Raw genomic sequence first — 54,057 nt, 5'->3', positions numbered from 1 at the left:
GTTGTAGTCGTCGCCGCCGGTGCCGCAGGTGTCGACGAGCGGGCCGCGGTCGGGCTCGATGGTCAGGGCCGCGTCGCGCATCCCCTGCGCGAAGCCCGCGATTTCGGCCTCGGTCTCGCCTTTCGCCCGGAGCGCGGCGAGGAGCGCGCCGATTTGCGCCTCGGTCGCGTCCTCGAAGACCGCCCGCGCGGCGTCGCGCGCCTCCTCGACAGTCAGGTCCGCACCGCCGGTCACACGTTCGATATAATCCTGCATTGGTAATCACCGATGTACTTCTTCGGGTTATGATGTACAAATTCGTACATCGGCTTAAGCGTGTCGGGCTGGCGAAAATCGCCGGCTCCGACGGTCGATGCTCGGAGCGAATCGCCCGCCTCGAACCGTGGGAGCGCGCTGTGACCCGAATCGCCGCACGTAGTCCGATTCGAAAGCTTAAATTGTAACCCCGGACAACGGAGAGATACGTCCGAACGGGCGCGGGAAGCACCGTAACCGGGTTGGTGGTCTAGTCTGGTTATGACACCTCCTTGACATGGAGGAGGCCGGCAGTTCAAATCTGCCCCAACCCACTCCTCTTCCCGCGTTTCGGCGTTCGGCGATGTTCGCAACACACCGGGTTGGTGGTCTAGTCTGGTTATGACACCTCCTTGACATGGAGGGGGCCGGCAGTTCAAATCTGCCCCAACCCATTTCACTTCTTCGAGAACTCAACGAACACCGAGGCGGAGCCTCGTGTGTGAGTGTCCGTTCGAGACGAGCGAACTTCTTGGGGCAGATTTGAACCAGCGAGCGAACGTAGTGAGCGAGTGAGGTTCACGCGAGCGAAGCGAGCGTGTCTCCTGATACAGTCTCTCGTACCACCCAACCGAACAGACAGTCTCCCGCCCCACCCAATCACTATGCCCTCCGCCCGCGAACTCCGCCCATGACCCTCCTGCAAATCCCCGGCGGTCCGGAACTCGTCATCCTCGCGCTGTTGCTCCTCGTCCCGCTCGCGCTCGTCTATCTGGGTTACAAGCTCATCCAGTCGCTCCGGGCGTTCGAAGAAGGCAGAGAAGAGCAGTCACAGCGGTAGCGTCACGACGACACGTCGGACCGGGCGTCGTCGCTCCGGGCGTCCGCGCCGCGAGCGGGTGCCGCCGACCGCTGTCGTCGGTGGTGCAGACGCGCCAGTTGGAGCGTCACCGCGTAGCCGACGACGGCGAGGCCGACGGCGAGAATCGTGTTGCCGAGAAGCTGTCGGAGGAGGATGTCGAGACCGGCGCTGAGCGACACGTCGGCGACCGACGCGCCCGGAACCGGGCCGAGCAGGTGCGACCCGAGCCAGAAGCTCGCGCCGTAGACCGCCCACTTGACGGGCGGGTTGAAGACGACGAGCGTGGCGACGAGCGCGAGTCGGCTCGCCCGCTCGACGAAGTAGGCGATGAGGGCGAACAGCGCGAGGGCGGTCCCTGCGGTCGGCATGGCCACGAAGAAGACGCCGAACGCGAAACTGGCGGCGACCTCGTGAGGGCTGTGGTCCGCCGCGAACGCTCGTTCGAGGCCGGACCGGACGCGGGGACGAATCGACGCGAGACGGTCGTACACTCGTCGAGACTAGAAGCGAGACGTCGTTATCAACGCTTCGCCGGAGTTGGTCGACGGTAGCAGTCGGCGTGTCGAGGCGTCGAGGCGACGCTCAGCGGAACCGGCGGTCCGACTCCCACTTGTCCTTGAGTTCTATCATCTGGCCGACGCCGCGGGCCACGTCCGAGAGGTGGAAAGCGATGTCCGTCGCGGTCACGATGCCGACCATCTCCGCGCCGTCGACGACGACGAGCTTTTTCACCCGCTGCTCGCGCATCTTCTCCGCGGCCACGCGCGTGGTGGAGTCCGGTCGGACCCACTTGATTGGGCTCGACATGACCGCGCGGGCCGGGACCGCGGCGAGGGGCTTCCCGCTCGCCACGCCGGCGCGGAGCGCGTCCGACTCGGTGACGATGCCCGCGGGACCGCCGTCGGCCATCACGACGACGCTTCCCGCACCCTCGCGGAGCATGGTTCGCGCGCAGTCGGCGACGCTCGACCCCAGTCCGACGGTCGCCACCTCCTCGGTCATGATTTCGTCGACGCGCATGTTAGTCGTCCGCGGGCGAGGATTCTCGCTCGTGGTGGGAGTCCGATGCAGCGCGCGACTGGGTCGGGTCGGTGCTCGCACCGGAGCCGGCGGCCGCGTCGCCGAGCACGTCGTCGACGGTCGCCGAGACCTCCCCTCCGTCGTCGACCTCGAAGGCGTCGAGGAGGTCGTCGAGGTGGCTCACGTGCGACGAGAGTTCGCGCACGTCTCCGTTGACGTCGACGAGTGCGGCGCTCTGTTCTTGTGCGGTCGCGGAGACGTTCTCGGCCTCGGCAGCGGTCTCCTCCGAGATGCCCGCGATTTCGTCGGTCATCGAGAGCACCTCCTGGGAGGAGTCGGCCTGACTGCCCGTGGCGTCCGAAATCTCGTGGACGCTCGCGGTCGTCTCCTCGACGCGCTCGACGATGCCGTCGAAGGAGGAAAGCGCCTCGTCGACCGACGTGGCGCTCTCTTCGACCTGCGCTCGCATGCGCTCGATGCGGGAGACGACGGCGTCGCGCTGGGTCTCGATTTCGGCGACGAGCGACTCGATGTCGCCCGCCGAGGACTTCGTCTCCTGTGCGAGCTGTTTGACCTCGTTGGAGACGACGGCGAACCCCTCGCCGGCCTCGCCCGCGCGGGCGGCCTCGATGTTCGCGTTGAGCGCGAGGATGTCGGTCTGCTCCGCGATGTCGGTGATGACCTCGACGATGTCCTCGATTTGAGCGAGGCGGTCGTCGAGTTCGTGGACCTCGTTGACGGTCGCCTCTGTCTCGGCGCGCACGGCGTCGATGTCGTCGAGAGCGTCGGTAGCGGCGGTCTGCCCGTCGAGCGAGCGGGCCTCGGCCTCCTCCGTGAGCCGGACGAGTTCGTCGGCCGACGAGGCAATCTGCTGGATGGACGCCGAGAGGTCGTTTATCTCGTCGGCGGCGGCGACGAGGCTGTCCGTCTGCTCGCTCGCGCCCTCGGAAATCTGCTGGACCGACGCGGACACCTCCTCGCTCGCGGCGGACACGTCGTCGGCGCGGTCGGCCACGCGGTCGGCGAGCGTCGCCACGTCCTCGCCGAAGGTCTTGACCGTGCCGACGGTCCGTTCGATGTCGTCCATCATCTCGTTGTACGCGGCGGCGACCGTCGCCATGTCGCGGCTCTCGGAGTCGGTCGGGAGGCGCACGCGGAGGTCGCCGTCGGCCGCGCGGGTCATCGCCTCGCTGTAGTCGCGGGCGTCGGCGCGCTGGTCGCGGAGGTCGTCGCGGAGGTTGTCGACGCCGCGGACGACCTGCCCGAACTCGTCTCGCCGGTCGGTTTCGAGTTCCACGTCGAGGTCGCCGTCGCGGAGCGCGGAGACGGTCGACGCGAGGTCGACGAGCGGGAGCGCGGTGTTCCCGCGGACGATGAGCGCGAAGGCGACGAAACCGAGCATGGAAAGCGCGAGTAGCGTCGCAATCTGGAGACCGACGCTCCGAGAGAGCGCGAAGACGCTGCTCGCGGGGGCGTGCAGGAGGAGCACGCCGCCGGAGACGGGGACGTGCGCGACGACGTGCGGCGAGGAGACGAAGCCCTCGACGGGAGCGAGGCGGCTGACGCCCGTCTCGCCGGCGAAGGCGGCGTCGAGTTCGGACGCCTCGGCGGCGGGATAGGCGACGTTGGACTGGCCGCCACCGCCGTCGTAGAGGACGCGGCCGTCGGTCGTGACGAGTTGGGTGAACCCGCCGTCGATGTGGTTCCCGTCGAGCGCGGCCCCGAGCGAGGACGCCTCGGCGACGAGGACGATTGCGCGGGGCTCGATAGACGGGAGCGGCGCGACGAAGCCCATGTAGGCGACGCCGTCTTCGACGTAGACGGTGGTTCGCTCGACGCTGTCGTCCGAGAGGTCGGCGCTCGCGGGGAGCGGAAGCGACCCGTCTTCGAACAGCGTCGTCCCGACCGCGCCCTCCTCGGACGACCCGATGACGGTCGTCGTCTCGGTGTCGACGAAGTGGAGCGCGGCCACGTCGGCGGGCATGTCCTCTTTGGCGGCCGTCAGGGTCGCCGAGGACCGCCCGTCGAGGGTGCTCCCGGCGGAGGGGTCGTCGGCGACGATGCTCACGAGACGTTCGCGCTCGTCGAACCACGTGTTCACCTGCAGGGCCTCGCGCTCGGCCTCGGTGAGCAGGTCGGCGCGGGCGTCCTCGTCTATCGTGGATGCCGTCTGTTGATACTGGACGACTCCGACGCCGGCGACGACGACTGAAACGAGCAGCATCGCGGCGACGAGCCGCCGCGTGTAGCTCTCCGTAATCGCATCAGGAAGCCGTGATTCGGCCTCCAAAACGAGATTCTCGGCCATTACCGTACCGACCGGAATGCGGTGCATAAATCCGTGCACTTGAGTATCAAACAAGATAATTGGGTTGGGGGCGACGGCGTGCAGGCCGTCGACGTGCGCGAGTGCCTGCGGGCAACGCGAGCGTCAACGATACAGCTGTTGAACGCTAGCAAATCACATGGAAACCGAGTTCCGCCTGCTCGTGGCGGGCTTCTGTATCGTCGCGCCGTCGCTCCTGTTCGTCGGATTCGTCAGGCTGCTCGACGCCATGCGCGAGGACGACCTCGTCGAGCGCGTCCTCGACAGGGTCGACGAGGGCAGCGGGCCGACCGGGACGGCGCTCGACCCGACGATGTTCCTGCGGTCCGCACAGGAGAAGTCGCGCCGGCGGACGGCGGTCTGCCGAGAGTGCGGCGCGCCGAACGCGGCCGACGGCGGGCGCTGTGGGCTGTGCGGCGCGACGTTGCGATAGGGTGCAAAAAGAGCCGAACCGAGTTGAAAACCGCGTTCGAGCGGGCTTAGAGGAAGTCTTCGATGTGGTCGGCGACCTCGTTGGGGGTGTCGCCGACAGGGACGCCCGCGTCGTTGAGGGCCGAAATCTTAGACTCCGCGGTGCCCGTGCCCGAACCGGAGACGATAGCGCCGGCGTGACCCATGCGCTTGCCCGGCGGTGCCGTGCGGCCGGCGATGAAGCCGGCGACGGGCGTGTCCATGTTCTCCGCGATGAACTTCGCGGCCTGCTCTTCGTCCTCGCCGCCGATTTCGCCGCACATGACGACGGCGTGCGTGTCGGGGTCGTTCTCGAACGCTTCGAGAGCGTCGACGAACGACGTGCCGATGATGGGGTCGCCGCCGATGCCGATGGCGGTGGTCTGGCCGATACCGCGCTCGGTCAGGTTCGAGACGACCTGGTACGTGAGCGTGCCGGAACGGGAGACGAGGCCGACGTTACCCTCCTCGAAGATGTTGCCGGGGAGGATGCCGAGCTTGGACTCGCCGGGCGTGATGATGCCCGGGCAGTTGGGGCCGATGAGGCGCGTGTCGGTCTCAGACAGGCGCTTGTTGACCTTGGCCATGTCCTGCGTCGGGACGCCCTCGGTGATGGCGACAACGAGGTCGAGGTCCGTGTCGAGCGCCTCGAAGATGGCGTCGCCGGCGAACGCCGGCGGGACGAACACGACGGAGGCGTTGGCGTCTTCCTCGTCGACGGCCTCTTCGACGGTGTCGTAGACGGGGATGCCGTCCACGTCCTGGCCGCCCTTCCCGGGAGAGGTCCCGGCGACGACGTTCGTGCCGTACTCAACCATCTGGCGGGTGTGGAACTTGCCTTCGCCACCCGTGATACCCTGTACAACTACTCGCGTGTCGTCGTCGACGAAAATGCTCATTGGGACACCTCCTGTGCGTTCTTGACGGCACGCTGGACGGCGTCCTCCAGCGTCCCCTCGACCTGTACGAGGTCCGTGTTCAGAATCTCCATGCCCTCCTCGGCGTTCGTGCCCGCGAGGCGGACGACGACCGGCTTGGGAATCTCGTCGAAGCTCTCCAGCGCCTCGTTGATACCCTTGGCGACCTCGTCGCCGCGGGTGATGCCGCCGAAGATGTTGAACACGACGGAGTCGACGTTCTCGTCGGAGAAGACCATGTCCAGCGCGTTCGCCACGCGCTCGGCCTTCGCACCGCCGCCGATGTCGAGGAAGTTGGCGGGTTCGCCGCCGAAGTAGTCCACGAGGTCGAGCGTCGTCATGACGAGCCCGGCACCGTTGCCGATGATGCCGACGTTACCCGACAGGCGGACGTAGTCGAAGCCGTACTCGCCGGCCTTGGCTTCGAGGTCGTTCTCGTAGGCGTCCTCTTCCATCGCCGCGAGGTCGTCGTGGCGGAACAGGGCGTCGTCGTCGATGTTCATGACGGCGTCCGCGGCGACGATGTCGCGGTCGGACGTAATCATGACGGGGTTGATTTCGATGTCCGACGCGTCGTTCGACTCGTAGAGGTCGTACAGCGTCGTGAGGAACGAGGCGACGTCGAATGCGACGTCACGGGGGATGCCCGCCTCGAAGACGACCTTACGGGCCTGATACGGGTGCAGGCCGAACGCGGGGTCGATGTGCTCGCGGGCGATTGCGTCCGGGTTCTCTTCTGCGACTTCCTCGATGTTGACGCCACCCTCCGTCGAGACCATCGCGACGGGCTTGCCCTCGCTGCGGTCCATCGTGATGCCGACGTACAGCTCGTTTTCGAAGTCGACGCCGGCCTCGACGAGCACTCGGTCGACCGTGTAGCCCTTGAGGTCCATCCCGAGGATGTCCTCTGCGGCCTGTCGAGCCTCGTCCTCGTCCATGGCGATTTTGATGCCACCGGCCTTGCCACGCCCACCGACGTGTACCTGCGCCTTGATGGCGGCGGGGTATCCGATCTCCTCGACCGCCTCCATGACCTCCTCTACCGACGACGCGAGACGGGACTCTGGCACCGGAATCCCAGCCTCTGCGAAGATGTCCTTCGCCTGGTATTCGTGAAGCTTCATTACCATGCGTGGGAGGGAAAGGCACGCGCTTAAATCCCATTCATCTCCGTTCAGGTACGACCGAGAAAATTGCCGCAGGGCGTTTACTCGCCGCCGAGATAACGGTTCGACGCGACCGCTCACTCGGCGTAGAATCGGACGAGTCCGCAGGACTCGCAGACGTACGCCTGCACGTACGACCCCCGGAGGTCGAGCGCGCCGAGCAGGCCGCCATCGGTGTCGACGCGGAGGCCGTCGCCGTTGTACGTCGTCTTGTGGCCGACCGACACCATCGACACGTCGCAGTCGGGGCACGTTCTTGGAGGCACGAACCGACGTTGTCCCGGGCGGAGAATGTGTGTTTCGGCACCCGCGAGGGTCGACTGACTCGACCGCCGCGTCGAAACACCGCGATTCGCTCCGAGTCGTCCGAATTTATCACCCGCCCGAACCCATCGTTCGCCATGCGCGCTGTCAGATTCCACGACCACGGCGGACGCGACGTGCTCCAAGTAGACGACATCGACACGCCCGACCCGGCGGCGGGCGAGGTCCTCGTCGAAGTCGCGGCCGCGGGCGTCAACCCCGTGGACACGTACTTCCGCGAGGGGTCGTACCAACCCTTCGCGATGCCGATGATTCCCGGCGTCGACGTGGCCGGAACGGTCGCGGCGGTCGGGTCCGACGTCACCGGCTTCGCCGAGGGCGACCACGTCGTCGGCACCGGCATCGGCAAGGACCACTACGGCGGCTACGCCGAGTTCGCGGCCGTCCCGACCGACCGGCTCGCGGTCCTCTCGGACGACGTGGACCTCGTCGCGGCCGGCGGCGCGGGCGTCGCCGGCGTCACCGCGTGGCGCGCCCTCGTCGACCACGGCGGGATGCAACTCGGCGACACGGTCCTGATTCACGGCGGGTCCGGCGGCGTCGGTCACGCCGCGGTCCAACTCGCCGCCGCGTCCGGCGCTCGCGTCATCGCCACCGCCGCGCCCGAATACCACGACCGGGTGGCCGAACTCGGCGCGAACGTCGTCCTCGACTACGACCGCGACGACCTCGCCGACGCCGTCGTGGACACGGCGACGGGCGACGGCGTTGACCTGACGCTCGACCACCGGCTGGACGACTACCTCCAGTTCGACGCCGACGTGGCCGCCCACGGCGGTCGCGTCGTCGGCATCGGCGAGAACGACCCGGAAGTCGGCTTCGACCTGTCGTCGTCGGCCCGGGGCAAGGACCTCTCGCTGACGATGATGAGCATGTTCAACACGCCCGACCTGTCGGCTCCCCTGCGCGAACTCGCCGGACAGATGGGCGCGGGCGAGTTCGAAATCGACGTGGCGCGGACCTACGACCTCGACGAGGCCGCCGAGGCCCACCGCGCCGTCATGGAAGACAGTTTCCTCGGCAAACTGGTCATCACGCCCTGACCGGACCGCCTCGTCGTGCCCGGGGCAATCCGGGCAGGCGGTCACCGACGCGGAAGGGTGACGACGCGGCCGGTCGCCGACGGGCGCACAGCCGCGACCGAATTATGTCCCGTGCGCACGTACCGCACGGTCATGGACGTGACATTCGACTTCGACGGAACAGTCGCTCTCGTGACCGGCGCGAGCGGCGCGCTCGGCGGCGCAATCGCCCGCGCGTTTCACGATGCTGGCGCGTCGGTCGCGGCCGCGGACGTGGTCGAACCCGACGACGAGGACGGCTTTTTCGAGGCCGAAGGAGTCCGGTTCTACGAGGGCGACTTCACCGACGAGGCCGACGTGGCGCGCGTCGTCGATGCAGTCGTCTCCGACTTCGGCCGTCTCGACCACCTCGCCAACATCGCCGGGACGTGGCGCGGCGGAACGCCCATCGACGAGACGGAGGCGGACACCTTCGACTTCCTGTTCGACGTGAACCTCAAGACGATGTTCCTCGCGTCGAAACACGCGATTCCGCACCTCCGGGAGACCGAGGGCTCCGTCGTGAGCGTCTCGGCCCGCTCGTCGCTTGAGGGCGGCGAAGGCGACGGAATCTATCGGGCCTCGAAAGCGGGCGTCCGCCTGCTCACCGAAACCATCGCCGAGGAGAACCGCGGCGTCCTGCGCGCGAACGCGGTGATGCCGAGCGTCATCGACACGCCGATGAATCGCGAGATGATGGCCGACGCCGACTTCGAGAAGTGGGTAAAACCCGAGGAAATCGCCCGGACCGTCCTCGCGCTCTGTTCGGACGCGACTCCCGTGACGAGCGGCGCGGCCGTCCCGGTCTACGGCGAGGCCTGACTCGCCTGGCTCGTGGCAACATTCGCCACGAGAGGGCATGACATTCGTTGTGGTGCGCACGAATTTTTACGCGGTGCGCAAGGGATTCACGAACACGACACTCGTTAGAAAAATGAGGCTAATCGAGGTCTGAATTCGGACGAACGTGCCACATCCTATAGTTGGTTGGAGAATTATGTCGATTTTCACTCCGATATGCGACGGCATACCGCGTCATTTATCACACCCACATCGGCAACAGGGTGATAGACATGACCGAACGTGAAACGTGGGCAACCAGGGCAGGGTTCATCCTCGCGGCCGTCGGCAGCGCGGTCGGCCTCGGGAACATCTGGCAGTTCCCGTTCAAGACCGCTCAGTTCGGCGGTGCCTCTTTCCTGATCGTCTACATCATCGCGGCGCTCGGCATCGGCCTCCCGGCCATCCTCGCCGAGTTCGTCATCGGACGCAAGACCAACCTGAACACCATCAACGCCTTCGAGAAGCTCGGCTACAAGGAGTGGCGCGTCGTGGGCGCTATCGGCCTGTTCACCGGCTTCTGGATTCTGTCGTACTACAGCGTCGTCGGGGGCTGGGTCCTCCGGTACATCGGCGGCAGCCTGACCGGCGCGTACTTCGCCGCCCCGGCCGAGTACTTCGGCCAGGTGTCCGCCGGGATGGACGCGCTCGCGCTCCACGCCGTGTTCATGGCGCTCGTCGTCGGCATCGTCGCCGCCGGCATCGAAGACGGCATCGAGAAGGCGACGAAACTGATGGTTCCGAGCATCGTCGTCATCCTCGGCGTGCTCGCGGCCTTCGCCTTCACGCTCCCCGGCGCGTCGGAGGGTTACGCGTACTTTCTCTCGCCCGACTTCAACGCGCTCACGGAGAACTTCGCCGACATCGTCCCCTTCGCGGTCGGACAGGCGTTCTTCTCGCTGTCGCTCGGCATGGGCGCGATGATAACCTACGCCTCCTACATCGACGGCGACCAGAGCCTGTTCGGCGACGGTATCACCATCGTCTTCCTGAACAGTTTCGTCGGCATCCTCGCCGGTCTCGTCGTCCTCCCGCTCCTGTTCGCCCAGGGAATCGACCCCAACACGAGCGGCGCGGGCGCGGTGTTCATCAGCGTCGCCGGCGCGTTCGCCGACATCCCCGGCGGCCAGATAATCGGCCTCGTCTTCTTCGTGGTCGTGCTCATCGCGGCGCTCTCGTCTGCGATTAGCCTCCTCGAAGTCGTCGTCTCGTGGTCCATCGACAACTACGACGTCTCCCGCCCGCAGATGGCCGTCGGTCTCGGCGGCGTCATCTTCCTGCTCGGCGTCCCGTCGGCAATCGACACCGCGTGGCTCGGCTGGTTCGACACGCTCGCCTACAAACTGCTCCTTCCGCTTTCGGTCCTCGGCATCCTCGTCTTCGCGGCGTGGGTCTACGGCGCGCCCGCCATCGACGAACTGATGAAGGGCAGCGGACTCGGCGACGGCGTCGGCCTGACGTGGCTCTGGCTGGTTCGCACGCTCGTCATCGTCGCCGTCGTGGCGACGCTCGCTCTCGGGCTCCAGACGCTGTTCCTCGGCGAGAGCCCGGCCATCATCCCGCCCCTCTGAGGCGGCGAACGGTCCCGCTTTTCGAGCGGTTAGGAATCATCGGTAGCGATGCGTTTTCTCCGACTATTCGACGACGATTTTCACGCGTAGACCACTCAAAACCGTTAAATTTCTCCGATGACGTATCGTCGGTCCGAAAGCCCTTTTACTGGTGGACTGGCAATGGGTGTCAATGACACGAGAAACATGGGCAACACGGCTCGGGTTCATCCTCGCGGCCGTCGGCAGCGCGGTCGGTCTCGGGAACATCTGGCGGTTCCCGTGGCAGACCGCCGAAAACGGCGGCAGCGCGTTCCTCGTCGTGTATCTCGGCATCGTTCTCCTCGTCGGCGTTCCCGGACTCCTCGGCGAGTTCGTCATCGGCCGCCGCGCGAAGAAGTCGCCGGTCGGCGCGCTCCGGGACCTCTCGGGGTCGAAAACGTGGGGGGTCGTCGGCGCGTTCTCGGTCGTCACCGGCATCTCGCTGCTCTCGTTCTACAGCGTCGTCGGCGGGTGGATTATCCGCTATCTCCTCGAAAGCGGGGCCGCGGTCGTCGGCGGAAATCCCGCGTACTTCACCAATCCAGGCCAGTACTTCGGCGGCGTCTCCGCCGGCGTCGACGCCGCGCTCTACCATCTGCTGTTTCTCGGCCTGACCGCGCTCATCGTCTTCGCGGGCGTCCGCAAGGGCATCGAACTCGGCACGAAGGTCATGATGCCCGCCGTGCTCGTCCTGCTCGCCGGTCTCGCCGCCTGGGCCGCGACCCAGCCGAACGCGGCCGCCGGCTACACCTTCTTCCTCCGGTTCGACCCCTCGGTCATCACCGAGAACTTCTTTGCCATCCTCGGCCCCGCCGCCGGACAGGCGCTGTTTACCCTCTCGCTCGGCGCGGGCACGATGATAACCTACTCCTCGTACCTCGACGAGGACCGCTCGCTTCCCTTCGACGGGAGCGCCATCGCCATCCTCAACACGAGCGTCGGCGTCATCACCGGTCTCGTCGTCTTCCCGCTCCTGTTCTCGCAGGGAATCAATCCGACCGAGACCGGCACCGGGCCGGGCGCGCTGTTCGTCGGCCTCGCCGGGGCGTTCTCGCAACTCCCCGCGGGGACGCTCATCGCCACCGCGTTCTTCGCCGTCGTGACGCTCGCGGCGCTGTCGAGTTCCATCAGCATGCTCGAAATCCCCGTCGCGTTCCTCGTCGACGAGTACGGCGTCTCACGCAGGCGCGCCGTCGTCGGGATGACCGCGCTCGTCGCCGTCACCGGCACCGTCTGCGCGTTCAACCCGGGCATCTTCGGCTTCGTCGCCGGCCCACTCGTGAACGTCCTCCTGACCGCCGGTCTCGCCGCGTTCCTCCTGTTCGTCGGCTGGGTCATGGGCCGCGAGGCGCTCGAGGAGTTCGCCGCCGGCGCGGGCGAGTTCTCGAAGTCTTTCGCCACGCCGTGGCTCTTCGCCGTCGGGGTCGTCCTCCCGCTGTTCCTCGTCTTCACGCTCCTCACGCACTTCGGCGTGGACACGACCATCGGCTTCTGGCCGACCGTCGGCGTCGCTGTCGTCGCGTCCGCCGCTGCCTTCTTCGGCCTCCGACAGCCCGACTCGGTCGTCTGAGTAGGGTCTCCCCGCCGCGTTCGGCGCACTGATTCGACTCCGACTGCTCCATTTTCGGCCGACTCGACCGCGAGAAGCGGCCCGCCCGCCGACAACTATGATGATTGTTCCATCTATTCTTCGACAACTGTCGAAGTAAGGGTTGCCGGATTGCGGAACTCCTTTGACCGAGGACTGCGGACCGTTGCTCCAATGAGCGAAGGTGGTCTGGCATGACGATGGAAGACCGGATCGACGAACTCCGCGAGAAGCGCGAGGAAGCCCTGAAGGGCGGCGGTGAGGACCGAATCGCCTCCCAGCACGACAAGGGCAAGATGACCGCCCGCGAGCGCATCGACTACTTCCTCGACGACGGCACCTTCCGCGAGTTCGACCAGTTCCGGACCCACCGCAACCACAAGTTCGGGATGGAGGAGACGAAGCTCCCCGGCGACGGCGTCATCACCGGCTACGGCGAGGTCGACGGCCGAACCGTCTTCGTCTTCGCCCACGACTTCACCGTCTTCGGCGGCTCGCTCGGCGAGGTGTTCGCCGAGAAGGTCTGTAAGGTGATGGACAAGGCGATGGAGGTCGGCGCACCCGTCGTCGGCCTCAACGACTCCGCCGGCGCGCGGATTCAGGAGGGCGTCCAGTCGCTCGGCGGCTTCGGCGAAATCTTCCGCCGCAACACCGAGGCGTCGGGCGTCATCCCGCAGATTTCGGCCATCATGGGCCCCTGTGCGGGCGGCGCGGTGTACTCCCCCGCGCTGACGGACTTCACGTTCATGGTCCGCGACACGAGCCACATGTTCATCACCGGCCCGGACGTCATCAAGACGGTCACGGGCGAGGAGGTCACCTTCGACGAACTCGGCGGCGCGACGACCCACACCTCGACGAGCGGGGTTGCCCACTTCGCCACCGACACCGAAGAGCAGGCACTCGACGACATCCGCCACCTGCTTTCGTACCTCCCGCAGAACAACGTCGAGGACCCCCCGCGCGTCGAACCGTGGGACGACCCCGAACGCGTCGACGACGACCTCGCCGAGGTCGTCCCCGACCAGCCGCGCAAGCCCTACGACATCCACGACGTGCTCGACGGCGTCCTCGACGAGGGCTCCTTCTTCGGCGTGCAGGAGGACTTCGCCAAGAACATCGTCGTCGGCTTCGGCCGCCTCGACGGCCGCTCGGTCGGCATCGTCGCCAACCAGCCCCGCGTGAACGCCGGCACCCTCAACATCGAGGCCTCCGAGAAGGGCGCGCGCTTCATTCGCTTTTGCGACTCGTTCAACATCCCTATCCTCTCGTTCGTGGACGTGCCCGGCTTCCTGCCCGGTACCGACCAGGAACACAACGGTATCATCCGCCACGGCGCGAAGCTCCTGTACGCCTACTCCGAGGCGACGGTGCCCCTCATGACCGTCATCACGCGCAAGGCCTACGGCGGCGCGTACGACGTGATGGCCTCGAAGCACCTCGGCGCGGACGTGAACTACGCGTGGCCGACCGCCGAAATCGCCGTGATGGGGCCGCAGGGCGCGGTCAACATCCTCTACCGCGACGAACTCGAAGCCGCGGACGACCCCGACGCCCGCCGCGACGAACTCATCGAGGAGTACCGCGAGGAGTTCGCCAACCCCTACACCGCCGCGGACCGCGGCTTCATCGACGACGTCATCGAACCCGGCGAGACCCGCGAGCGCCTCATCTCCGACCTCCGGATGCTGAACTCCAAGCGCAAGTCCCAACCCGACAAGAAACACGGCAACATCCCGCTATGAGCGGGGACCTGCTGTCTGGATTGTCGATTCCGGACGACGCCGACGCCGAGGAGGCCGCGGCTATCGCCGCCGCCGTCGGCGCGCATCTCCACGACCAGTCGGTCGCCGCGGCCGCCGCGGCCGCCGACGACGGCGAGGAGACGTGGAACGAGGAGCGCTGGCGGTACGCCGGCCGCCTCGAATCGGTCACGGGCTGTAGCCGTCGCGTCCCCTCCGGCGCGCCGACCGACGCGTGGGCCGCCTCGGGCCGCGTCGACCGGTTCTGAGTCGGGTCGACCGCGAGTTCACGACAGAACAGCTACATTTTCTCCCGACGTCAGTCCGTCCGACATGGTCCAATCCGCGCTCGTCTGGCTGTTTCTCAACGCCGTTTTCGCCGGCTTCGCCGCCGTCGCTGTCGCGGCATACTACGCCGACGAGGGAGAACCCGACTTCATCTCCGCGGCGCTGGCCGCCGTCTTCGCCGGGACCTGCGTCGAACTCGGGATGGCGAACGGCTACCTCCCTGACGGGGTTCTTCCGACCGCCGTTGTCGGGGGCTGCATTGTCGTCGCGCTCGTCTCGCTCGCGGTCGGCGTACAACGGAACCAGACGGCGTTTCAGGCGTTCCGCGGCGACGCCCGGACTCGGTAGTTCACTCGGCGAGTGCCGGGTCGTCGACGATGACGCCATCGACACCGTACTCTCGGAGTCGCCGCGCGACCTCGCGGTCGGGGACCGTCCACGCGTTGACCTCGAAGCCGCGGTCGTGCGCCTCCTCGACCCGCGCCGACGAGAGCAGGTCGTAGTGCGGGTGGACGGCCGTGCAGTTCAGCGCGGTGGCGACCGAGAGCGCGCTCCCCCAGTCGGCCGCGAAGAGAAAGGCGAGCGGGAGCACGCTCGCCTCGCGCACCTCGCGGAGCGCGTCGGCGTCGAACGACGAGACGAGCACCTCGTGTTCCGCGTCACCCACGACGGCCGCGAGGTCGTCGGCGAGACCGATCTCTTTCAGTTCGACGTTGACCGCGACGCGGTCCGGTAGGGCGTCGAACACCGCGGCGAGCGTCGGAATCGACTCGTCGGAGTCGCCGATTGTGAGTTTCCGCAGGTCCGCGAGGCTCGTGTCGGCGACGCGGCCGGTCGCGCCGGTCACGCGGTCGAGCGTCTCGTCGTGGAAGACGACGAGTTCGCCGGAGCCGCACCGTCGGACGTCGAGTTCGACCCAGTCGAGTCGCTTCGCGGCCGCATCGAAGGCGGCGAGCGTGTTCTCGGGGGCGAGGGCGGGACAGCCGCGGTGACCGATGGCGCGCATGTCGGAGCATCGCGGGAGGGCGGACTAAACGCTTCCTCCGGACCGGTCGAAGGTGGTGCGGAGCGGTGGGGAGCGGAGGGGAGCGATTTGTACGGGTATCATTTACTGAGTACCGGCGCGCGCGAGGACCGGCGCGGCCGCTCCGCGTGGGCTGGAGAAGATGTGTTCGCAGAGAGAATCGACTGACTCGAACTTACGCGCCCTGGCCGCCCTTCTTGCGCGTGATGTAGCCGGCGATGCGGTTACGGACGCCCTTCGACTCGACCGTGGTCAGTTCTTCCACGCTGTCCTTGTTCGTCTCGAAGTCCGTGTTGAACGCCTGCGGGTATCGCTCCAGCAGGATGTTACCAAGCTGCTTGACGTACTTGGGCTTGATTGCCATGTCGGAAGATTCCCCGGACGAACACTAAAACGATTCGTTCCGTCTCGCGGCCGCCCGCTCGCGCCAGCCCGTCAACTCGTCGATTCTCGCGAACGCCTCGCGCTCTCTGTTTCCGCCGCATTTCTCGACCGTCTCGGCGAAGTAGTCGAGTCGGTCCAGCAGGTCGCCGGTGTCGAAAGCGGGCACGTCGAGGCGCGAGGCCGCCACCGTCGCGTCGATGACCGCGCCGAAGCCGCGGTTGATAGTGAACGGCCGGGTCCGCTCGACCGCGGCATCGACAGGCCGGAGGTCCCACTTTTCCCACTCGGTCCCGCCGTCCTCGCCGGAATCGACCGGTGTCGCCTCGACTTCGGCCCACGCGTCGGCCGAGTCGAGGACCGGCGAGTCACGCTCGTAGATCGTCATCGCGGCCTCGACGAACGTCCGCGGGTCGGAGACGAACTGAACGACGCCGCCGCCCTGCCGGTGGAAGTTCCGACGGGTTCGGGTGTTTCCCCACGTCGTCGCGGTTGCGGGTGGGAGCGACCCGGGAGAGACATCGTCGCCAACGTCGCCGGACTCCGGTGCGTGGACGCCGAGCGCCGCGAAGTTCCACCGGTCGTTCGGCCCGAGCGTGGCGACGACCGCCTCGGTGACGCCGCGGAGCTCGACGGGCCAGCCGTCGCGGTCGCCGGCGCGACGCCCCGCGTCCGTCCTCTCGTCGTCGCTCATAGCGGCACCCCCCGCTCCAGCGCGACGAACGTCGCCGCGCAGACGATGTCGGCGGTCGTGCCGGGGTTGATTCCCTCGGCGACGAACTCGTCGGCCAGTTCCTCGGCCTCGTCGAGGTCGGAGACGTCGGCCGCGCGGTCCATCACGTCGCGAGCGACGGCCTCGCCGTGGTTCGTCGCCACTAGGGTGTCCGGTTCCTCCGCGAGCAGGTCGAGAAACGCGCGAGCGACGCGGTCGGTGACGGGCCCGTCATCGGCGAGGATGGCCTCAGCCGCGCGGAACGTCCGGGCGAAGCCGCCGGTCCACTCGCGGGCGTTGGCGTCGCGCTCGGCGCTCAGGTCCATCACGTCGTACAGCGTGAATCCGCGGTCTCGGAGCGCGTCGGCCGCGTCGCCGCCGTGCCGAACGTCGAGGTCGGGAGCGTCCTCGGGTACGTCGCCGACGGCCACGTCGACGTGTTCGAACGCGCGGTAGAACCCGACCGCGTCGGCGACGGTGGTCGATTCGACCACGGCGGTCGCGCCGGCGGACGAGAGGTCGCGGTCGTCCGCGGCGGCCGCCCGGACGAGCGGGACGAGAAGCAGGAGACAGCCGAACTGGGTGTTGCCGCCGCCCTGCCGACTCATGCCGGCGACCGCCTCTTCGAACGCTTCGCCGACCGGCGCGCCCGACGCCGCCAGTTCGAGGCCGGCCGCGGAGCCGACCGCGCCCGTCAGGAACTGTTCGAAGTGCAGGTCCGAGAGGTCGCGGCGGCGGTCGACGTTCCCCGGCTTGGGCGTGCCGGCGACCTCGAGCAGGAGCGCGAGTTCGGCGTGCCGCGCGGGGCCGAATCCGCGGTCCGTAACGGGCGCGACCATCAGGCGGACACCCCGCTCTCGTCGCCCGACTCGGCGTCGCTCTCGCGCCCGGCGAACCAGTCGTCCACGGCGGTTCTGACCCGGCGGAGGACCGCCGGATTGTCGCTCGGCCGCCCGACGCTCACCGCGTCGGCCCCGTAGTCGAGGTACTCGGTCGCCGTCTCGCGGTCGCGGACGCCGTTGTTGGCGACGACGAAAAGGTCGGGTGCGGCGGCGGCCACGTCGGCAATCACGGCCTCGGAGTCCATCGCGTCGACGTGGAGCCAGTCGGCCCCCGCGTCGGCAAGGGTGACTGCGAGGCTCGGGAGGTCAACGCCGTCGATTTCGGCGCGGACTTTCGCGCCGACCGGCGCGCCGGATTCGGCGGCCGCGGTGACGTACGCGGCCAGTCGGTCGGTGTCCCGCAGGAGCGTCTCGCCGCAACCGACGGCGCAGAGTTCGTCCTGTCGGCAGTGGGCGTTTATCTCCACACCCGCACCGCGGTCGGCGCAGACGGCCGCGACCTCCCGAATCGGGTCGGGCGAGGTCGCTCTGACGTTGACGGCGACGAAGCGGTCCGCGCCGTCGAATCCGGCGATAGCGTCGAGTTGGTCTGAGACGAAGGCGACCGGGTCGTCGGCGAGGAACTCCGAGCGCCCGCGGGCGACGAGGTCGCGGGCCGCCGCCTGCGAGGCGTCGTCGAGGGCGACGCCGCCGACGAACGCCGCGCCGACGTGGGGGGCCGCGGCGTCCGCCCACGCGGCATCTGACTCGCCGCTGAGGCTCGCGACGGCGACCCGCGGGGTGAACATCACGACACCTCCGCGAGCGCCTCGGCGACGGCGCGGGCGACGCGTTCGGCGTCTTCCGGGCCGTCGATTCGGGTGTCAGTTCTGACGACCGGGCGGTCGAGGTCGGTGCCGTCGTCCGTGTCGAGGACGAACGCGTCGGCGAAGGGGTAGGCCTCGGTGACGCCCGCGGTCGAGGGGTCGTAGCCGACGCCCGCCATGAGGTCGGCGGCGGGGCCGGAGAACACGGTGTCCTCCACGAACGGCGAGACGGCGACGACCGGCGTGTCCGCGAGGGCGTCCGCGAAGCCGTCGATGGCGAGCATCGGGCCGATGCTCGTGACGGGGTTCGAGGGGCCGACGACGACAGGTTCTGCGAGGGCGTCGGCGACTTCGTCGGTGATGGTGGCGTCGTCAGCGCCGCGGAACTCCACGTCGCGGACGGCGGGGTCGGCGCGGCGGTGGACCCAGTACTCCTGGAAGTGCATCGTCCCCTCGTCGGTGTGAATCAGGGTCGCAACGGGGTCGTCGCTCATCGGGAGGAGCGACACGTCGAGGTCGAATGCGTCGGCGAGGGTCCGAGTGACTTCGGTGAGCGAGTTCCCCTCGTCAAGAAGCGAGGTGCGGGTGATGTGGACCGCGCGGTCGCGGTCGCCGATTTCCATGAACTCCGCGACGCCGGAGAAGCGCCGCCAGCGGGCGATGCCGCGGCCGGCGGTCTGGGCCGACTCGGGGAGATAGCGCGGGCCGGATTCGAGGCCGGCCGCGTCAGCGAGGCGGTGGAGTTCGTCGTCGGTCGCGGTGGTGTCGTCGGCGATTCCCCACCAGCGGTCGGTGTCGAGGACGCCGCCGCCGGCGAAGAGGACGGTGTCCACGTCGGGACAGACGAGGTGACCACCGAGTTCCACGTCGTCGCCGGTGTTGGCGACGACGGTCGTCTCGGCGGGGTCGAACACCCCGGCGGCCCCGTCGAGGAGTTTGGGGGTGCCCGTGCCCCCGGCGAGGAAGGTAACCATGATGCGCCGTAGGACGAGTGTCCGTTTGAAAGTTCCTTCACCGGAGACGCCGGCCGGTCGCCGGTGGATGTCGATGAGTCGCGCAGACCGACGAAGTCCTCCTCAGCGACCGCCGCGATAGGCCACCGACACGTCGAACTCCGACGGCATCACCTGTCCGGCGACCGCCTTCCTGACGAAGTAGCCTGAGAAGCCGGTTATCAGCGCCGCGCCGAGGCCGGACATGACGAACATCACGCGCCCGGCGGTCAGACCGGTCAGGGCGCTCATCGCGGCCCAGTAGCCCGCGAAGACCACGAACAGGCACGCGAGACCGAGGAGGGCGTAGCCGATGGCGCTTCCAAGGGCCGAGCGGAGACTCATGTCCCCGCATCCTCGCCCCCGAGTGAAACGGTTTGTGGGCGGTCGAACCACCGCCACCATCGTGCGACAGGAACTTCGTTGAAATACTCAAAGTCTAACAGAGTCGGCGTGCTGAATAGCGAGGATATCTCTCGAAAATAGGCATTCAGTTCAATTTCCCAACAATATTTATCTGCAACCCATACTAACTGAGAAGAGTTACAGAAAATGAAAAAGACCCACAAGTTGGTTCTCTTCATTGGCCTACTATTTCTGGCTACATTTTTCATCCCTGACTCCCCGTACAGCCCTTCTGTACACAGTGAAGCGTCTCCATCCGCCCCCGACCGCCCAACTCAATTAACCGAGTCGAGCGTCCAGACTTATGCAGTCACATACGAGGAGAGGTTACTTCACAACGAACTTATTCAGTCACGTGGGCTGACCCGCGATAGGGGCGATAAGATAATCAGCGAATGTACTGTGACTGAGTTAGAAAGACGGTCGTCCTCAGAGTTTGCCGTCAACATGAGCTGTCACGGAGAAATAAGAGACATCTACAGAATCATCCAACCAACTGACTTCAGTTACGAGGTTGCGTATCTTATTACGCCGGAGTCAACTGAGGAAATTTCAATTCGAGGATACCCTCTTGAAGGGAGTCGATATCTCAGAGAGCCATATTGATTTTTGTAATACTAGGTCACTCAATGACCGACTTGCTCTCTGGATTCAGCACAGTCTCGACAAGCTATCACCAGCTGAGGTTTTCAACAGAGCCCGACGGGGCGGACCACCGACAACACGCGTCACAGAACGGCTATCGCCACCGCGAGACGAATACACACCATGGAATTGTCCCCTCGAACCGCGGTTGTGGTCGCGCTCGTTCTCGTCGTCGCGGTCGTCTCCGGCGGCGTGCTCGCGCTCGATTTCGAGGCCGCGAACTACGAGACGGCGACCTCCGCGACCGCCGCGTCGGGCGGGTCGAACGTCGATTCGCTCCCGCCGATTACCGAGGGCGTCCTCGTGGTCGACGCGCCCGAGGCCGTCCGCGACGACCTGACGGCGGCACTCGTCGAGTCGTTCGCAGAGCGGGGCGTGACCCTCGAACCGACCGATACCCGCGGCGAGGACGCCGAGGGCCCGGTCGTGGTCGTCGTCGTTGACGAGTGGGGCTCGCGCTGGAATCCGGTCGCTCCTTCGGGGGCGGTGGCGTGGCGCGCGGCCTTCGACGCGGGCGGTCACGAGAGACACGTCGACGCGGCGCTGTCGGGTGACCCACTCGTCTTCGAGTCCACCGACGGTCCCGACCTCGCCGGGTCGGTCGAAGCGTCGGTCGAAAGCGCCGGAACCGGGGTCGTCAGCCGACCCGCCTACCGCGACCACCTCGTCGGCGTCGTCGCCGACGCTACCGCAGAACAGGTCGTCGGACAGTTCCCCGACCGGTGAGGCGGGCGGCGCGGGCGGTCGTACGGACGGCCACCTTGCCCCCGTGCCGACCCGAATGCTCGGCTATTTGACTCCTCTCGTGCAACACCCGTTATGACCGCCGTCAAGGACAGCGTCCACGACTACATCTCGCTCGACCCCGTGGCCGCCGAACTGGTCGATACGCCCGCCTTCCAGCGGCTTCGACACATCAAACAGCTCTCGACGGTCCGGCTCGTCTACCCCTCCGCGAGCCACACGCGGTTCGAACACAGCCTCGGCGTCTACCACCTCGCCTCCCGCGCCCTCTCGCATCTCGGCGTCGACGGCGACCGCGCCGCCCACGTCCGCGCCGCCGCGCTCCTCCACGACATCGGCCACGGCCCCTACGGCCACCAGACCGAGGACCTCATCCGCCGGCGGACCGGCCGCGACCACGACGAGATTCACCACCTGCTCGGCGGGACCGAGGTCGGTGACGTCCTGACCGACCACGGCCTCGACCCCGACCGCGTCGCCGACATGGTCGACGGCGCGGGCGGCCTCGGACAGTTGGTCTCCGGGGAGTTGGACGTGGACCGGATGGACTACCTCGTCCGCGACGCCCACCACACCGGCGTCCCCTACGGCACCATCGACCACGGCCGCCTCGTCCGCGAACTCCGGTACCGGGACGGCGAACTCGTACTGGCCGAGGGGAACGTCCAGACCGCCGAATCGCTCCTGCTCGCGCGGGCGCTGATGAACGCGACCGTATACCGCCACCACGTCTCCCGCATCGCGGGCGCGATGCTCGAACGCGCCTCCGAGCGCCTCGTCGACGACGGCGTGCCAATCGAGGAGTTCGTCCGGATGGCCGACCACGACCTGCTCGTCGCCCTCGGCGAGCGCGTGCCCGACCTCGGCCGCCGAATCGAGCGCCGCGACCTCTACAAGCGGGCCGTCTGGGCCCCCATCGACGCCGTACCGACCGACGTGGTCGAACTCGACTTCGAGGCGACGCGGGCGGCCGAGCACGATATCGCCGACGCCGCCGACGTGTCGTCAGAGTCGGTCATCGTGGATGCACCGTCCCGGCCGCGAATCAAGGAGTCCCGGTCGCGCGTCGTCGTCAACGGCGTGGTCCGACGGCTCGAAGACGCCTCGGAACTCGTGGGTGCGCTCCGGTCGGCCGAGCGGACGCAGTGGCGACTCGGCGTCTACGCGCCCGAAGCCGTCCGCGACGAAGTGGCCGCGGCCGCCGTGGACGTGCTCGGGCTTCCGGTTCGCGTGACGACGCCCGTCTGAGGCGCGGGGAGCGCCGAAGACGCACGGCCGTCCGACCCTTTTTCACCGATGGCGGCCGATTCACCCACAATGACGACCATCAAGGACAGCGTCCACGACCACATCGAGGTCGAGGGCGCGGCCGAAGCCCTCCTCGATACGCCGGAGATGCAGCGACTCCGGCGCATCAAGCAGTTGGGAACCGTCCAACTGGTCTACCCCTCCGCGAACCACACGCGGTTCGAACACAGCCTCGGCGTCTACCACCTCGCCTCCCGCGCCCTCTCGCATCTCGGCATCGAGGGCGACGCCGCCGCCCACGTCGAGGCCGCGGCGCTCCTCCACGACGTCGGGCACGGCCCCTACAGCCACAACATCGAGGACGTGACCCACCGCTACACCGGCAAGTACCACGACGACGTGGAGGAACTCGTCGCCCGCGGAACCGTCGGCGAGACGCTGGAGGACGAGGGACTGGACCCCGAGCGCGTCGCCGCCTTGGTCGAGGGCGACGGCCAGTTCGGGCAACTCGTCTCCGGGGAGTTGGACGTGGACCGGATGGACTACCTCGTCCGCGACGCCCACCACACCGGCGTCCCATACGGCACCATCGACCACGAGCGCCTGATTCGAGAGCTGACGTTCGTCGACGGCGAGTTGGTCCTCGCCGAGGGGAACGTCCAGACTGCCGAATCGCTCCTGCTCGCCCGCGCGCTCATGAACCCGACCGTCTACCAGCACCACGTCGCGCGTATCTCGAAGGCGATGCTCCGGCGCGCGTCGGAGCGACTGCTCGACGAACCCGACATCGACGCCGAGGAACTCCGTCGGATGGACGACCCCGACCTGCTCGTCGCGCTCAAACTCACCGACTCGACGAGCGGGTTCGCCGAGCGACTGGCCACTCGCAACCTCTACAAGCGGGCCGTCTGGGCGGAGTTGCCGAACGTCCCCGACTCGATTATCGACGCCGAACACGACGCGCTCGCGGGGTTCGAGCGGGACATCGCCGACGCCGCCGACGTGTCGCCGGAGTCGGTCATCCTCGACGTGCCCTCGCGCCCGTCGATGACCGAGTCGTCGTCGCGGGTGATGGTCAACGGCGAGATTCGGCAGTTGGAGCGCGAATCGCCGCTCGTGCAGGCGCTCCGAACCGCACAGGAACAGCAGTGGCGACTCGGCGTCTACGCCCCGCGCGAGGAGACAGAGCGAGTCGGCCGCGCGGCCGCCGACGTGCTCGGTCTCGACGTGGACGGCGCGCTCGTCGCCGAGGTCAGAAGCGGCCTCAACGCGACGCTCGACGAGTTCGAGTAGCCGCCGTCCCGAGACGGGAGGTTCAAGCACCGCCGAGACGCATTCGAGAGCGATGCAACTCGAGGGTACGATACTCCGCGGCCGCGACTTCGACCCGGTCGAGGGGCGCGTCGTCGTCGAGGACGGCACGATAACCGCAATCGAGGAGACGGCGACCGATTCGACGGACATCATCCTCCCGGCGTTCGTCAACGCCCACACTCACCTCGGCGACTCCATCGCCAAGGAGGCCGGCGAGGGACTGTCGCTCGACGACCTCGTCGCGCCGCCGGACGGGCTGAAACACCGGCTCCTCCGCGCGGCCAGCACCGAGGAGAAAGCCGCCGCGATGCACCGGTCGCTCCGGATGATGGAGGCCGGCGGGACGGCGGCCTGCCTGGAGTTCCGAGAGGGCGGCGTCGAGGGCGTCGACGTCATCCGACGGGCGCTCGACGGCCGCGACATCGAGGCGGTCGTCTTCGGTCGCGAGACGGCTGACGCGATGGAAATCGCCGACGGCTTCGGCGCGTCGGGCGCGCGCGACGGCGAGTTCGGCGAACTTCGGAACGCGACCGAGGCCGCCGGAAAGCTGTTCGGTATCCACGCGGGCGAGCGCGACGCCCACGACATCAACGCCGCGTTGGACCTCGAACCGGACTTCCTCGTCCACATGGTCCACCCCGAGGCACTCCACCTCGAACGCGTCGAGGACAGCGAGATACCCATCGTCATCTGCCCGCGGTCGAACCTCGTCACCGACGCGGGCGTCGCGCCGATTCGCGAACTGGTCGACCGCACCACCGTCGCGCTCGGCACGGACAACGTGATGCTCAACAGCCCCTCGATGTTCCGCGAGATGGAGTTCACCTCCAAGCTGGCGGACGTTTCTGCCACCGAAGTCCTCCGCATGGCGACCGTCAACGGGGCCGAAATCGCCGGGCTGAACTATGGCCTCGTCGAGGAGGGCCGCGACGCCAAACTACTCGTCCTCGACGGCGACACGGACAACCTCGCGGGCGTCGAGGACGTGGTCCGCGCCGTCGTCCGCCGCGCCGGGCAGGCGGACGTGAAAGACGTGTATCTCTGAGGGCGGGCGACGGCCTCTCCTCCAGAATCCGCTCCCAACGGGCCGCAGAACGCTCACGAACGCCGACGTATTCTCGCAGTACTCCTCCCGTAGCAAAGGGTTATTACCGACCCCGAGAAAATGTTATCAAGTGTCATGGTGTTGTACGACCGAATCATCGTTCCCATCGACGGCTCCGCCGGCTCCGAGCGCGTCGCAGTCCACGCGGCGGCCTTAGCGGCCGTCCACGATGCGGAACTCCACGGGGTGTACGTGGTGAACGCGGGGAGCTTCGCGGGGCTCCCGATGGAATCGTCGTGGGAGGGGCTCGACGACATGCTGCGGGCCGACGCCGAGTCGGCGCTCGACCAGGTCGAGCGCGCGGCCGAGTCGCAGGGCGTCCCCGTCGAGACGCACGTCCTCGAAGGGACGCCGAGTCGGGAAATCGTCGAGTTCGCCGAGCGCGGCGGGTGCGACCTCATCGTGATGGGAACCCACGGGCGCGGCGGTATCGACCGCCTGCTCCTCGGGTCGGTCGCGGAAAAGGTCGTCCGAGCGTCGAAAGTCCCCGTCCTGACCGTCCGCATCGAGGGCGGCGGCGACGACGCGGAGGAGTTCGCCGTCGAGGTTCCGGACGACGCCGCGCCGGAGTCGCCCGCAGAGACGGACGGCGTCGCCGACTCGACAGCGACCGCCGACGGCGGAGAGTAGCGGAATAGTGAACTAGCCGACCGGCGGTGCAGGTTCGGTCGCGGTCTCAGCGCCCGTCGTCGGCCGGGCGCAGGTGTTCGCAGTCGCCGGCGTGGACTCGTTTTTCGCCCTCGTCGGTTCGGACGACGAGCGTGCCGGGGTGTTCGATATCGACGGCGTCACCCTCGATGACGCCGCTCGCGGTGTGGACGCGGACCCGCCTGCCGAGCGTGTCCGCCCGCTCGCGCCACGCGGGGAGGACGGTGTCGAGGTTGCCGCGAAGTTCGTCGAAGCGTTCGAGCACCCGCTGGACGAACACGCGGCGTTCGATGGGACCGGCCTCGGCGGCGACGCTCGTCGCGCCCTCGGGGAGGTCGGTGGGGTCGAGGTTGACGTTGGTTCCGGGACCGATGGCGAGCCACGAGACGCGGTCGGCTTCGCCTTCCATCTCGGTGAGGATGCCGCAGAGCTTCCGGTAGCCGCGGTCGTCTGGCGTGTCGACGTCGGTCGAACGGTCACCGGCGTGAGCCGGTGAACCTCCGCTCGCTTCGCTCGCGGAGACACCGTCGGACGCTTTCGCGCCCGATGGGTTATCGTTCGCTTCGCTCACGATAACGTCGTTCGGCCACTTGATGCTCGCATTCACCCCAGCCTCGCGCGCCGCGTCGCAGACGGCGACGGCCATCGCCAGCGTGTACAGCGGGGCGTACGCCGGCGGTTCGTCCGGGCGGACGAGCAGACTCATCCAGACGCCGCCGTCCGGAGCGGACCACTCTCGATTTTTCCTGCCTCGGCTGGCGGTCTGCTGGCGGGCGACGACGACCACGTCGCTCGCGCCCTCGGCGGCGAGTTCGCGGGCGCGGTCGTTCGAGGAGTCGAGCGTCTCGTGGAACTCCACGTCGTAGTCGACGTCGAGGCCGTACTCGATTGCCGGGCCGCCGTACTCCGGCACGTCGGTGACGACGTAGCCGTCGCCGGTGCTCTCGACGCCGAACCCCTCGTCGCGGAGTGATTCGACGTGCTTCCAGACCGCGGCGCGGGAGACGCCCAGTCGGTCGGCGAGGTCGGGCCCGGAGACAGGGCCCTCGGCGAGTGCGTCGAGGAGGGCGCGTCGCGTGTCGCTCATGGAGGTCGGTACCGGCGCACGGGAAAAGAGGTTCGCGGTTCGGGCGCTGTGGTCTCGGGGTCGAACGGGCTATTCGAGGACGAGCAGCACGTCGCCCATGTCCACGCTGTCGCCCTCGGAGACGAGGACCTGCGAGACCGTGCCGCCGCGCTCGGCGACCACGTCGTTTTCCATCTTCATGGCTTCGAGGATACAGACGGTGTCGCCGGGTTCGACCTCGTCGCCCTCCTCGACTTCGACAGAGAGGATGGTCCCCTGCATCTCGGCGGTGACGGACTCGCCGTCGCCCTCGATAATCTGCTGGGAATCGTCGTTTCCGCCGTCGTCGCGGCGCTTGCGCGGGCCGGAGGAGTTAGATTTGCCCGCGGACGCGTTCCCGACCGGGATGGCGGGTGCACCGCGCTCTTCGAGGCTGACCTCGAAGCGCTTGCCGTTGACCTCGACGGTGAAGGTGCGTTCCGTGACCTCGTCGTCGTCGTCATCGTCGGCGACGGCCTCGGGCGACCAGCGCTCGACGGCGGCCTGGATGCGGTCGGGGTCGAGCACCTCGTCGAGGTACTTCGTCGTGTGGCTCCCCTCGCGGAACGCCTCGTCGGTGAGCATGAGGCGGTGGAACGGGATGACCGTGCGGAGCCCCTCGATGTCGAACTCGGCGAGCGCGCGCTCGGCGCGGGCGAGGACCTCCTCGCGGTCCGAGGCGGTGACGATGAGCTTGGCAATCATCGAGTCGTAGTCGCCGCCGATTTCGTCGCCCTGGCGGACGGCGTCGTCCATGCGGACGCCGATGCCGCCCGGCGGGTCGTAGGTCGCGAGCGTGCCCGTCGCGGGCGCGAACTCCTTTTCCGGGGCCTCCGCGTTGATGCGGAACTCCATCGAGTGGCCCTCGATGTCCACGTCGTCCTGCGAGAAGTCGAGTTCCTCGCCGGCGGCGACGCGCAGTTGCCACTTCACCACGTCGAGGCCCGTCACTTCCTCGGTGACGGTGTGTTCGACCTGGATGCGCGTGTTGACCTCCATGAAGTAGAACTCGCCGTCCTCGACGAGGAACTCCACGGTGCCGGCGTTGGTGTAGTCGGCGGCGCGGACGCCGCGGCGGGCGGCCTCGCCGATGCGCTCGCGCAGGTCGTCGGAGAGCGCCGGTGACGGGGCCTCCTCGATGACCTTCTGGTGGCGGCGCTGGAGCGAGCAGTCGCGCTCGCCGAGGTGGCGGACGTTGCCGTGCTCGTCGGCGAGAATCTGCACCTCGATGTGGCGCGGCGCTTCGAGGTACTTCTCGACGTAGACGGATGCGTTGTCGAAGTACGCCTCGCCCTCGCGCTTTGCCGTCTCGAACTGCTCGTCGACCTCGTCCTCGGAGTGGACGACCTTCAGGCCGCGACCGCCACCGCCGCCTTCGGCCTTGATTGCGACCGGGTAGCCGAACTCGTCGGCGACGGCCTTCACGTCCTCGGCGGAGTCGGCGGGCTCGGTCGTCCCGGGGACGACCGGCACGTCGGCGTCTTGCATGAGCGCGCGGGCCTTCGTCTTCTCGCCGAGGCGCTCCATCGCGTCGGCCGACGGGCCGACCCACTTGAACTCGGATTCCTCGACTTTCCGGGCGAACGCGGCGTTCTCCGCGAGGAAGCCGTAGCCGGGATGGATGGCGTCGGCGTCGGCCTTTCGCGCGGCCTCGATGACCGACTCGTGGTCGAGGTAGGAATCGGCCGCGCGGGCGGGACCGATGTTGTACGCCTCGTCGGCGTACCGCACGTGCCCGCCGTGTTTGTCCGCCTCGCTGTAGACGGCGACGGTCCGGACTCCTAACTCCTCGCAGGCGCGCATGACGCGCACCGCGATCTCGCCTCGGTTGGCGACGAGAACCTTGCTGAACATTTGCGGTAGTCTTTCAGGGAACCGCACGTTATTCTATCGGTTTTACCAACGCACGTCGGTGGCCGATTCGACAGACGACGATTTACGTGTTCGACCGTGATAGAAGGCCCGAGCTTACACTTCTCTGGCACTATACGCCGCGAATACTGGTTCAAATCCAAACGGCCTTATGCGTGTGCCACACTACGACACGGGTAATGGCAGTACGAGTCGGCATCCTCGGTGCAACCGGCGCAGTCGGACAGCGATTCATCCAACTCCTCGAAGACCACCCGACGTTCGAACTCGCGGCGCTGACCGCGAGCGAGTCGAGCGCGGGCAAGCGATACGACGAGGCCGCGAAGTGGCGCGTCAACACCCCCATCCCGGACGACGTGGCCGCGATGGAAGTCGGCAGCACCGACCCCGCGGACGTGCCCGACGACATCGACCTCCTGTTTTCGTCGCTCCCGTCGTCGGTCGCCGCCGAGGTCGAACCCGAATTCCTCGAGGCAGGCTACGTCGTCTCCTCGAACTCCTCGAACGACCGCATGGCCCCCGACGTGCCGCTCACGATTCCGGAGATCAATCCGGAGCACCTCGACCTCATCGAGGTCCAGCGCGACGAGCGCGGCTGGGACGGCGCGCTCGTGAAGAACCCGAACTGCTCGACCATCACGATGGTCCCGACGCTCGCCGCGCTCGACCAGTTCGGCCTCGAACGCGTCGACGTCACGACCCTGCAGGCCGTCTCCGGTGCGGGCTACGACGGCGTCACCTCGATGGAAATCATCGACAACGCCATCCCGCACATCGGCGGCGAAGAAGAGAAGATGGAGACGGAGTCCCGCAAGCTTCTGGGCTCGTTCGACGGCGCGGAAGTCGCGCTCCACGGCGCGGAGGTCAACGCCTCGTGTAACCGCATCCCGACGCTCGACGGCCACCTCGAGAGCGTCTTCGCCGACCTCGCCGACGACGCCTCCCCCGAGGACGTCGCGGCCGCGATGCGCGAGTACCCCGGCGTCGACCTCCCGAGCGCGCCCGAACAGCTCATCCACGTCTTCGAGGACAACTTCCGCCCGCAGCCCCGCCTCGACCGCGAGCGCGGCGACGGCATGCAGATTTCCGCCGGCGGCATCCAGGCCACCGAGCACGGCGTGAAGTACAACTGCCTCGCGCACAACACGATTCGCGGCGCGGCCGGCGCGTCGGTCCTCAACGGCGAACTCCTCGCCCAAGAGGGCTGGATTTAGGCTATATCCACCCGTCGGCGTCGCTTGCAACCCCGCTTTCGGCGTCACGGGCTTTCTCTTCGTCTCGCCACTCGTCGGCGAGCCGACCGTACCGAAGTACGTCGACGTGGCCGCCGTCGACGAACCCCTGTTCCCGGTGGACGCCCTCGCGTTCGAAGCCGGCTTTCTCCAGCACGCGGGTCGACGCCGGGTTCGTCTCGTAGGCGTTCGCGTACAGCTTGTTGAGCCGGCGCTCGCCGAAGGCGTAGCCGCAGAGCGTCCGCAACGCGTCGGTCGCGTAGCCGTTGCCCCAGTAGTCGGGCGCGATAAGGTAGCCGACCTCGGCCGCGCCGGTGACGACGTTCGGCGGCTTGAGGCCGATAGTCCCGACCGGGTCGCCGCCGACCGAGACGACGAAGCTGATGTCGTCGCCGTCGCCGCGCGACTCGACCCACTCGCGCTCTGTCACCCGCGTCACCGGGTCGGAAGCGGCGATTCCCCGTCGAACCCGCGGGTCGTTGACCGTCTCGTGGAGGAACTCGACGTGCTCCGACTCGACGGTTCTGAGTTCGACGCGGTCACCTTCGAGAAACGCGGCTCCGGACATACACCGTCCGTCGTCGCGGCCGCACTTCAACGTGGGCGTGCGGAGCACGCGGTATCTGTCGACGAGTCCCACGGTACCGGTTCGATTCGGTCAGAGTTAGACACCGTTTTCACGCCGCGTCGACAGAGCGTGTCACATGTCTCGACGCGGTCTCGAAACGGGGCTCTCCGCCGGCCTGCTCGTCGCCGCACTCGGCGGCATCGCGTGGGCGACCGGCGAGCCGTTCGTCTTTCCCAGCCTCGGCCCCACGGCGTTCGTTCTCGCCTTCCGCCGTCGCGGCGGGCACTCCCGTCCGTCTCGCATCGTCGGCGGCCACGCCGTCGGTGCCGTCGTCGGCTTCGCGACCTACGCGCTCGTCGCCCCCGGCGTGACGCTCGCCCCGTCGCTCTCGGCCGCGTCGACGGACACGCTGCGACTCGTCGCGAGCGCGGCGGTCTCGGTCGCCGCGACGGGCTGGGGAATGGTCGAACTCGACGTGGTCCACCCGCCGGCCTGCGCGACGACGCTCATCGTCTCGCTCGGACTGCTCTCGACGCCCCAGTCGGTCGCGATTATCGTCGCGAGTGTGGTCGTTCTCGTGGGGGTCCACCGCGGGACTGACGCGCTACTCGGCGAGACGCGCGGAGACGCTCCGGGCGACACGAGTTCGCAGGGCTGAGAGTCGGTCGGGGACGATATCGTTCGAAGCAGACGGTGCGGGAGAATGGGGTGCGTGGCGGGCGAACGAGTGGTCGTTGCCCTGACGTGCCTCTGACAGCAGCAAATACTAACTCGTCACCGAGTCACTTATGATTTCTGTGAAACACGTTCGCATCGGGCGCGCTAGCGTCGCTCGCGCGTGAATGTGGCAACTCCCGCCGCCGGTGAGCCTCCGGCCCGACTGACATTCCGCGACAAGAGACACCGACGACGACAGGTATATGTGCCATGGTCTCAATTGACACGCTGTATCGCTATGAAGCCGTGCCACAGCTGTCAGGCGGTTATCGACGAGTACATCCTGGACAAAAAGCTCGAAGTGCTGCGCGACCTCACGGTTGACGACTTCAACCTGTGTGCGGACTGCACCACAGTCGTCGCCGATGCGTGCGTGGAATGCGGCGGTGGCGTCTATGTCCCGCGGGGCGAAACGACGGTCCCCGACTACTGTCCGGCGTGCCGCGCGGACCTCATCCGGCGGACGGGGAGTGACCCCGGCTGGACCTGCGATGCCGTCTCGACCTGAGTAGCGGTTCTCGGCCGTTTTTTGGTGGTTGTTGCTGGGTGTGACGGGAAGTCACACCGTGTCACGCTCGGAGTCACCACGAGATTTTTGTCCGTCGACGCAAAAATTGTTGTATGTCTGAAAGGACGATAATCGAGTTCGTCGAGGAGTGGCAACGTGGTGCGTTTCTCCTGATTGGGTCGGCGCTCGTTGGCGGTGTCTCCGCGGCGTTCGTCGGGTCCCAAACGGACGGATGATGGTCTTGTTGGCGTTCTTCGTCGGGTCGGTGCTAGTTCTAGCGTTTTCGTATCTGTTTTACAGGGAATGAGCGTCGGCTAAGGCCGTTGGCTTGCAGTAGTATCGTCGCCAACTGGGCCTCGCTGAGAGTCGAACGTCGAAAGACGGCCCCGCGAGCGGGCTGCGACTTCCGGGCTCGACGCTCAGTTCCGTAAACTCGGCCCCCGACGTGGCGTGCCTCGCCAGAGTCCTGACGAACTCACGGCTCGTCGTGTTGCGTCGGCAAAAGTATGGGACCGCTGAGAGTCGAACTCAGGTCCTACCGACCCCATCGGCAGAGGATACCACTACCCCACGGTCCCGGGGTGTATTCAAAACGATGCGTGTCTCGCGGTTAAGCCCTTCGTTTCGTCGCGGCGACGCGAAGGGCTGCCGTGCCACGGTATCGCACCGTCGTCGTGCGGTTCGAACGGTGCCACGAAACCGATTCCACTCCACGAGTACGCTTTTGCCGCCTCGGGAGTAATGACAACATATGTTCACGTCTCTCCAGAGCGTCCCGCTCGGACTCCTCCCGTTCGTCGCGATGCTCCTCGTCCTCCTCGCGTTGGGCGTCGCGGGCGTCCGGTGGTGGTCGATTCGTCGCGGTGCCGAGTCTGAACCGGCGGCGGACCGCCCCGAGGAGTCGCACGGTTACCCGCTGGCGTCGTGGCGCTACGTCTACGACCTCGACAAATCGGACGCGAAACGAGAGGTCGCGTCGGTCAACGAGCAGGCGGAGACGCTCGCGGACGCGGAGAAAAAGCGCCGGAGAAAGTAGCGCGAAACGGTCTCAGACTAACACGGCTTCCAGCGAGACGACCTCGCCCGAGTCGGCGTTCGCGTCGCCGACGAGTTCACCCAGACAGACGGCCGAACCGTCGTCGGTGAAACAGGCCACGAGGTCGCCGCGGGAGGCGTCGGCGTCGACGTCGAAGACGCCGGGCGCGTAGACGGGCGCGCCGTTGGCGACCTCGCGGGCCGCGCTGTTGGCGATGGTGACCGATGGGAGATGCGACAGCGCCCGCTCGGCGGGCGAGACCACGTCGCGGAGCCACGACTCGTCGCCCTCCTCGGCGAACGCGAGGGCGTCCGCGAGGTCGTGGAGCGTGGCGAGGTCCGCGTCGTCGAAGGGGTCGGTCGCGGTCCGGCGGAGGTGGCCCATGTGGCCGCCGGTGCCGAGCGCGAGGCCGAGGTCGTGACACAGCTTTCGGATGTACGTCCCCGACTCACAGCGGATGCGCAGGAGCGCCTGTCTGTCTTTCACTTCGAGGAGGTCGAGGTCGTACACCTCGCGGACGCGAAGGCGACGCGAGACGGCGGACTTCCGCGGGGGCTTCTGGTAGAGTTTCGATTCGAACTCGGCGACGGTCGAGTCGATGTCGGCCGGCGCGGGCCCGTGGAGTTCGAGCACGGAGACGTACTCCTTCGAGCCTTCGAGGAACACCTGCGCCATGCGGGTCGCGTCGCCGAGGAGAGTCGGCAGACAGCCGGTCACCTTCGGGTCGAGCGTTCCCGAGTGGGCGGCGCGGTCGACGTCGGCCATGTCGCGGACCCAGCCGGTGACTTGGTGGGCCGACGGCCCCGGCGGCTTGTCGAGGTTGACGACGCCGAACGAGAGCAGGTCGTCGACGCTCCGGTGTTCGGGTGGGTCTCGGAGCATGGTCAGAAGTCGTAACGGACGCCGTCGACCGGGTACTTGCCCTCGTCGGCCTCGGAATCGTAGGACTCGACCGCAGCGATGCAGATGGCGGTCACCTCGTCAGGGCCCCAGCGGGCGGTGTTGAGCGCGATATCGTAGATAGAGAGGTCCGTGATGTCGATGTCGTAGTACGCGTCGTACCGCTTGGCCTCGCTCGCCTCGCGGGTCGTCGTCTCCTCGCGGGCGATGTCGGGCGCTTTGTCCTCGCGGTCGGCGATGCGCTCGGCGCGAACGTCGACGGGGGCGTCGAGCCAAAAACGGAGGTCTGCGGCGTCGCCGGCGAGCCAGCCGGCGAGGCGAGATTCGAGAAGCACGTCGTCGCGGTCGAGCGCGATGTCGCGGAGGCGACGGTCGAGGTCGCGGTCGATCTGGTCGTCCTCCTCGGCGAGTTTGTTGAACTCGACGGCGGTCATGTCGCGCTCGGCGGCGAGTTCGCGGAAGATGTCCCCGCCGCTTATGTGTTCGAGGTCGAACGCCTCGGCGAGCGCGGCGGCGGTCGTGCTTTTCCCGCTGCCCGGTGGTCCGGAGACGGTCAGTAACATATCCATGCTGTGTGCGGTCGGCTAAAAGGTGTTATCGTTGCCGACGACCCCTGCGGAGGCTTCTCACGGGGGTGAATGCGAGAGAACCGAGGCTGGTGAGACGCGGAAACGGAGAGAGAAACGGAGTCGTTTCGAGTCGCTCGGGTCGGCTTACGACGCCGACGGCGACATGTCGATGTTCAGGCTCTTGCGGATGATCTGGGTGAAGCCCATCGAGCAGAGGAAGTACCAGACAATCCACGCCTGCATGGGACCGATAACTCCCTGCTTCCACTCGACGGACCCGACGAGCGGGAGCACGATGTTCTCGGTGACGATGTGCGGGTCGGAGCCCCCGCCGACGCCGATGGCCCAGTACATCCAGAGGAACACCGGGATGGTGAGGAACATGATCCAGACCATCGGGCGGAACTGCTCTTTGAACATGCCCATCTGGTCGCCCATCGCCTCCATCTGCTCTTCTTGAATCTTCTCGAGCGCCGCGTCGTCGCCGCGCTCCTTGGCGTCTTTCTGCCGCTGTTGGATGTCCTTCATCCGCTCTTGATACATGCCCATCTTCTCCATGTCCATGAGGTTCGCCTGCAGGAGCGTGGAGTAGAGGCCGGTCGCGAGCGCGAGGACCATCACGACGGCGTAGAACGGGAGCATGTCGGCCAGCGGGCCGAGCGCCACGTCCATCACGCCGCCGATGACGTTCCGAACCTCGGCGACCGAGTAGCCGAGGAACAGGCCGACGGTGACGACGGCCGCGCCCTTGTCGTACTTCGACCACGAGGAGTCGCCGGTGTCGGTATCGACCGACGAAGACGACGAGCCGCCGGAGTCGGACGTGTCGTCTTCGAGGCCGGCGCGGGTCTCCGCCGCGTCGGCGAGCCGGAACCCCTCGTCGCCGTCGACGAGGATACCTTTCTCGATGAGGCGACCCCACTGGCCGCTCGTGAGCTCGTCGCGAACGTCGGCCCACTCGACTTCTCCGTCGTCCGCCCGTTCGAGGACGGTTTCGACGGCGGCGCGCATGTCGGCGTCGGAGCCGACGAGGTCGCGCACCCGAGATTCGATTCGTGCCATTACCGCCCCTTTAGCAACCGGCTGTTATCAAGGTTTTACTCTGGAGACGAGAGCGAGCGCGCCGGCGCTCCGAGTATAGTCGGCGAAAAACGTCGTTCCGAGTGCGCGCTTACGCGTCGTCGACGACGGCCTGAACGTCCTCGAAGACCTCGTCCGGGGTCTGTTCGCCGTCAACCTCGACGAGGACGCCCTCGTCGCGGTAGTGTTCGATGACCGGCTCGGTGTTCTCCTTGAACACCGACAGGCGCTCGCGGACCGTCTCTTCGGTGTCGTCGTCGCGCTGGACGAGTTCGCCGCCGCAGTCGTCGCAGACGCCCTCCTCCTCGGGCTGGTTGAACTTCACGTGGAAGTTCGTGCCGCAGTCGTCGCAGACACGGCGGCCGGTGAGACGCTCGACGAGTTCTGACTCGGCGACCTTCAGGTAGATGACCGCGTCGAGGTCGGTGATTTCGGTGAGATACTCCGCCTGCGAGAGGTTCCGCGGGTAGCCGTCGAGGACGTAGCCGTCGGCGTCTTCCAGCGCGGCCTCGACGATTTCGTTGACGACCGCGTCGGGGACGAGTTCGCCCTTCTCCATGAACGAACGGGGCGTCCCGTACTCGGTCTCCATGTCCTTGTTCGCGCGCAGCGCGTCGCCCGTGGTGACGTGTTCGACGCCGTAGGTCTCGGCGAGTCGCTTCGACTGTGTGCCCTTACCTGCGCCCGGCGCTCCGAGCAAGAGGATGCGCTTTGCCATATCTGACCCCATCCGGCGAGAGCATATAGTGTTGAAGATACGTACTGAGTTCTGCGACGGCGTCGGTCAGAGGAACGAGACAATATTGCTCCTTGTTCGTCGTTCTACAGCTCTCATGGCCGTCCTATCGCGGTGTTCAAGGGTTTTGTTGCCGGTTTCACAGACGGAAGCGACACGTTCAACGGCGCGGCCCTCGTGGCACCGACAGATGCGCGATTCGTCCCTCATGCGCGACGCGTTCGGCGCGGCCACCGTCGAGCGCGCGTACGGTCAGTGGTGTACGCTCGAACGCGGCTGGCGCGCGACCGCCCTCGGTCTCGTCGTCGTGACCGTCCTCGCGACGTTCGGGCCGTGAGCGCCGGGGAGAGCTCGGACGCCGGCATCGGCCGGCTCGCGCGACTCGCACCGGGCGTCGGCCTCCTCGTCGTCCTCGCGGGGGCGGCGGCGCTCGTCGCCGGCTTCGTCCCCGGCGTCAACGCGCTCTTGCTCGGCGTGCTCTTCGGGGCCGTCGTCGCCAACACGGTCGGCGTCCCCGACTGGGCGCGGCCCGGCGTCGACACGCAGAAGCTCCTCCTCGAGACGGGTATCGTCCTGCTCGGCGCTCGCATCGCAATCGACGAACTCGTCGCCTCCGGCCCCGTGCTGGTCGCGCTCGTCGTCGTCACCGTCGCCGCGGGCGTCCTCCTCGTCGAGGCCGTCGCCGGGCGCGTGTTCGGCCTCGCCGACAAGACCGGGTCGCTTCTCGCGGCCGGCGCGAGCGTCTGCGGCGTCTCCGCGGCCACCGCCATCGCCGGCACCATCGACGCCGACGGCGAGTCGCTCACCCACGTCGTCGCCGCGGTCCTCCTGTTCGACGCGCTCACGCTCGCCGCGTTCCCCATCGCCGGCGACCTGCTTCCGCTGTCCGGCCGTCAGTTCGGCATCTGGGCCGGCCTGAGCATGTTCAGCACCGGCCCCGTCACTGCGGCCGGCTTCGCCCACTCCGAGGTCGCCGGTCGCTGGGCGACCGTGACCAAACTCGCGCGCAACTCCATGCTCGGCTTCGTCGCCGTCGCCTACGCGGTTCGCTACGCCGGCCGGGCCGAGGAGGCCGCGACCGGCCTGCGCGCCGTCTTCGACGGGGTCCCGCGGTTCCTCGTCGGCTTCGTCGCCGTCGCCGCCGTCGCCAACCTCGGCCTGCTCTCGGACGCGACGCTCGCGACCGTCGGCACCGCCAGCGACGCCCTGTTCGCGCTCGCGTTCGTCGGCCTCGGCCTCGACGTTCGGCTCGACGCGATGCGACAGACGGGCGCGGCACCGCTCGCCGTCCTCGGACTGCAACTGCTCACCATCAGCGCGCTCGCGCTCGTCGCGGTTCTCGCGCTGTTCTGACGCGTCGGCGGCCGTCACGGTCGCCACCGTCCGTGGCACACCGCCCCGACGCGGGCCGCTTTTGTACCGCCCGGGTGTAGCAACCCGCATGACTCGATTCGAGGCCGACACCACCCGCGAGCGCCGGAAGCTCTTCGCCGACGCCGTGTCGGCACACCGCGACCGCGGCAGCGCCTTTCTCACTATCGAGGCCGAGCGCCTCGACGACCTCGACGGCGAGGGTCCCGGCCCGTGGATTCAGTTCGCCGACCAGACGTTCAACATGGACGTGACCGAAGACGAACTCGACCGGCTCAAGACGCTCCTCTCGGAGTTCCCCGAGTTCCGCATCGACCAACTGGAGAGTCCCGAAGAGGCCGAGGGAACGAACGTCCGCATCACCGCCCGCTCGGACGCGAACCGCCTCGCCGGCTTCGCAGACCGCGTCTTTCAGGCGGTCTACGGCCGCGACGAGGCGTACCGGGCGTGGGTCACCGCCGTCTGAGAACGCGTTCTCTCCGCGTTCGATTCGCTTCGACGCGGTGCCCCGGTTTGCGAACTTCTAAATCTATTGCCGCACAACTCCCGCGCATGAACTCCCGACGGTCACGTTGTGAATTGGGCTCGCTCGCCCCGGCACAATCCCGTTCCGCCGGGTGGAATCGTCTCCCTCACTCCACTCTCGCGGGTTCGACACATGACTGAACACGTCGAACCGCTGTTCTCACGTCCGCTGCTTCCGCTCGCGAACACGGACGACGCCGAAGTCACCTGCGCCACCGCGTTCCCGCGCATCGCCGCGGCCGGCGGTCAAGCCTCGGTCGTCCACGTCATCGAGAAAGCGGGCGGCGCGCCGGACAAAGCCGGCGTCGAACAGCGCGAGGAGGTCGCGGACGAACTGTTCGATATCGCTCGCCGCGCCGCGGACGACGCCGGCATCGAACTCCAGACCGACCTCCGGTTCGCGACCGACGTCGGCGACGCCATCCTCGAGGCGGCGCACGAGGCCGACGCGACGGCCATCGTCTTCACCCCGCGCGGCGGTCGCTCGTGGTGGGACCTCTTTTCCGGCGCGGTCCGAGAAGAGCTGATTCGACACAGCGACCGTCCCGTGGTCGTGCTGCCACCGGCCGATTCCGACAAAGGCGGTGAAACATGACAGACGAGGAACTCGCAAAAGACCTCGGCCCGCTCGCGGCGTTGACCATCGGTATCGGGACGATGATCGGTGCGGGCATCTTCGTGCTTCCGGGCGCTGCGGTCCAACAGGCCGGGCCGCTCTCGGCCGCCGCGTTCGTCCTCGGCGGCGTCATCGCGCTCTTGACCGCCATGTCCGCCAGCGAACTAGGCACCGCGATGCCGAAGTCCGGCGGCGCGTACTACTACATCAACCACGCCCTCGGGCCGCTGTTCGGCAGCGTCGCCGGGTGGGGCAACTGGATGGGGCTCGCGTTCGCCTCCGCGTTCTACATGACCGGCTTCGGTCAGTACGTGGTGACGTTCCTCCCCATTCCGAGCCTCGTCCTCGGTGGTGTCACGGTTTCCGCCGTGAAGCTCGTCGCCCTCGCGGGCGGCCTCCTCTTCGTGTTCATCAACTACGTCGGTGCGAAGGAGACGGGGAAGCTACAGAACGCCATCGTACTCATTTTGCTGGCCATCCTCGCCGTGTTCACGGTCTTCGGACTCCTGAACGCGGACCTCGCCAAACTCCGACCGTTCGTCCCGCCGGACAAGGGCGTGTCGCCGCTCCTGCCCGTGACCGGCCTCATCTTCGTCTCGTACCTCGGGTTCGTCCAGATTACCTCCGTCGCGGAGGAGATCAAGAACCCCGGCAAGAACCTCCCGCGTGCCGTCCTCGGCAGCGTCGTCATCGTGACGCTGGTGTACGCGCTCGTCCTCCTGACCGTGCTGGCCGCCGTGGACAACAGCCTCGTCGCCGGGAACGAGACCGCCGTCGTCGACGTCGCCCGGCTCCTCATCGGTCCGGTCGGTGCAGGTGCGATGCTGTTCGGCGGCCTCCTCGCCACCGCCTCGTCCGCGAACGCCTCGATTCTCGCCTCCTCGCGGATTAACTTCGCCATGGGGCGCGACCGAATCGTCTCCACGGCACTCAACGAGATTCACCCCCGGTTCGGCACGCCGTACCGCTCTATCGCCATCACCGGCGGGTTCATCCTCCTGTTTATCCTGCTGGCTGACGTCAACACCCTCGCGAACGCCGGGAGCGTCCTCCACCTCATCATCTACGGGCTGCTCAACGTCTCGCTCATCGTGATGCGCGTGTCCGACCCCGAGGATTACCAGCCGGACTACCGGGTTCCGCTGTACCCCTTTGTTCCCATCCTCGGGGCGATTACGTCGTTCGCACTCATCGCGTTCTTCGCCAACACCATCGTCCTCCTCGCGGCCGGCTTCGTGGTGTTCGCCATGGTGTGGTACGCCGCCTACGCCCGCACGAAAGCGACGAAGCAGGGCATCCTCGGAAAGTACCTGCTCCAGCAGTCGGAGCAGCTCCCGGATGCCGCAGTCTCGGCCGCCACGTCGGTCCAGCCCGACGGGGGCTACCGCGTCATGGTCCCGCTTTCGAACCCCGAAAGCGAGCGCGACCTCATCTCGCTGGCCGGGGCCGTCACCAAGGCCAACGACGGGACGCTCGTCGGCGTCCACATCGTGAAAGTGCCGGACCAGACCGCTCTCGAATCGGCCCGCGAGGAGTACGACTTCGCCGAGGCCGACCGCCTGCTCGAACAGGCCCGCGTCGACGCCGACGAACTCGGCGTGGACATGGAGACGCACACCGTTCTCTCTCACCGGTCGTTCGAGGAAGTGTTCGACGCGGCGGAGACCTACAACGCCGACCTCGTCGTCATGGGCTGGGGCCCCGACAGCCACGGGTCGCCCGGCCGCGCCGAGAGCGCGTACGAGGAGATAACGCACGCGCTCCCCTACGACGTGTTGGTGCTGAAGGACCGCGGCTTCGACCCCTCGCACGTGCTCGTCCCGACCGCCGGCGGCCCGGACTCCGACCTTTCGGCGTCCATCGCCTCTGTCCTCCGCGAGTTCTGCGACGCGGAGATAGAGCTCCTCCACGTCGCCGAAGACAGGGACGTGGGTGAGCGCTTCCTCCGCGAGTGGGCCGACGAGCGCGGCCTCGGCGACGCCACACTCACCGTCGAGACCGGCGACGTCGAGAGAGCCATCGAGTCGCACGCGACCGACGCGTCGCTCCTCGTCGTCGGTGCGACGGAGCGCGGCCTGCTCTCGCGGCTCGTCAGCGGCACCGTCGTCATGGACGTCGTCGACGACGTGGAGTGTTCGGTCCTCTTAGCCGAACGGAGTCGCTCTCGGAGCATCAGAGAGCGCCTGTTCGGATAGCCGAACCGGGCCGCGGAACCGACCCGTTTTCTCGCAGACGACGGCCGCGCGTCGCCGCGGCACATTTGTTCTTCGCCGCCGTAGCGAGGGGTATGGCGAAGCAATCGGGGCTGTCGCGCGACGACGTGGAGCTGTCCGTCGAGGCGACGAGCCGCCGCATCGACGCGGGTGAGGTCACGCTCCACGCGGTCGAAGCCGGACCGGAAGACGGCGAACTCGTCGTCCTCCTCCACGGCTTCCCGGAGTGTTGGTACGCGTGGACGGACTACCTCCGCCCGTTGACCGAAGCGGGTTACCGGGTCGTCGCACTCGACCAGCGCGGCTACAACCTGAGCGACCGCCCCTCGGGCGTCGAGTGGTACAGCATCGACGAACTCGCCGACGACGTGGTCGGCGTCGCGGACGCGCTCGGCCACGAGAAGGCCCACGTCGTCGGTCACGACTGGGGTGGCGCGGTTGCGTGGTGGACGGCGCTCCACCACCGCGACCGGGTGCAGTCGCTCACCGCGATGAACCTCCCACACCCGGCGGTGCTCGCCCGCCACCTCAGACGCGACCCGGCCCAACAGCTTCGGAGCTGGTACGTCCTGTTCTTCCAACTGCCGAAGCTCCCCGAACTCCTCGCCCCCGTCGGCGACTGGGCCGTCCTGGAGCGGACGATGACCGGCTCCGCGCTCCCCGGCACGTTCTCGGCGACCGACCTCGACTGCTATCGCGCCGCGTGGTCGGTCTCCGGAGCCTACGGCTCGATGGTCGACTGGTACCGGGCGGTCGCCCGCGAGCGCCCGCGACCCCGCGTCGAGACGGTCGAACCCCCGACGCTCGTCGTCTGGGGGAGCCGCGACCGGTTCCTCCGGCCGAAGATGGCGCGCGAGAGCCTCGCGTTCTGCGAGGACGGCCACCTCAAGACGTTCGAGGAGGCGACCCACTGGATCCACCACGAGGAGCCGGTGGCCGTCGCCCGCGCGCTCGTCGAACACCTCGACGACGCGTGGCGGACCCCGAACAACACCCCCGACGAGGCGGGCCACCGTCCGGTCTGACCGTCGGCGGTCGATTCCGGTGTAGCGGCAGTATTCTCCGCAGTCTTATTGGAGCTATATAGGTCCATCGAGGGAACTTAGCGAGGTTCTTGTACGTCCGGCGTTCAGGTTGAAGCGACGCGGGCAGTCCGGTGGTGGGACTTTCATGCCCCTTCGAACCGTCTCCGCGTCTCTTCATGAGCAGGGACGGGGGACCGTCCCACCTTTCGACCGGCGAGCGGCCGCGCCGACAACCGGGCCTCGACCCCACCGGGACGCCCGTCGTCACCGGATGAGTACGTTCTTACCCGCGGCCCCCGCAGGTCGCGTATGACCGACCTCGGAAAGGTCGACCGCGAGTTCTTCGACGAGTACATCTACCCGCGGTTGGGCGCGGCCCGCGACGACGTGGCGCTCGGCCCGACCCACGGCGTCGACTTCGGCCTCCTCGACATCGACGGCACCGCCGTCGCCATCGCGACCGACCCCGTCTCCGTGCTTCCCGCGCTCGGCTTCGAGCGCGCGGGCCGGTTCGCCATCGACATCGTCCTCTCGGACATCGCCGTCTCGGGGCTGGACCCCTCGCACCTCGCCGTCTCCTTTACGCTCCCGCCCGAGATGACCGACGCGCAGTTCGCCGAACTCTGGGAAGCGATGCACGACGAGGCCGACGACCTCGGCGTCAGCATCGTCACCGGCCACACCGCCCGCTACGCCGGCTGTTCGTACCCGTGGGTCGGCGGCGCGACCGCGCTCGCCGTCGGCGACCACGACGACGTGGTCCGCCCGGACGGCGCGAAACCCGGCGACGACGTGCTCGTGACGAAGGGGCCGGGCGTCGAGGCGACCGGGCTCCTGACGACGCTGTTCCCGGGCGCCTTCGCCGACCTCGACGCCGACGTACTCGACGCCGCGCAGGCGCGACTCGACGAGACCGACGCCGTCCGCGACGCGATGACCGTCTCGGCGGCCGGCGGCCGCGGCGTCCACGCCATGCACGACGCCACCGAGTGCGGCGTCCACGGCGCGCTCAACGAAATCGCCGAGAGCGCGGGCGTCCAACTCGAAATCGACGAGTCGAGCATCCCGCTTCGCCCCGGCGTCCGCGAGACCTGCGAGTTCCTCGGCATCGACCCGTGGCGCTCGACCACCGCCGGGTCGCTCGTCGTCGCCACCGACCCCGCCGTCACGGACGACGTGGTCGCCGCGCTCGACGCCCGCGGCACCCCCGTCGGCGTCGCCGGCACCGTCGTCGCGGGCAAAGGTGTCGTCGTCGACGGCGAGCGAATCGAACACCCCGACGTGGACCCCTCGTGGGCCGCCTACGACCGACTCGCCCGCGAGGCCGAGGAGTCGGACGCCGACGAATAAGCGGATTCAGCCCTCGTTTTCCAGCGCTCCCGCGACCCGGTCGAGCGCCGCGTCCGCCGCGTCGACGTCGGCCGCGAGGCTCAGAAAGCCGTGCGGCATGGCGGCCTCGTGGTCGTGGACGACGTCGACTCCGGCGGCGTCGAGCGCCGACGCGTAGGCCGCGCCCTCGTCCCGAAGCGGGTCGAAGCCGGCGGTGACGACGTACGCGGGCGGGAGGTCGGTGTGCGAGTCGGCCCGAAGCGGCGCGGCGAAGGGGTTGTAACGGTCCACCGGGTTCCGGAGGTAGGTGTCGTGGGCCCACAGCACGTCGTCGCGGGTGAGAAGCGGGCCGTCGGTGTTCTCCCGGAGCGAGTCGTGGTCGGCCGAGCAGTCGGTCATCGGGTACAGGAGAACCTGTCTCTCGATATTGGGGCCACCGAACTCGCGAGCGTGGAGACAGACCGCGGCCGCGAGGTTGCCGCCAGCGCTCGTCCCCGCGACGGCGAGGCGGTCAGCGTCTGCGCCGACGGACGCGCCGTGTTCCGCGACCCACTCGACCGCCCGCACGCAGTCGCCGAGACCGGCGGGAAACGGGTGTTCGGGCGCGAGTCGGTAGTCGACCGAGACGACGACGCGACCCGAACGGACCGCGAGCCGTCGGCAGACGCCGTCGATTGAACCCAGCGTGCCCATCGCCCAGAGGCCGCCGTGGAAGAAGACGAGCGCGGGGCGCGTCTCACCGGGTTCGGGATGATAGATGCGGAGCGGAATCTCGTGGACAGACGCCGCTCTCTCGCCGCTCTCGCCGTCGATTGCGAAGTTCGTAACGCGGGCGACCTCGGGCGCGTCGCCGGCCGAGAACACCTCGTCTTCGACCCGGCGGGCGCTCTCGACGCCGAGCGCGGACCACTCGGGGAGCCCCAGTCGCTCGACCTCGGCGACGGCCGCGCGGGCCTGTGGGTCGAGGTCGGCCGCGCGGTCGGCGACCGCGGCGTCGAAATCGCTATTGTCGGCGTCGTCGGCGTCGGGCCGGGACTCGCCATCAGGTCGGTCGTCGCCGTCGGAGCGAACCATACCGGTGGGCCGCGGGCGACCGTGAAAAACACCACGCCGTGCGGGTCGTGAATCTACTTGTCGCGCCGGCGCTTCGACACGCGTATGACCGACGACCTCACCGTCGAGGCCGCCCGCCAGATGGACGCGGCGGACCCGCTTTCGGACCTCCGTGACCGCTTTTTGGTCCCCGAGGGCGAACTGTACATGGACGGTAACTCGCTCGGCCCGCTCTCCGTCGACGCCGAAGCGGCGCTCGAACGCGTCATCGACGAGTGGCGCGACCTCGCCATCCGCGGGTGGACCGACGCCGACCCGGAGTGGTTCACCTACGGCGAGCGACTGGGCGAGCGACTCGCCCCGCTCGTCGGCGCGAACCCCGACGAGGTCGTCGTCGCCAACTCCACTACCGTCAACATCCACGCGCTCGTCGGGACGTTCTACGACCCCGCCCGCGGCGAGAAAATCGTCGTCGACGACCTCGACTTCCCGACGGACCACTACGCGATTCGCGCGCAACTCCGGGCGGCCGGCCGCGACCCCGACGAGGCGCTCCGCGTGGTCGAGAGCCGCGACGGGCGGACCATCGAGACCGAGGACGTGCTCGACGCCATCGACGACGACGTGGGAATGGTGTTTCTCCCGTCGGTCCTCTACCGGAGCGGCCAGCTGTTCGATATCGAGACCATCACCGAGGCGGCTCACGAGGCCGGCGCGCTGGCCGGCTTCGACCTCGCGCACTCGGTCGGTGCGGTCCCGCACCGCCTCTCCGAGGTTGGCGCGGACTTCGCCGTCTGGTGTCACTACAAGTATCTCAACGCCGGCCCCGGTTCCATCGCCGGCCTCTACGTCAACGAGCGCCACTTCGGCGTCACGCCCGCCCTCGCCGGCTGGTGGGGCAACGACAAGGAGACGCAGTTCGACATGGCGATGACCTACGAGCCGGCCCAGTCGGCCGGCGCGTTCCAGTCGGGGACGGTCCCGGTGCTGTCCGCGGCCCCCCTCGACGGCGCGCTCGACATCGTCGAGGACGCCGGCGGCGTGGCCGCCCTCCGCGAGAAGTCGCTGGCGCTCACGGACTACCTCATCGACCTCGTGGACGAGCGACTGCCGGAGTGCGAGGTCGGCACGCCGCGTGACCCCGCGGCCCGCGGCGGCCACGTCGCGGTCGAACACCCCGAGGCCTACCGCGTCAGCCTCGCGCTCAAGGAACGGGGCGTCGTCGTGGACTACCGCCAGCCGAACGTCGTCCGCATGGCTCCCGCGCCGGCGTACGTCGGCTTCGAGGACGTGTACCGGGCGGTCGAGCACCTGCGTGAGATTCTGGACGGGAAAGACTACGAGGCGTTCGAGAAGCAGAGCGGCGGGGTGACGTAATTCGATGTAGTCAGAAGTATAACAAGTTGGCAGAACACGTTCGTATGGATCCCGAGACGCAACTCCTGTCGATACAGCGGTGGCTCATGTTCATCTCGCTCCTTCTCATCGTTCAGACCTACTACATGACCTCGAGTAACTATTCATCTTTCTCCGGTGCTTTACTTCCTCTTCTCGGCATGCTCGGTTTCTTCGTCGTCGTCTGGTTCGGGCTGACGTTCGACGAGTAGCTATCGTCGAGAGCAAGAAGAGAGCAGCGTTCCAGGTCTTGGACTCGGCCGCTTACCAGTCGATGACTTCCTTGTCGCGCCAGAACTTCCCCGCGGGCGCGCCGGGCTTGAACGTCGCGAGCCACGTCGGCGTCTCCGCGCCTTTCTCGACCGGCCGGTTCGCCTCCTCGCCGCCCATGTCGGTGCGGACCCAGCCGGGACACACCGAGTTGGCGATGAGGCCGTCGTCGCCGTACTGGCCGTCGAGATAGGCGGTGAGGCCGTTGAGGCCTGTCTTCGAGATTCGATACGCGGGCGACCCGCCGGACTGCTCCTCGCCGAGCGCACCCATGCCAGACGAGACGTTGACGACGCGGCCGCCGTCGGACTGGAGGAGGAGGGGAACCGCGTGCTTGCACAGGAGCATCGGCCCGCGGAGGTTGACGCCGAGGGTGCGGTCGATTCGCTCGGTCGGTTCGGCGACGATGTCCTCGCCCTCGCCGCCGACGCCGGCGTTGTTGACGAGGATGTCGAGGCGGCTCTGGTCGGCGAAGATGCCGTCGACGACCTCCTCGATGTCGCCCTCTTGGGTCACGTCGAGGAGGACGCGTTCCGTCCCCTCGGGCGTCTCGTTCGTGACGCTGCGCGACCCCGCGTACACCGTCGCGCCGCGGTCGCGGAGGTTCTCGGCTATCTGGCGGCCGATGCCGCGGTTCGCGCCGGTGACGAGCGCGACCTGTCCGTCGAGGTCGTCGTAGCGGTCGGGTTCCATGGCTGCGTCTGCGAACTGAGAAAGGATATTCTCACCGAAGCGTGCCGGCGGTCGCGGCGTACCGGCGAGGGTTTCGGGAGGCCGACGAGTCACTCGACCGCGATAGTGAGTTCGTGGAACTCGTTTCCGGTCCACTCGTACGCATTCATCCGGCCGTCGGGCGAGCAGATGAGATAGACGTAGCCCGGCCACGACGCCTGTTCTCGGTCGGTCGCGCTCGGGACGGGGTCGGACTCGGGGTGCGAGTGGTAGAAGCCGACCGCGTCGTCGCCCGCCGTCTCGACGGCTTCGATAATCGAAACCGTCTCCTCGGGGTCGAGTTCGTAGGCGACCCGCGGGTCGTCGGCGACGTTCGAAACCGGGTGGACGTCGGTGACGGTGCGCGCGTCGCTGTCGCCGGCGAGGACGCCGCAGACCTCCGCGGGCGGGTCGCGGGCGGCACCCTCGCGGGCGTGCGAGAGAATCGAACGTCGGGCGTCGGCTTCGAGGGCGAGCCTACTCGAAGTCACGGCGCATGGCGATTTCGAACCACGGACAGAGACGCAGTTGACGGTACCACTCGGGGTGGTCGTGGAGGTGCTCGTAGTCGACCCAGAGCATGCCCGCGATTTCCTCTTCGTCGGGGTCGAGTGTGGTGTCTTCGAGCGTGACCTTCAGGACGGCACAGACCTCCCATTCGAGGCCGGCGTTCTCGTAGTAGCGCTTGTACTCGAACTTGTCCGTGACGCGGAGGTCGGAGTACTGGTCGGGCGAGATGCCGAGTTCCTCTTCGAGGCGCTCTTCGGTGGCTTCCTCTTGGGTCTGGCCCTCGACGGGGTGGGAGGCGACGGTGCCGTCCCAGGAGGTGTCCCACAGGCGCTTGTTGGGCGCGCGCTGGGCGAGGAGTATCTGGCCCTCCTCGTTGAACACGAGGCAGGTGAAGGCGCGGTGGCGGATGCCGTCGCCCGTGTGGGCATCGAGTCGGTTGACCGTCCCCTCCGCGTTGTCGTCGGAGTCGACGGCGATAACGTCCTGCGCTGCGTTCTTGTGGAGTTCAGTAGCCTCGTCGGCTGCTGCGTTGCTCATGTGCCTTCCGTCGGAGTCGGGGGTCAACTAAGCTTCGATGCGAACCGCGGACCACGCGGCGGCGGCGCGCGATTAGCCGAGACGCTCGTCGAGAATCAGGCGGGTCTTCGTGCTCTTCACGTCGTCGTGCTCGCGGGCGCGGGTGATGAGGTCGTTGACGGCGCGGGTGTCGGCGGCGTCGACGACGAGGACGATGTCCTCCTCGCCGGAGACCTGCCAGACGAAGTCGACGTCCTTCCAGTCGGCCATCAACTCGGACACGTCGTTGGTGTCCACGTCGACCGCGACGGTCACCTCTATCATCGCCTTCAGGTTCCCCGTGCGGGTCGAAATCGTAAAGCGCTCGATGACGCCCTCCTCGACCAACCGCTCGACGCGGTTTCTGACGGTCCCCTCGGAGGTCCCGACTTCGGCCGCAATCTCCGTGTTGGGGGTCCGAGCGTCCCGTCGAAGGATATCGAGGATACGTCGGTCAAGCTCGTCCATATCTCACGTGCCGTCCCCAGCGACTTACCGATTACGAATTTCGTAACTCGACTTCGAAAGTAACACTTATGCACCCGTGTTCCGTTCGTTTCTCGTAATGTCGGACGCCTATCTGGCGCTGGAAGACGGTCGCGTGGTCGAAGCGCGTGGCCGTGTTCCGGGGCGCACACGCGGTGAACTGGTGTTCACAACCGCATATACGGGATACGAAGAGAGTCTGACCGACCCTTCGTACGAAGAACAAGTTCTCACCTTCTCGTACCCCCTCATCGGGAACTACGGCGTCCGAGCCGAGCGATTCGAGTCCGACCGGGTCCACCCTCGGGCGGCCGTCGCACGCGAGTTCACCGAGGAGGTCGTCGAGTGGCTCGCCGACGAGGGCGTCCCGGCGGTCGACCACCTCGACACGCGCGACCTCGTCACGTCCATCCGCGAGGAGGGCGCGATGAAGGTCGGAATCGCCGTCGGCGAGGACGTGACCCCCGAGGACGCGAAGGAGGAACTCGCGCAGTGCAAGGGCATGAGCGAACACGTCGACATCGGCGCGCAGGTAACCACGACCGAACTCACGACGTTCGAGGGCGACGGCGACACCACCGTCGCGCTCGTCGACTGCGGCGCGAAGGGCTCCATCGTGGACTCCATCGTCGACCGCGGCGCGACGGTCCACGTGCTCCCCTACGATGCGGACGCCGAGGACGTGTCCGCGCTCGAACCCGACGTGCTGTTCATCTCGAACGGCCCCGGCGACCCCGAGAACTACACCGCGACGCGCGAACTCGTCGAGGAGTTCGCCGGCGAGGTCCCGCTGGCGGGCATCTGCCTCGGCCAGCAGATCGTCGCCAGCGCGCTCGGCGGCACCACCGAGAAGATGGCCTTCGGCCACCGCGGCGTCAACCAGCCGGTCCGCGACCTCCAGACCGGCAAAGTCGTCATGACGACCCAGAACCACGGCTACACCGTCGCCGACCCCGGCGACAAGCTCGACGTGACGCAGGTCAACGTCAACGACGACACCGCCGAGGGCCTCGCCAGCGAGGAACTGAGCGTCATCACACGCCAGTACCACCCCGAAGCCCACCCCGGTCCTCACGACTCGCTCGGCTTCTTCGACGACGTGCTCGCCATGGCGGGTACAGAGGGAAACGAGCATAAGCCCCGAGCCGTCGCCTCGGACTGACCACCGCGACCACGACCGCGACCGAACTCGAATCCGCGGCCGATTGCACCCGGCCGCGACCGGACGAACGCTGATTTTTCTGACACGTTTCTCGGCGAGCGACGCGGCTCGTATTTCGGACCTAATGTGGTAGAAACTGTCAAACGGTTTCCCGACGTACGCTCTGTGATGGACGACGTCTCGCTCATCGAACGCGGGTTCGAGGAGTTCCCGGCGACGATTGCCCTCCTCGACAGACACGGAGACATCGTCTACACGAACCGGGCGTGGCGGACGTTCGCCGACGCGAACGACTACGTCGGCGACCCCGATTCGACGGGCATCAACTACCTCGACGTGTGCGATGTGGCCCGCGGGACCGACGAAATTGCCGGCGTCGTCGCCGACGGCATCCGCGCGGTGCTCCGCGGTGAGCGCGACCTCTTCACCGTTGAGTACCCGTGTCACTCGCCCACGGTCTACCGGTGGTTCGCCCTCCGCGTCGTCCCGATAGACACGCCGAGACACGGGAATTTTGCGCTCGTCGCGCACTTCGATATCACCGACAGGCGGCTCGCGGAACTACAGGTCAACGAGAAGAACGAGCACCTCGCGGCGCTCGTCGGCGTGCTCGCCTCGGAACTCAGAGCCCAACTCGCGTCGGCCACCGCGTCCGCCGAGCGCCTCGCCGCGGTCGACGGCGACGACGCGGTGGCGCTCTCGGAGAGCCTCTCGCGCATCGACTCGCTCGTCGAGTGGAGCATCGGCATCGCCGAGCAACCGAGCACAATCGACCTCGCGCCGGTGGACTTCCGCGAGCACGTCGCGCAAGCGCGGGCCGTCGCGTCGCTCGACGGCAGGGGCGACGCCTCGATTCGGGTCGTCGGCGACGGGTCGCTCTTGGCCGACACCCACCTCTTCGGGCTGTTCTTAGTCGCGGTGCTCACGAACTGCTTCGAGCGGAACGACTCACCCGGTCCGTCGTTCAGCGTCGTCGTGGGAACGACTGCCGACGGGTTCTACATCGACGACGACGGACCCCACCCGTCTCCGGAAGAGCGCGCGGCGGCGACCGCGGATTCGAGCCAGTTGCTCGGCGTCGACTACAACTCCCCGCATCTCCCGACGGCGCGACGAATCGCCGACCTGCACGGCTGGCAGTTCGACGTGGGGGACTCGGAACTCGGCGGGGCGCGCTTCGAGGTCCGCGGCGTCGAATGGAACTGACCGACGTTCGGTCGTCGTCGAAAACGGCGAACTGCACGCCCGTCAGGAGAGGTCCGCTTCCATGACGAACGTCGGCTCCTCCGCGAGGTCGCTCCGGGCGAGCGACGCGTCGGAAATCCAATCGATTCGCTCGGGGAGCAGGACGCGCGTCCGGTCCGCGCCGACAGACGCGGCGTCGCGTCGAACCGCGTCCAACAGCGACCCGCAGGCCGACGCGTCGTCCCACGCGGCGACCGCGTACTCGGCCCACGTCACCTCGCCCTCGTCGTCGCGTTCGCGCGAGTAGGTTCGGTTCCGGTAGGTGAAGCCTGTCGCGCGGTCGTCGCCGACGACGAACAGCCGGTCGTCGGCCGCGGCATCGTGGAGGCGGTCGCGGGTCAGTTCGGAGAGCGCCCACGACTCGACGGGGTCGAGCGCGAGTCCTGACAGCTCGGTCCGAGCCCCGCTCCCGGTCCAGTAGGCCCACGCGGCGTCGGCGTCGTCGCCGACCACCGCGTCCGGTTTGGCGGTCGCGTCCGGCTCGGGCGTCGCCCAGCGGAACTCGATGCCGGGGTCGAATCCGACGGTGCGGGCGTTGGCGAGGCTCGGGACGTTCCACGAGTGAATCATGTTGCGGACGCGGCGCGCTCCCCGCTCGCGCGCCCAGTCGAGAAGCGCGTGCGACAGCCGGGTCGCGAGGCCCTGCTCGCGGTAGTCGGAGGCGACGCGCATGCCCTGCGCCCAGCCCTCGTACTCCGAAAGCATGACGACCTGTGCGATGGCGGCCACGTCGTCGGAGGGCGTCTCTTCGCCCATATCGACGAGGAGCGTCGCCTGCTCCAACTCGCCGGGGGAAATCCAGTCGTGGTAGATGTCGGGGATGTAGTCCGACCCGCCGCGGTCGGCCCACGTGTCGCGGGTGAACGCGGCGACCGCGTCGTAGTCCTCGGGTCGGGCGGGTCGAATTTCCATCAAGTTACTCCCACGGGACGGAGCGCTGGGTCAGTTCGCCTTCGAGGTTCCGACCCATCGCGTCGGTCGGGTCCGCCAGGTTGGCGAGCGACCACATGAGCTTCACCTTCGCCGTGCCGGGGAGCGTGTCGCCCGCCTCGACGACGCCGGCGTCGAGCAGGTCGCGCCCGGTGTCGTAGACGCGGTCGCAGACGCGGCCTTCGAGACACTGCGAGGTCATGGCGACGGTGGTCCCGTCTTCCACGAGTTCCTCGAACCGCGGGATGAGGTCGGTGTGGACGTGGCCGAGGCCCGTCCCCTCGATGATGACGCCGGCCTTCCCGTCGAGGTAGTCGAGCGCCGCGGGGTCCATCCCGGGCGTGAACTTCACGAGTTCCACCTCGGATTCGATGTCGGCGTGGAGCGCGAGGTCGGCCTCGCCGCGGGGGGCGTAGTCGCGGCGGAACGTGACCTCCTCGGCCTCGTAGTCGACCTCGCCGAGCGGCTTCGCGCCGACGGTCTCGAACGCGTCGCGCCGGGAGGTGTGGTTCTTGCGGACGCGCGTCCCCTCGTGGAGCGCGCAGACGTCGTCGGACTCCGAGGCGTGCATGCAGACCATGACCTCGGCGGCGTCGGCCTTGGCGGCTTCGACGGCGCAGACGGCGTTCATGACGTTGTCCGACGAGGGTCGGTCCGCCGAGCGCTGACTGCCCGTGAAGACGATGGGAACGGGCGTGTCGAGCATGAACGACATCGCCGACGCGGAGAACTGCATCGTGTCGGTGCCGTGCATGACGACGACGCCGTCGGCCCCGGCTTCGATTTCCTCGGCGATGGCCTCTGCGAGGTCGACCCACACGTCGGTCGTCATGTTCTCCGAGAGGATGTTGGCGACGACGCGGCCGCGGTAGTTCGCCCGCCCCGCGAGGTCGGGGACGGCCCGGAGCACGTCCTCGGCGTCGAACTGCGCGGTCACCGCACCCGTGCGGTAGTCGACCGTCGAGGCGATGGTCCCGCCGGTCGAGATGAGCGAGACGGTCGGGAGGTCGTCGTCGAACTCGATTTCGGAGGTGCCGTCGCCCTCGGACTGTGCGTCTTCGATGTCGTACACGTCGGTTTCGAGCACGTCAACGTCGGCTCCCTCGCGGGCGATGCCGACGTTGTACCCGCCGTCGAGCTTGACGACGAGGTGGTCCTCGGTGGAAGACGGCATGAGCACGCCTTCGTTCGTGACGTCCGCGCGGGTGACGCGGACGCGGTCCCCTGCGTTCATATCGCGGGATACCGTGGGGGCAGACTTCAAACCCACCTTTTTACCGTTCGGGGTCGCCGGAGGCGACCCACTCACGGTAAAAACCTGGAGGGAAAAACGCCGAGTAGCTCGCTTCGCTCGCGACTCGGGACGACAACTGAGGGAGAACCGAATCGCACGGGCGCAACGAATGAGCTGTCTGCGCCCACGACATAACGGACACAAGACATTTTAGCCGACCGGGTGTCTGCCAGCGTATGCTTCCCACGATACTCCTCCAGTCGCGCGGCGCAGGCGCGCTCGTAATCGGCCTGCTGTTTTTCCTCCTGTACCTCGGGATGGTGGTGTGGACGTACCGCGACGCGAAGCGACACAGCAGTCACCCGGCGTTCCTCTGGGCCGTCGTCGTCTTTCTCGCCCCGCTTCTGGGAATCGTCCTGTACCTCATCTTGGGTCGGGGTTCGTAACCACCGCGTCGCGCCTCCTTTTCGACGGGAATCTATCGCGCCGGCACAAGAGCCATCAGGCTCGCCCGCGACCCTGTACACATGCAACGGTCGGACCAACGAGAGTCTGAGCAGTCCGTCGACGACCTGCTCTCCGGAGTGAGCCGCGAGAGCGACGAGGCGGCGGAGACGGGTCGGTCGGCGTCGTCCGGCGGCGGTCGCCTCAGCGGACTGTTCTCCCCGCGCGTGTTCCTCGCGGCGCTCCTGCTCTCCATCGGCGGACTGCTCGTCGGCGGCGCGATTCCCATCGTCGGTTTCGTCGGGCGGTTCGTCGGCATCGCCGCCGCCGGCTTCGTCCTCGGCCTCGTCGGGTCGAAGCGACACTACACGGAGGTCGTGCTCGCCGGCGCAATCGCCGCGGGCCTCGCGTTCGTCCTCTCGACGCTGTTCGCCGTGTTCGCGCCCTTCGCGGTCCAACTGCTCGCGGACTACGGCGTCGCCATCGCGGGCGTCGGCGCGGCGAGCGGCGGGCTCGCGGGGCTGGTCGGTCACTACTTCGGCCGCGACCTCCGGGCGGGCCTGACAGAGGAGTTGTAGGCGTCAGTCGATTCGCCAGCGGTCGCCGTTGTGAGCGACGAGGTCGCCCTCGGCGAGGTGGTGCAGCGCGCTGTCGACGACCGCGGGGTCCGCGTTGAGGTCCTTCGCGATGCCGCGGACGGTGTTCGACCCGTTTGCGAGCGCGGCGAGAATTTCCGCGTAAAAGCGGCTGTCGGCGTCGACGCCGAGGCGGTCGTTGAGGCGGTCGAGCACGTCGGTGATGCGGCCCTGAACCCACCGCTGGGCCAAGGAGAGTTCGTTGTCGAGTTCCTCCAGTTTCCCGAGTTCGCGCGCTAGCTCCGAGACGTCGTCGGTACCGGCGTTCTCGACTTCGAGCGTCACGTGCGGGCAGCGCCCGGCCATGTCGAGGCTCGGACTCGGCGGATAGGCGCTCTTCGCGCCGAACCCGTACGGCGAGACGTTCACCTCCAACCTGAGGTTCCGCGAGATGTGGAAGTACTTGCGCCGCTGGTCGTCGGTGCGCGACTCGATGAGCCCCGCGTCCTCCAGCTTTCGGAGGTGGTCGATGACGGCCTTGGGGCTGACGCCGAGGTACTCGCTTATCTCGGTGACGTAGCACGGTTTGTGCGAGAGCAACCGCAGGATGCGCCGGCGGTTTTCGTTCCCGAGTAGGTCAAGCAGTACCGCGGAGTCCATTACGAGGTCATAGACTGCGGGCGGGGAAAAGCCTGACTCATGTGATACTCTCCGCCGTCGTGCGATTAGCGATTGTGACTCACGGGGCGCTGTCGGGGCGGGAGCGGGGCGCTCAGGGGGCCGGCTCCGGCGTCTCTGAGAGGCGGTCG

General features: G+C 67.6%; 62 protein-coding genes and 3 tRNA genes (2 of these 65 cut by a window edge). 34 read left to right on the top strand and 31 right to left on the bottom strand.

From position 1 onward, the window contains the following. Positions 1-255: the start of an anthranilate phosphoribosyltransferase gene (trpD, locus tag C5B90_RS10555; protein WP_115881315.1), read on the bottom strand. It extends 741 nt beyond the left edge of the window; the window shows 255 of its 996 coding nt (coding positions 1-255); its start codon is at positions 253-255; its stop codon lies off the left edge, out of view. A 239-nt stretch (positions 256-494) separates the two neighbouring features. Between trpD and C5B90_RS10550 the strand changes: the two genes are divergently transcribed. The 3 genes from C5B90_RS10550 (at position 495) to C5B90_RS20815 (ending at position 1,075) form a co-directional block, all read left to right on the top strand. Next, positions 495-569: transfer RNA gene (locus C5B90_RS10550), tRNA-Val, on the top strand. A gap of 45 nt (positions 570-614) precedes the next feature. Continuing rightward, positions 615-689, top strand: a tRNA-Val gene (locus C5B90_RS10545). A gap of 236 nt (positions 690-925) precedes the next feature. Next, positions 926-1,075: a hypothetical protein gene (locus C5B90_RS20815; RefSeq protein ID WP_199517476.1), complete on the top strand. Its 150-nt coding sequence runs from the start codon at positions 926-928 to the stop codon at positions 1,073-1,075. Positions 1,076-1,077: 2 nt separating this feature from the next. Here C5B90_RS20815 and C5B90_RS10540 read toward each other — a convergent pair whose 3' ends face one another. The 3 genes from C5B90_RS10540 to C5B90_RS10530 form a co-directional block, all read right to left on the bottom strand. Further along, positions 1,078-1,587 carry a DUF2062 domain-containing protein gene (locus tag C5B90_RS10540; protein WP_115881313.1) on the bottom strand — a complete coding sequence of 170 codons (510 nt, stop codon included), beginning with the start codon at positions 1,585-1,587 and terminating at the stop codon, positions 1,078-1,080. Positions 1,588-1,678: 91 nt separating this feature from the next. After that, entirely contained in the window at positions 1,679-2,116 is a 438-nt protein-coding gene (locus C5B90_RS10535; RefSeq protein ID WP_115881311.1) for a CBS domain-containing protein, read from the bottom strand. Position 2,117: 1 nt separating this feature from the next. Next, a complete protein-coding gene (locus C5B90_RS10530) occupies positions 2,118-4,424 on the bottom strand; it encodes a methyl-accepting chemotaxis protein (protein ID WP_115881309.1) in 2,307 nt (768 codons plus the stop codon). A gap of 157 nt (positions 4,425-4,581) precedes the next feature. Between C5B90_RS10530 and C5B90_RS10525 the strand changes: the two genes are divergently transcribed. Further along, entirely contained in the window at positions 4,582-4,875 is a 294-nt protein-coding gene (locus C5B90_RS10525; RefSeq protein ID WP_115881307.1) for a zinc ribbon domain-containing protein, read from the top strand. A gap of 46 nt (positions 4,876-4,921) precedes the next feature. Here the strand turns inward: C5B90_RS10525 and sucD are convergent, their stop codons facing one another. From sucD to C5B90_RS20300, 3 genes are all read right to left on the bottom strand, one after another. Beyond that, positions 4,922-5,791 carry a succinate--CoA ligase subunit alpha gene (sucD, locus tag C5B90_RS10520; protein WP_007274603.1) on the bottom strand — a complete coding sequence of 290 codons (870 nt, stop codon included), beginning with the start codon at positions 5,789-5,791 and terminating at the stop codon, positions 4,922-4,924. Further along, positions 5,788-6,933 (bottom strand): ADP-forming succinate--CoA ligase subunit beta, encoded by a 1,146-nt coding sequence (gene sucC / locus C5B90_RS10515; RefSeq protein ID WP_058566995.1) that lies wholly within the window; start codon positions 6,931-6,933, stop codon positions 5,788-5,790. Before sucC ends, sucD begins: the two co-directional genes overlap by 4 nt. Before the next feature lie 119 nt (positions 6,934-7,052). Then, positions 7,053-7,241, bottom strand: a complete 189-nt coding sequence (locus C5B90_RS20300) for a hypothetical protein (protein ID WP_146047402.1) — start codon at positions 7,239-7,241, stop codon at positions 7,053-7,055. A gap of 135 nt (positions 7,242-7,376) precedes the next feature. Between C5B90_RS20300 and C5B90_RS10510 the strand changes: the two genes are divergently transcribed. The 7 genes from C5B90_RS10510 to C5B90_RS10480 all read left to right on the top strand — a co-directional run bounded on the left by C5B90_RS10510 (position 7,377) and on the right by C5B90_RS10480 (position 14,758). Next, positions 7,377-8,342, top strand: coding sequence for an NADPH:quinone reductase (locus tag C5B90_RS10510; RefSeq protein WP_115881305.1), 966 nt, complete (start codon positions 7,377-7,379; stop codon positions 8,340-8,342). 132 nt (positions 8,343-8,474) lie between these two features. Continuing rightward, positions 8,475-9,182, top strand: a complete 708-nt coding sequence (locus tag C5B90_RS10505) for an SDR family oxidoreductase (RefSeq protein WP_115881303.1) — start codon at positions 8,475-8,477, stop codon at positions 9,180-9,182. A gap of 251 nt (positions 9,183-9,433) precedes the next feature. Continuing rightward, positions 9,434-10,771: a sodium-dependent transporter gene (locus tag C5B90_RS10500; RefSeq protein ID WP_115881301.1), complete on the top strand. Its 1,338-nt coding sequence runs from the start codon at positions 9,434-9,436 to the stop codon at positions 10,769-10,771. A gap of 172 nt (positions 10,772-10,943) precedes the next feature. Continuing rightward, positions 10,944-12,362: a sodium-dependent transporter gene (locus C5B90_RS10495; RefSeq protein WP_115881299.1), complete on the top strand. Its 1,419-nt coding sequence runs from the start codon at positions 10,944-10,946 to the stop codon at positions 12,360-12,362. A gap of 218 nt (positions 12,363-12,580) precedes the next feature. After that, on the top strand, positions 12,581-14,125 hold the full coding sequence (locus tag C5B90_RS10490; protein WP_115882488.1) for an acyl-CoA carboxylase subunit beta: 1,545 nt from the start codon (positions 12,581-12,583) through the stop codon (positions 14,123-14,125). After that, a complete protein-coding gene (locus tag C5B90_RS10485; RefSeq protein ID WP_115881297.1) occupies positions 14,122-14,391 on the top strand; it encodes an acc operon protein in 270 nt (89 codons plus the stop codon). Before C5B90_RS10490 ends, C5B90_RS10485 begins: the two co-directional genes overlap by 4 nt. A gap of 64 nt (positions 14,392-14,455) precedes the next feature. Next, positions 14,456-14,758, top strand: coding sequence for a hypothetical protein (locus C5B90_RS10480; RefSeq protein ID WP_115881295.1), 303 nt, complete (start codon positions 14,456-14,458; stop codon positions 14,756-14,758). Between the two features lies 1 nt (position 14,759). Here C5B90_RS10480 and C5B90_RS10475 read toward each other — a convergent pair whose 3' ends face one another. From C5B90_RS10475 to C5B90_RS10445, 7 genes are all read right to left on the bottom strand, one after another. Continuing rightward, a complete protein-coding gene (locus tag C5B90_RS10475) occupies positions 14,760-15,416 on the bottom strand; it encodes a glycerophosphodiester phosphodiesterase (RefSeq protein ID WP_115881293.1) in 657 nt (218 codons plus the stop codon). Positions 15,417-15,609: 193 nt separating this feature from the next. Then, positions 15,610-15,798, bottom strand: coding sequence for a 30S ribosomal protein S17e (locus C5B90_RS10470; protein ID WP_004042417.1), 189 nt, complete (start codon positions 15,796-15,798; stop codon positions 15,610-15,612). Positions 15,799-15,822: 24 nt separating this feature from the next. Next, positions 15,823-16,509, bottom strand: coding sequence for a DUF447 domain-containing protein (locus tag C5B90_RS10465; RefSeq protein ID WP_115881291.1), 687 nt, complete (start codon positions 16,507-16,509; stop codon positions 15,823-15,825). After that, the gene (locus C5B90_RS10460; protein ID WP_115881289.1) at positions 16,506-17,366 is read right to left on the bottom strand and encodes a triphosphoribosyl-dephospho-CoA synthase; all 861 of its coding nucleotides are present in this window, start codon (positions 17,364-17,366) and stop codon (positions 16,506-16,508) included. Before C5B90_RS10460 ends, C5B90_RS10465 begins: the two co-directional genes overlap by 4 nt. Next, the gene (locus C5B90_RS10455) at positions 17,366-18,157 is read right to left on the bottom strand and encodes a tRNA-dihydrouridine synthase (RefSeq protein WP_115881287.1); all 792 of its coding nucleotides are present in this window, start codon (positions 18,155-18,157) and stop codon (positions 17,366-17,368) included. Before C5B90_RS10455 ends, C5B90_RS10460 begins: the two co-directional genes overlap by 1 nt. Next, the gene (gene cofD / locus C5B90_RS10450) at positions 18,157-19,149 is read right to left on the bottom strand and encodes a 2-phospho-L-lactate transferase (protein ID WP_115881285.1); all 993 of its coding nucleotides are present in this window, start codon (positions 19,147-19,149) and stop codon (positions 18,157-18,159) included. The genes C5B90_RS10455 and cofD overlap by 1 nt, the downstream gene beginning before the upstream one ends. 102 nt (positions 19,150-19,251) lie before the next feature. Then, on the bottom strand, positions 19,252-19,512 hold the full coding sequence (locus C5B90_RS10445; RefSeq protein ID WP_115881283.1) for a hypothetical protein: 261 nt from the start codon (positions 19,510-19,512) through the stop codon (positions 19,252-19,254). 828 nt (positions 19,513-20,340) lie between these two features. Between C5B90_RS10445 and C5B90_RS10440 the strand changes: the two genes are divergently transcribed. From C5B90_RS10440 to C5B90_RS10420, 5 genes are all read left to right on the top strand, one after another. Then, positions 20,341-20,943: a hypothetical protein gene (locus C5B90_RS10440; protein WP_115881281.1), complete on the top strand. Its 603-nt coding sequence runs from the start codon at positions 20,341-20,343 to the stop codon at positions 20,941-20,943. Between the two features lie 93 nt (positions 20,944-21,036). Further along, positions 21,037-22,209: an HD domain-containing protein gene (locus C5B90_RS10435; RefSeq protein ID WP_115881279.1), complete on the top strand. Its 1,173-nt coding sequence runs from the start codon at positions 21,037-21,039 to the stop codon at positions 22,207-22,209. A gap of 69 nt (positions 22,210-22,278) precedes the next feature. After that, on the top strand, positions 22,279-23,502 hold the full coding sequence (locus C5B90_RS10430) for an HD domain-containing protein (protein WP_115881277.1): 1,224 nt from the start codon (positions 22,279-22,281) through the stop codon (positions 23,500-23,502). A gap of 52 nt (positions 23,503-23,554) precedes the next feature. Beyond that, the gene (locus C5B90_RS10425; RefSeq protein ID WP_115881275.1) at positions 23,555-24,568 is read left to right on the top strand and encodes an amidohydrolase family protein; all 1,014 of its coding nucleotides are present in this window, start codon (positions 23,555-23,557) and stop codon (positions 24,566-24,568) included. 135 nt (positions 24,569-24,703) lie between these two features. After that, positions 24,704-25,258, top strand: coding sequence for a universal stress protein (locus C5B90_RS10420; protein ID WP_115881273.1), 555 nt, complete (start codon positions 24,704-24,706; stop codon positions 25,256-25,258). A 46-nt stretch (positions 25,259-25,304) separates the two neighbouring features. Here C5B90_RS10420 and C5B90_RS10415 read toward each other — a convergent pair whose 3' ends face one another. Both C5B90_RS10415 and pccA read right to left on the bottom strand, forming a co-directional pair. Beyond that, positions 25,305-26,363, bottom strand: a complete 1,059-nt coding sequence (locus tag C5B90_RS10415; protein WP_115881271.1) for a biotin--[acetyl-CoA-carboxylase] ligase — start codon at positions 26,361-26,363, stop codon at positions 25,305-25,307. 69 nt (positions 26,364-26,432) lie between these two features. Then, positions 26,433-28,235, bottom strand: a complete 1,803-nt coding sequence (gene pccA, locus C5B90_RS10410; protein ID WP_115881269.1) for a propionyl-CoA carboxylase biotin carboxylase/biotin-carboxyl carrier subunit — start codon at positions 28,233-28,235, stop codon at positions 26,433-26,435. Positions 28,236-28,432: 197 nt separating this feature from the next. Here pccA and asd point away from each other — a divergent pair, with 197 nt between their 5' ends. Continuing rightward, on the top strand, positions 28,433-29,467 hold the full coding sequence (gene asd, locus C5B90_RS10405) for an aspartate-semialdehyde dehydrogenase (protein WP_042662103.1): 1,035 nt from the start codon (positions 28,433-28,435) through the stop codon (positions 29,465-29,467). A gap of 1 nt (position 29,468) precedes the next feature. Here the strand turns inward: asd and C5B90_RS10400 are convergent, their stop codons facing one another. Then, positions 29,469-30,053: a GNAT family N-acetyltransferase gene (locus tag C5B90_RS10400; RefSeq protein ID WP_115882486.1), complete on the bottom strand. Its 585-nt coding sequence runs from the start codon at positions 30,051-30,053 to the stop codon at positions 29,469-29,471. Positions 30,054-30,189: 136 nt separating this feature from the next. Between C5B90_RS10400 and C5B90_RS10395 the strand changes: the two genes are divergently transcribed. From C5B90_RS10395 to C5B90_RS21210, 3 genes are all read left to right on the top strand, one after another. Continuing rightward, on the top strand, positions 30,190-30,711 hold the full coding sequence (locus C5B90_RS10395; RefSeq protein ID WP_115881267.1) for an HPP family protein: 522 nt from the start codon (positions 30,190-30,192) through the stop codon (positions 30,709-30,711). Positions 30,712-31,008: 297 nt separating this feature from the next. After that, positions 31,009-31,278: a hypothetical protein gene (locus tag C5B90_RS10390; protein WP_004042445.1), complete on the top strand. Its 270-nt coding sequence runs from the start codon at positions 31,009-31,011 to the stop codon at positions 31,276-31,278. A gap of 113 nt (positions 31,279-31,391) precedes the next feature. Next, positions 31,392-31,514, top strand: a complete 123-nt coding sequence (locus C5B90_RS21210) for a hypothetical protein (protein WP_255566826.1) — start codon at positions 31,392-31,394, stop codon at positions 31,512-31,514. Between the two features lie 271 nt (positions 31,515-31,785). On the opposite strand, the gene C5B90_RS10380 is transcribed toward C5B90_RS21210, so the two are convergent. Beyond that, positions 31,786-31,856: transfer RNA gene (locus C5B90_RS10380), tRNA-Pro, on the bottom strand. Between the two features lie 173 nt (positions 31,857-32,029). Here C5B90_RS10380 and C5B90_RS10375 point away from each other — a divergent pair. Continuing rightward, positions 32,030-32,314, top strand: coding sequence for a hypothetical protein (locus C5B90_RS10375; RefSeq protein ID WP_115881265.1), 285 nt, complete (start codon positions 32,030-32,032; stop codon positions 32,312-32,314). Positions 32,315-32,326: 12 nt separating this feature from the next. Here C5B90_RS10375 and C5B90_RS10370 read toward each other — a convergent pair whose 3' ends face one another. The 4 genes from C5B90_RS10370 to C5B90_RS10355 form a co-directional block, all read right to left on the bottom strand. Further along, a complete protein-coding gene (locus C5B90_RS10370; RefSeq protein ID WP_115881263.1) occupies positions 32,327-33,196 on the bottom strand; it encodes an RNA-guided pseudouridylation complex pseudouridine synthase subunit Cbf5 in 870 nt (289 codons plus the stop codon). A 2-nt stretch (positions 33,197-33,198) separates the two neighbouring features. Further along, a complete protein-coding gene (gene cmk / locus C5B90_RS10365) occupies positions 33,199-33,777 on the bottom strand; it encodes a (d)CMP kinase (RefSeq protein ID WP_115881261.1) in 579 nt (192 codons plus the stop codon). Between the two features lie 150 nt (positions 33,778-33,927). Continuing rightward, positions 33,928-34,845 (bottom strand): DUF106 domain-containing protein, encoded by a 918-nt coding sequence (locus C5B90_RS10360; RefSeq protein WP_115881259.1) that lies wholly within the window; start codon positions 34,843-34,845, stop codon positions 33,928-33,930. Positions 34,846-34,954: 109 nt separating this feature from the next. Beyond that, entirely contained in the window at positions 34,955-35,581 is a 627-nt protein-coding gene (locus tag C5B90_RS10355) for an adenylate kinase (RefSeq protein WP_115881257.1), read from the bottom strand. A 208-nt stretch (positions 35,582-35,789) separates the two neighbouring features. Between C5B90_RS10355 and C5B90_RS20565 the strand changes: the two genes are divergently transcribed. The 7 genes from C5B90_RS20565 (at position 35,790) to C5B90_RS10325 (ending at position 42,699) form a co-directional block, all read left to right on the top strand. Further along, a complete protein-coding gene (locus C5B90_RS20565) occupies positions 35,790-35,936 on the top strand; it encodes a hypothetical protein (RefSeq protein ID WP_158547222.1) in 147 nt (48 codons plus the stop codon). Next, positions 35,933-36,952 carry a YeiH family protein gene (locus C5B90_RS10350; RefSeq protein ID WP_115881255.1) on the top strand — a complete coding sequence of 340 codons (1,020 nt, stop codon included), beginning with the start codon at positions 35,933-35,935 and terminating at the stop codon, positions 36,950-36,952. Before C5B90_RS20565 ends, C5B90_RS10350 begins: the two co-directional genes overlap by 4 nt. 88 nt (positions 36,953-37,040) lie before the next feature. Then, positions 37,041-37,436, top strand: coding sequence for a hypothetical protein (locus tag C5B90_RS10345; protein ID WP_058566910.1), 396 nt, complete (start codon positions 37,041-37,043; stop codon positions 37,434-37,436). A 192-nt stretch (positions 37,437-37,628) separates the two neighbouring features. After that, positions 37,629-38,090 (top strand): universal stress protein, encoded by a 462-nt coding sequence (locus tag C5B90_RS10340; protein ID WP_115881253.1) that lies wholly within the window; start codon positions 37,629-37,631, stop codon positions 38,088-38,090. Next, on the top strand, positions 38,087-40,306 hold the full coding sequence (locus C5B90_RS10335) for an amino acid permease (protein ID WP_115881251.1): 2,220 nt from the start codon (positions 38,087-38,089) through the stop codon (positions 40,304-40,306). The genes C5B90_RS10340 and C5B90_RS10335 overlap by 4 nt, the downstream gene beginning before the upstream one ends. A 92-nt stretch (positions 40,307-40,398) precedes the next feature. Next, on the top strand, positions 40,399-41,349 hold the full coding sequence (locus C5B90_RS10330; RefSeq protein WP_115881249.1) for an alpha/beta fold hydrolase: 951 nt from the start codon (positions 40,399-40,401) through the stop codon (positions 41,347-41,349). Positions 41,350-41,658: 309 nt separating this feature from the next. After that, complete coding sequence (locus C5B90_RS10325; protein WP_115881247.1) at positions 41,659-42,699, top strand: AIR synthase family protein; 1,041 nt, start codon at positions 41,659-41,661, stop codon at positions 42,697-42,699. Positions 42,700-42,705: 6 nt separating this feature from the next. Here the strand turns inward: C5B90_RS10325 and C5B90_RS10320 are convergent, their stop codons facing one another. Continuing rightward, positions 42,706-43,752 (bottom strand): alpha/beta hydrolase, encoded by a 1,047-nt coding sequence (locus C5B90_RS10320; RefSeq protein WP_115881245.1) that lies wholly within the window; start codon positions 43,750-43,752, stop codon positions 42,706-42,708. Between the two features lie 84 nt (positions 43,753-43,836). Between C5B90_RS10320 and kynU the strand changes: the two genes are divergently transcribed. Further along, a complete protein-coding gene (gene kynU / locus C5B90_RS10315; protein WP_115881243.1) occupies positions 43,837-45,108 on the top strand; it encodes a kynureninase in 1,272 nt (423 codons plus the stop codon). A 44-nt stretch (positions 45,109-45,152) separates the two neighbouring features. Continuing rightward, positions 45,153-45,338, top strand: a complete 186-nt coding sequence (locus C5B90_RS10310; protein WP_115881241.1) for a hypothetical protein — start codon at positions 45,153-45,155, stop codon at positions 45,336-45,338. A 52-nt stretch (positions 45,339-45,390) separates the two neighbouring features. On the opposite strand, the gene C5B90_RS10305 is transcribed toward C5B90_RS10310, so the two are convergent. The 4 genes from C5B90_RS10305 to C5B90_RS10290 form a co-directional block, all read right to left on the bottom strand. Further along, on the bottom strand, positions 45,391-46,089 hold the full coding sequence (locus C5B90_RS10305) for an SDR family NAD(P)-dependent oxidoreductase (protein ID WP_115881239.1): 699 nt from the start codon (positions 46,087-46,089) through the stop codon (positions 45,391-45,393). A gap of 89 nt (positions 46,090-46,178) precedes the next feature. Continuing rightward, positions 46,179-46,598, bottom strand: coding sequence for a desampylase (locus C5B90_RS10300; RefSeq protein WP_115881237.1), 420 nt, complete (start codon positions 46,596-46,598; stop codon positions 46,179-46,181). Further along, positions 46,585-47,154, bottom strand: a complete 570-nt coding sequence (locus tag C5B90_RS10295) for an NUDIX domain-containing protein (RefSeq protein WP_058566919.1) — start codon at positions 47,152-47,154, stop codon at positions 46,585-46,587. Before C5B90_RS10295 ends, C5B90_RS10300 begins: the two co-directional genes overlap by 14 nt. A 72-nt stretch (positions 47,155-47,226) precedes the next feature. Further along, the gene (locus tag C5B90_RS10290) at positions 47,227-47,640 is read right to left on the bottom strand and encodes an Lrp/AsnC family transcriptional regulator (protein WP_004042482.1); all 414 of its coding nucleotides are present in this window, start codon (positions 47,638-47,640) and stop codon (positions 47,227-47,229) included. A 97-nt stretch (positions 47,641-47,737) separates the two neighbouring features. On the opposite strand from C5B90_RS10290, the gene carA reads away from it, so the two are divergent. Both carA and C5B90_RS10280 read left to right on the top strand, forming a co-directional pair. Continuing rightward, the gene (gene carA / locus C5B90_RS10285) at positions 47,738-48,820 is read left to right on the top strand and encodes a glutamine-hydrolyzing carbamoyl-phosphate synthase small subunit (RefSeq protein ID WP_115881235.1); all 1,083 of its coding nucleotides are present in this window, start codon (positions 47,738-47,740) and stop codon (positions 48,818-48,820) included. A gap of 168 nt (positions 48,821-48,988) precedes the next feature. After that, positions 48,989-50,026 carry a PAS domain-containing protein gene (locus tag C5B90_RS10280; protein ID WP_115881233.1) on the top strand — a complete coding sequence of 346 codons (1,038 nt, stop codon included), beginning with the start codon at positions 48,989-48,991 and terminating at the stop codon, positions 50,024-50,026. A 42-nt stretch (positions 50,027-50,068) separates the two neighbouring features. Here C5B90_RS10280 and C5B90_RS10275 read toward each other — a convergent pair whose 3' ends face one another. Beyond that, positions 50,069-50,977, bottom strand: coding sequence for a GNAT family N-acetyltransferase (locus tag C5B90_RS10275; protein WP_115881231.1), 909 nt, complete (start codon positions 50,975-50,977; stop codon positions 50,069-50,071). 4 nt (positions 50,978-50,981) lie between these two features. Then, positions 50,982-52,229: a Glu-tRNA(Gln) amidotransferase subunit GatD gene (gatD, locus tag C5B90_RS10270; RefSeq protein WP_115881229.1), complete on the bottom strand. Its 1,248-nt coding sequence runs from the start codon at positions 52,227-52,229 to the stop codon at positions 50,982-50,984. A gap of 236 nt (positions 52,230-52,465) precedes the next feature. Here gatD and C5B90_RS10265 point away from each other — a divergent pair, with 236 nt between their 5' ends. Next, complete coding sequence (locus tag C5B90_RS10265) at positions 52,466-52,675, top strand: PLDc N-terminal domain-containing protein (RefSeq protein WP_058566924.1); 210 nt, start codon at positions 52,466-52,468, stop codon at positions 52,673-52,675. A gap of 81 nt (positions 52,676-52,756) precedes the next feature. Then, on the top strand, positions 52,757-53,251 hold the full coding sequence (locus C5B90_RS10260; RefSeq protein WP_115881227.1) for a hypothetical protein: 495 nt from the start codon (positions 52,757-52,759) through the stop codon (positions 53,249-53,251). A 3-nt stretch (positions 53,252-53,254) separates the two neighbouring features. Here C5B90_RS10260 and C5B90_RS10255 read toward each other — a convergent pair whose 3' ends face one another. Together C5B90_RS10255 and C5B90_RS10250 are read right to left on the bottom strand one after the other, a co-directional pair. Continuing rightward, a complete protein-coding gene (locus tag C5B90_RS10255) occupies positions 53,255-53,908 on the bottom strand; it encodes a metalloregulator ArsR/SmtB family transcription factor (protein WP_115881225.1) in 654 nt (217 codons plus the stop codon). A 112-nt stretch (positions 53,909-54,020) separates the two neighbouring features. Continuing rightward, on the bottom strand, positions 54,021-54,057 hold the 3' portion of the coding sequence (locus tag C5B90_RS10250) for a DUF1405 domain-containing protein (protein ID WP_115881223.1). 641 nt of this gene lie beyond the right edge of the window; the window shows 37 of its 678 coding nt (coding positions 642-678); its start codon lies off the right edge, out of view; the stop codon is at positions 54,021-54,023.

It is taken from the genome of Haloferax sp. Atlit-12N (assembly GCF_003383095.1).
In the GTDB taxonomy this organism is placed as follows: Archaea; Halobacteriota; Halobacteria; order Halobacteriales; family Haloferacaceae; genus Haloferax.
The sequence above is the reverse complement of the archived record's forward strand: the minus strand, read 5'-3'. Positions and strand labels throughout refer to the sequence as shown.

Coding starts and splice junctions, on each gene's coding strand:
- C5B90_RS20815 (WP_199517476.1), top strand. CDS start 926: ATGACCCTCCTGCAAATCCCCGGCGGTCCGGAACTCGTCATCCTCGCG.
- C5B90_RS10535 (WP_115881311.1), bottom strand. CDS start 2,116: ATGCGCGTCGACGAAATCATGACCGAGGAGGTGGCGACCGTCGGACTG.
- C5B90_RS10530 (WP_115881309.1), bottom strand. CDS start 4,424: ATGGCCGAGAATCTCGTTTTGGAGGCCGAATCACGGCTTCCTGATGCG.
- C5B90_RS10525 (WP_115881307.1), top strand. CDS start 4,582: ATGGAAACCGAGTTCCGCCTGCTCGTGGCGGGCTTCTGTATCGTCGCG.
- sucD (WP_007274603.1), bottom strand. CDS start 5,791: ATGAGCATTTTCGTCGACGACGACACGCGAGTAGTTGTACAGGGTATC.
- sucC (WP_058566995.1), bottom strand. CDS start 6,933: ATGAAGCTTCACGAATACCAGGCGAAGGACATCTTCGCAGAGGCTGGG.
- C5B90_RS10510 (WP_115881305.1), top strand. CDS start 7,377: ATGCGCGCTGTCAGATTCCACGACCACGGCGGACGCGACGTGCTCCAA.
- C5B90_RS10505 (WP_115881303.1), top strand. CDS start 8,475: ATGGACGTGACATTCGACTTCGACGGAACAGTCGCTCTCGTGACCGGC.
- C5B90_RS10500 (WP_115881301.1), top strand. CDS start 9,434: ATGACCGAACGTGAAACGTGGGCAACCAGGGCAGGGTTCATCCTCGCG.
- C5B90_RS10495 (WP_115881299.1), top strand. CDS start 10,944: ATGACACGAGAAACATGGGCAACACGGCTCGGGTTCATCCTCGCGGCC.
- C5B90_RS10490 (WP_115882488.1), top strand. CDS start 12,581: ATGGAAGACCGGATCGACGAACTCCGCGAGAAGCGCGAGGAAGCCCTG.
- C5B90_RS10485 (WP_115881297.1), top strand. CDS start 14,122: ATGAGCGGGGACCTGCTGTCTGGATTGTCGATTCCGGACGACGCCGAC.
- C5B90_RS10480 (WP_115881295.1), top strand. CDS start 14,456: ATGGTCCAATCCGCGCTCGTCTGGCTGTTTCTCAACGCCGTTTTCGCC.
- C5B90_RS10475 (WP_115881293.1), bottom strand. CDS start 15,416: ATGCGCGCCATCGGTCACCGCGGCTGTCCCGCCCTCGCCCCCGAGAAC.
- C5B90_RS10470 (WP_004042417.1), bottom strand. CDS start 15,798: ATGGCAATCAAGCCCAAGTACGTCAAGCAGCTTGGTAACATCCTGCTG.
- C5B90_RS10465 (WP_115881291.1), bottom strand. CDS start 16,509: ATGAGCGACGACGAGAGGACGGACGCGGGGCGTCGCGCCGGCGACCGC.
- C5B90_RS10460 (WP_115881289.1), bottom strand. CDS start 17,366: ATGGTCGCGCCCGTTACGGACCGCGGATTCGGCCCCGCGCGGCACGCC.
- C5B90_RS10455 (WP_115881287.1), bottom strand. CDS start 18,157: ATGTTCACCCCGCGGGTCGCCGTCGCGAGCCTCAGCGGCGAGTCAGAT.
- cofD (WP_115881285.1), bottom strand. CDS start 19,149: ATGGTTACCTTCCTCGCCGGGGGCACGGGCACCCCCAAACTCCTCGAC.
- C5B90_RS10445 (WP_115881283.1), bottom strand. CDS start 19,512: ATGAGTCTCCGCTCGGCCCTTGGAAGCGCCATCGGCTACGCCCTCCTC.
- C5B90_RS10440 (WP_115881281.1), top strand. CDS start 20,341: ATGGAATTGTCCCCTCGAACCGCGGTTGTGGTCGCGCTCGTTCTCGTC.
- C5B90_RS10435 (WP_115881279.1), top strand. CDS start 21,037: ATGACCGCCGTCAAGGACAGCGTCCACGACTACATCTCGCTCGACCCC.
- C5B90_RS10430 (WP_115881277.1), top strand. CDS start 22,279: ATGACGACCATCAAGGACAGCGTCCACGACCACATCGAGGTCGAGGGC.
- C5B90_RS10425 (WP_115881275.1), top strand. CDS start 23,555: ATGCAACTCGAGGGTACGATACTCCGCGGCCGCGACTTCGACCCGGTC.
- C5B90_RS10420 (WP_115881273.1), top strand. CDS start 24,704: ATGGTGTTGTACGACCGAATCATCGTTCCCATCGACGGCTCCGCCGGC.
- C5B90_RS10415 (WP_115881271.1), bottom strand. CDS start 26,363: ATGAGCGACACGCGACGCGCCCTCCTCGACGCACTCGCCGAGGGCCCT.
- pccA (WP_115881269.1), bottom strand. CDS start 28,235: ATGTTCAGCAAGGTTCTCGTCGCCAACCGAGGCGAGATCGCGGTGCGC.
- asd (WP_042662103.1), top strand. CDS start 28,433: ATGGCAGTACGAGTCGGCATCCTCGGTGCAACCGGCGCAGTCGGACAG.
- C5B90_RS10400 (WP_115882486.1), bottom strand. CDS start 30,053: ATGTCCGGAGCCGCGTTTCTCGAAGGTGACCGCGTCGAACTCAGAACC.
- C5B90_RS10395 (WP_115881267.1), top strand. CDS start 30,190: ATGTCTCGACGCGGTCTCGAAACGGGGCTCTCCGCCGGCCTGCTCGTC.
- C5B90_RS10390 (WP_004042445.1), top strand. CDS start 31,009: ATGAAGCCGTGCCACAGCTGTCAGGCGGTTATCGACGAGTACATCCTG.
- C5B90_RS21210 (WP_255566826.1), top strand. CDS start 31,392: ATGTCTGAAAGGACGATAATCGAGTTCGTCGAGGAGTGGCAACGTGGT.
- C5B90_RS10375 (WP_115881265.1), top strand. CDS start 32,030: ATGTTCACGTCTCTCCAGAGCGTCCCGCTCGGACTCCTCCCGTTCGTC.
- C5B90_RS10370 (WP_115881263.1), bottom strand. CDS start 33,196: ATGCTCCGAGACCCACCCGAACACCGGAGCGTCGACGACCTGCTCTCG.
- cmk (WP_115881261.1), bottom strand. CDS start 33,777: ATGTTACTGACCGTCTCCGGACCACCGGGCAGCGGGAAAAGCACGACC.
- C5B90_RS10360 (WP_115881259.1), bottom strand. CDS start 34,845: ATGGCACGAATCGAATCTCGGGTGCGCGACCTCGTCGGCTCCGACGCC.
- C5B90_RS10355 (WP_115881257.1), bottom strand. CDS start 35,581: ATGGCAAAGCGCATCCTCTTGCTCGGAGCGCCGGGCGCAGGTAAGGGC.
- C5B90_RS20565 (WP_158547222.1), top strand. CDS start 35,790: ATGCGCGATTCGTCCCTCATGCGCGACGCGTTCGGCGCGGCCACCGTC.
- C5B90_RS10345 (WP_058566910.1), top strand. CDS start 37,041: ATGACTCGATTCGAGGCCGACACCACCCGCGAGCGCCGGAAGCTCTTC.
- C5B90_RS10340 (WP_115881253.1), top strand. CDS start 37,629: ATGACTGAACACGTCGAACCGCTGTTCTCACGTCCGCTGCTTCCGCTC.
- C5B90_RS10335 (WP_115881251.1), top strand. CDS start 38,087: ATGACAGACGAGGAACTCGCAAAAGACCTCGGCCCGCTCGCGGCGTTG.
- C5B90_RS10330 (WP_115881249.1), top strand. CDS start 40,399: ATGGCGAAGCAATCGGGGCTGTCGCGCGACGACGTGGAGCTGTCCGTC.
- C5B90_RS10325 (WP_115881247.1), top strand. CDS start 41,659: ATGACCGACCTCGGAAAGGTCGACCGCGAGTTCTTCGACGAGTACATC.
- C5B90_RS10320 (WP_115881245.1), bottom strand. CDS start 43,752: ATGGTTCGCTCCGACGGCGACGACCGACCTGATGGCGAGTCCCGGCCC.
- kynU (WP_115881243.1), top strand. CDS start 43,837: ATGACCGACGACCTCACCGTCGAGGCCGCCCGCCAGATGGACGCGGCG.
- C5B90_RS10310 (WP_115881241.1), top strand. CDS start 45,153: ATGGATCCCGAGACGCAACTCCTGTCGATACAGCGGTGGCTCATGTTC.
- C5B90_RS10305 (WP_115881239.1), bottom strand. CDS start 46,089: ATGGAACCCGACCGCTACGACGACCTCGACGGACAGGTCGCGCTCGTC.
- C5B90_RS10295 (WP_058566919.1), bottom strand. CDS start 47,154: ATGAGCAACGCAGCAGCCGACGAGGCTACTGAACTCCACAAGAACGCA.
- C5B90_RS10290 (WP_004042482.1), bottom strand. CDS start 47,640: ATGGACGAGCTTGACCGACGTATCCTCGATATCCTTCGACGGGACGCT.
- carA (WP_115881235.1), top strand. CDS start 47,738: ATGTCGGACGCCTATCTGGCGCTGGAAGACGGTCGCGTGGTCGAAGCG.
- C5B90_RS10280 (WP_115881233.1), top strand. CDS start 48,989: ATGGACGACGTCTCGCTCATCGAACGCGGGTTCGAGGAGTTCCCGGCG.
- C5B90_RS10275 (WP_115881231.1), bottom strand. CDS start 50,977: ATGGAAATTCGACCCGCCCGACCCGAGGACTACGACGCGGTCGCCGCG.
- gatD (WP_115881229.1), bottom strand. CDS start 52,229: ATGAACGCAGGGGACCGCGTCCGCGTCACCCGCGCGGACGTCACGAAC.
- C5B90_RS10265 (WP_058566924.1), top strand. CDS start 52,466: ATGCTTCCCACGATACTCCTCCAGTCGCGCGGCGCAGGCGCGCTCGTA.
- C5B90_RS10260 (WP_115881227.1), top strand. CDS start 52,757: ATGCAACGGTCGGACCAACGAGAGTCTGAGCAGTCCGTCGACGACCTG.
- C5B90_RS10255 (WP_115881225.1), bottom strand. CDS start 53,908: ATGGACTCCGCGGTACTGCTTGACCTACTCGGGAACGAAAACCGCCGG.